The sequence below is a fragment of the Bradyrhizobium amphicarpaeae genome (assembly GCF_002266435.3).
Taxonomy (GTDB): domain Bacteria; phylum Pseudomonadota; class Alphaproteobacteria; order Rhizobiales; family Xanthobacteraceae; genus Bradyrhizobium; species Bradyrhizobium amphicarpaeae.
The window spans coordinates 5,665,511-5,723,181 of sequence record NZ_CP029426.2; the positions used below are offsets into that span (position 1 = coordinate 5,665,511).

Below are 57,671 nucleotides of genomic sequence, written 5' to 3' on the forward strand. Positions count from 1 at the left end.
TGCATCAACAGATGGGCATAGGCGTAGCCTGCCAGCAATAGCGACTGGAAGAACACCATCGCCACCGACCACACCGCCGGCGAGCCGCCGAGCCGCGGCAGTACCATCTTCGTGAACAGCGGCTGCACCGAGAACAGCAGCAGCGCGCTGACGAAGATCGCAGCGGTGTAGACCGTCAGGAGCAGCCGGTTGCGTGACGAGGACGGCTGCTCCGTGGCGGCAGGTTGCGCGATCGAATCCATGGAAGCTCCGGCTCAAACCCGGCGGGCGCCGGACGCGCGCAATGGAGCACAAGGCGCCTGAACGGGCAATAAAGGGTGTCGTGATGTTGCAGCGAGGAACGCTTGATATACAGATGTCATTGCGGGGCTGGTCGTCGGACCATCCCACCATGACCGTGGAACATTGAACTCATCATGACCGAAACCGACGTCGTCATCATCGGCGCTGGCCATAACGGCCTCACTTGCGCGGCCTACCTCGCGGGTGCAGGCCTGCGCGTGCGCGTGGTCGAGCGCCGCCACGTGGTCGGCGGAGCAGCCGTGACGGAGGAGTTTCACCCCGGTTTCCGCAATTCGGTCGCGGCCTATACCGTGAGCCTGCTCAATCCGCAGGTGGTCTGTGACCTCGGTCTCGCCGAACAGGGCCTGCGGATCGTCGAACGGCGCGCCCAGAATTTTCTGCCCGCGCCCGACGGCAGCTATCTCCTCACCGGCGAGGGACGGACGAAGGCATCCGTCGCGCGGCTGAGCCCGCATGACGCAGGCGCGCTCGACGGGTTTTCACGCGAACTGGAAGACATCGCCGACGTGCTCAGGCAATTCGTGCTGCGCGCGCCGCCGAACCTCGTCGACGGCTTTGGTGCAGCGGCGTTGCGCGAAGGCGTCAACGCCTGGAAGAGTGCCAACATCCTGCGCGGCCTGACGCTGGAACAGAGCCGCAGCCTGCTCGATCTCTTCACCCGCTCGGCCGGCGAGATGCTGGACGAACGCTTCGAGCATGATCTGGTCAAGGCGCTGTTCGGCTTCGACGCCATCGTCGGCAATTACGCCAGCCCCTACGCCGCAGGCTCGGCCTATGTGATGCTGCATCACGCCTTCGGCGAGGTGAACGGCAAGAAGGGCGTCTGGGGCCACGCCATCGGCGGCATGGGCGCGATCACGCAGGCCATGGCGCGCGCCGCGCGCGAGCGAGGCGTTGCGATCGACACCGATGCGGGCGTCCGCGAAGTCATCGTCGAGCGCGACCGCGCCGTCGGAATCGTGCTGGAGAATGGCGAGACCATCCGCGCGAAATATGTCGCGGCCAACGTCAATCCGAAGCTGCTCTATACGCGGCTGGTCGCGGCCGACGCTCTGCCTGCGGACTTCCTCGCCCGCATCCGGCACTGGAAGAACGGCTCCGGCACCTTCCGCATGAACGTGGCGCTGGACCGCCTGCCCTCCTTCACGGCGCTACCGGGCGAAGGCGATCATCTCTCCTCCGGCATCATCCTGGCGCCGAGCCTTCCCTACATGGACCGCGCCTGGCTCGATGCGCGGGCGCAGGGCTGGAGCCGGGAGCCGGTCGTCGAGATGCTGATCCCCTCGACGCTCGACGACACGCTGGCCCCGGCTGGAAAGCACGTCGCCAGCCTGTTCTGCCAGCACGTCGCGCCGGAGCTTCCCGACGGACGATCGTGGGACGACCATCGCGAAGACGTCGCCGATCTCATGATCGCGACGGTGGACAAGTACGCGCCGGGTTTTGCGGCAAGCGTGCTGGGCCGCCAGATCCTGTCCCCGCTCGACCTCGAACGGCAGTTCGGGCTGCTGGGAGGCGACATCTTCCATGGCGCGCTGACCTTGAACCAGCTGTTCTCGGCACGGCCAATGCTGGGCCATGCCGATTATCGCGGACCGCTCAAGGGCCTCTACCATTGCGGCTCGGGCGCCCATCCCGGCGGCGGCGTCACCGGCGCTCCCGGCCATAACGCCGCGCAGGCGATCTTGAGGGATCACCGCTCGCTGTTCGGAAGCCGTGGATAGGTCTGTGGATGGGCTGTGGACAGGTCTGTTGGCAGGTCGTTGGTCAGACCGAGGATACATGGGCCAGAAGGTCGGGACCGAACTTGGGGAAAGTCGGTGGAAAATCGGCAGGACAATCGCGGGAAAAGCGAGGGGATGGCGTGCTGGCGCGCAGTGGACAATTTGTGAAATCGACCGAGAACGGTCGCCCTAAAACGACCTCGCCCGCCAGGGGAAAACCCCTCGCGGGCGGCGATTAGGAATAGCCTTTGAAGAAAACAGCCCCCGCTGGGAAATGGAGGCGGAAATTACTTCAAGGAGGTGCTAATCGACGTGAACTTGTCGTTGAGGGTGACGCCCAGGCTGTTCACCACTGTGATGATCGCCAGAGCGATACCTGCGGCAATCAGGCCGTACTCGATCGCGGTTGCACCGGACTCGTCCGACCAGAACTTTTGAACCATGCGCTTCAAGACTCGCCTCCGTTACAATTCCAAGCTGTGTTGGTTGGTTTCAACATCTGAGAATGTACGAGGTGCAACCTACAGCCCGGTTAATCCGGGAACCGCAACTTATGCGGAAAATTGCCGACGAAAGTTCCAAAAATTGAACTCAACGGAACCCTGAATGCAGCCTTCTCCCACCCATCGCGCCAGCTTTTCAATCGGCAGCGAGGCCGACGCCAGGCGCGTCGTCGACGTGCTCACCGAGGTGTTTTTCGACGGCGATGCGGCGGTTGCCGCCTTCGAGCGGCCCGACGGTCCATGGGACGTCACGCTCCATTTCGCCGAGGCGCCCGATCAGGCCTGGCTGCGCGAACTCATTGTAACTTCGGCAGGAAATCACGTCGCCGCAGGGCTCAGTTTCGACACCGTTGAGGCCAAGGACTGGGTCAAGGCCAGCCTGGAAGATCTGGTCCCGGTCCCGGCCGGGCGCTTCGTTGTGCACGGCAGCCATGACCGCGATCGTGTGGCGCCGAACAAGCTCGCGATCGAGATCGAGGCGGCGCTCGCCTTCGGCACCGGGCACCACGGAACCACGCGTGGCTGTTTACTGCTGCTTGACCATGTCCTGAAGAGTTCCCGGCCGCGGAACCTGCTCGACCTCGGGACCGGAACCGGTGTTCTCGGCATCGCGGCGGCGAAAGCGTTGCATCGCGCGGTGCTCGCCTCCGACATCGACCCGCCGTCTGTGCGGGTGGCGGCCGAGAACGCGGTGCTGAACGAGGTTGGAAACCAGGTCCGGGTGATCCGCGCCATCGGCTTCGCCGCGCCGGATTTCGGAAAGGCCGGCCCGTTCGACCTGGTGCTGGCCAACATCCTCGCCAACCCGCTCAGGCAGCTGGCGGGCCCGATGGCGCGGCACCTCGCGCCCGGCGCACGCGTCATCCTCTCCGGCCTGCTGACGCACCAGGCCCCCGCCGTGATCGCGGCCTATCGCGCCCGCGGCCTCGTGCCGGTGAAGCATCTGCGGATCGAGGGGTGGAGCAGCCTGTTGCTGCGGAAGATGGATTGAGCGAGGCGTCGTGGGGCGGTCAGCCCTGCGATTGCGCAAAGCGCAATCGCTCGGCGTGACCCACCTTACAAAATATCGCCCTACTCCGCCGGCTTCTCGTCGCGACGCATCGCGTGCTCGGTCCGCAAGGCGCGCCTCGCGCGGCGCTCTGCAATACGGTCGATCATCTGGCTGATGACGCCGCGCGGCTTTTCCGGTGCCGCCGCGGTCGGGGCGCGGCGCGCCGGGGGCGTAATCTTCTCAAACGTGAACGCTGGCATCGTGTGTCCTCTCGCCGTTGAGATGAACCACCTGCTCGAATTTCCCTGTTATCCGGACGAAGCGCAACTGCTGCATCCTTTACTCCACTCAATTCGAATGGAACCATTCAAGCACAGTCCATGCCAGATGCGACGCGAAATGCGTCCAGATTGCGGACTCGTCCCCATAATCCTAAAGTGACCCACCATGTTCGAAGCACACTTCCAGACATTCGAGGAGCCGGAGGCCGGCGTCGCATTGACGGCGCGGCTCGCCACACTTCGCGAAGAACTCGCCCGTCGCAAGCTGACCGGCTTCGTGATCCCGCGCGCCGATCAGCAGCAGAATGAATATGTGCCGCCGTCGGAAGAACGGCTGGCCTGGCTGACCGGTTTCACGGGCTCGGCGGGCCTCGCGGTTGTGCTGATCCAGGAGGCCGCGGTTTTCGTCGACGGCCGCTACACGCTTCAGGCCGCCAAGCAGGTCGATGCCAAGGCCTGGGCCGTGGAATCCCTGATCGACCCGCCGCCGGAGAGCTGGGTGTCGGCGCACCTGAAGGCCGGCGACCGCCTCGGATTCGATCCGTGGCTGCACACTTTTGCGGCAGCCGAGCGCCTGTCCGCCGCCTGCGCCAAGGCCGGCGCCGAGCTGGTCGCCGTCGACAGCAATCCCATCGACGCAATCTGGCAGGACCGCCCGCAGCCGCCGCTGGCCCCCGTCGGCGTCCACGGCCTGCAGAATGCCGGCGTCACAGAAGCCGAGAAGCTGACGCAGATCAGGGCCGAGATCGGCAAGCTCGGCGCCGACGCGCTGGTGCTGTCGGACAGCCACGCGGTGGCCTGGACCTTCAACATCCGCGGCGCCGACGTCGCCCATACCCCGCTGCCGCTGTCCTACGCGCTGGTGCCGAAGGACGGCCGTCCCACCATCTTCATCGACCACCGAAAACTCTCCAACCTGACGCGCGACCATCTTGAGCAGTCCGCCGATGTGCGCGAGCCCGATGCGATGGCGCCGACCTTGATGGCGCTCGCCAAGGGCGGTGGATCGATTGCGCTCGACAGTGCCACTGCGGCCGACGCGCTCAGCCGGTTGATCGCGGGCGCCGGTGGCAAGCCGGTGCGCGGCAGCGATCCGATTGCGCTGCTCAAGGCGGTCAAGAACGCGACCGAGATCAAGGGCACGAAGACCGCCCATGTGCGTGACGCCGTGGCGCTGGCGCGGTTTCTCGCGTGGATCGACCGCGAGGCGCCAAGTGGCAAGCTCACAGAGATCGACGCGGTCGAGGCGCTGGAGACATTCCGCCGGGATACCGGCGCCTTGAAGGACGTCTCGTTCCCGACGATCTCCGGCACCGGCCCGAACGGCGCCATCGTGCATTATCGCGTCACCCGCAAGAGCAACCGGCGGATCGCGCGCGGCGACCTGCTGCTGATCGATTCCGGCGCGCAATACGAAGACGGCACCACCGACGTCACCCGGACCATGGCGGTGGGCGAGCCGACCGACGAGATGCGCGACCGCTTCACCCGCGTGCTGCGCGGCCATATCGCGATCGCGCGCGCCGTCTTTCCGGACGGCGCCACGGGCGCGCAGCTCGACACGCTGGCGCGGCAATATCTCTGGGCCGCCGGCGTCGATTTCGAGCACGGCACCGGTCACGGCGTCGGCAGCTATCTCTCGGTGCACGAGGGGCCGGCACGGATCTCGAAGCTCGGGACCACGCCGCTGAAGCGCGGCATGATCCTCTCCAACGAGCCCGGCTACTACAAGACCGACGGTTTCGGCATCCGCATCGAGAACCTCGAACTGGTCGTCGCCGCCGAGATCCAGGACGCCGAGAAGCCGATGAACGCGTTCGAGACGCTGACGCTGGCGCCGATCGACCGCCGGCTGATCGATGTCGCGATGCTGGGCCGCGACGAACTCGACTGGCTCAATGCCTACCACGCACGCGTCCGGACCGAGGTGCGGCCGGCACTGGACGAAGCAACGCGGGCTTGGCTCGATCAGGCTACGGCGGAGCTGAAGGCGTAGCGCGCATGGCGCTACGCGACTGACGCAAGGCTGCTCGCTCCATCACAATCGTAATGCCCCGCGAAGGCGGGGCATCCAGTATCCCAGAGACGCCAAACGTATCCGGATAAGCCGCGGCGTACTGGATTCCCCGCTTTCGCGGGGAATGACACCGACCTGCTGGAACAAGATGTGCGCCCAATCGGTCGCCATCGCGCCGCAATCATCACCATCCCGAAATCCGAATAGCCGCATTCCGAAACGCCGATATCCGTCTTGCGCGAGCGCGCTACAGTCGATTCGAATTCGAAAGACGGACGTTTATGCACGGCATGATCAGCAAGCCGCCGGGAGCGGCCACCAACCTTGCGACCTCGCGCGCGGTGTTGCTGCTGCTGGTCGTCATGACCGGGATCGCGCCGATCTCGCTCTATATCCTGGTTCCGGCGCTGCCGGTGCTGGCGACGAATTTCGGCAGCGACATCTCGATCGCGCAGATGACGGTGTCGCTCTACATGGTCGGCATCGCGCTGTCGCAGCTCATCATGGGACCGCTGTCGGACCGGTTCGGACGGCGTCCGGTGCTGCTCGGAGGGCTGGCGCTGATGGTCGTGGCGAGCGTCGGCTGCATCTTCGCCGAAACCTTGCCGCAACTGATTGCCGCGCGTTTTTTCCAGGCGCTCGGCGGCGCCTCCGGCATGGTGATCAGCCGCGCCATCATCCGCGACATCTACGAGCGCGACCGCGTCGCCTCCATGATCAGCCTCGTGGTCGCGGCGCTGATGATCGGCCAGATGGTGTCGCCACTCACCGGCGGCCTGATCGAGACCGCATTCGGCTGGCGCGCGATCTTCTACGCCATCACCATCGCTGCGATCGTCGTCGCCGTGGGCATCGCATTCGCGCTGCCCGAAACGCGGCGCAGCCGCGCCGCCGGCAGCGGCTTCCGCGGCGACGTCGGCATCCTGTTCAGGAGCCGCGCCTTCGTCGGCTATGTGATGTGCCAGGTGCTGGCTTCGCAGATCATCTTCACCTTCGCAGGCGGCGGCCCCTACATCGTGGTGACGCAGATGGGCCGGACCAGCGCCGAATACGGCGCCTGGTTCGCGACCACCGGCTTCGCCTACCTCGTCGGCAACCTGCTTTGCGTACGGTTCGCGCCGCGACATTCGCTGGAGAAGCTGATCTGGCTCGGGCTCGCGCTCCAGCTCGCAGGCAGCCTCCTCAATCTGTTGTGGAGCTTCACCGGCTGGAACGAAGCGCCGGCCTGGCTGTTCGGCACGCAGATGATCGTCATGGTCGGCAACGCCTTCGTGATGGCGAATTCCGCGGCCGGCGCGATCAGCATCCGCCCCGAAGCCGCGGGCGCGGCGTCGGGCGCCATGGGCTTTCTGCAACAGGGGATCGGCGCGCTGATGTCGCAATTCGGCGCCTATCTCGGTGGCCACTCAGCCACGACGCTGCCGCTGACCTCGGCCGTCCTCGCCATCTCGCTGCTCTGCGCCTGCATGATGATCTTCGTCGTCCCCCGCCGGGAGGTGGTTGTAAGCGAGACGCTGATCGAGCAGGCGGAGGAGGAAGAGACGGGGATGATGTGAGGGGCGACGTGCGACGACCGTCACCACACACTCAGCGTCATCCCCCGCGAAGGCGGGGGACCCAGTACGCCGCAGCTTCTCGGCTCTAGCACTGCTGCCTCGGCGTACTAGATCGCCCGGTCAAGCCGGGCGATGACAGCGGAGCGGGAAGGCGCAGCACCTCACTCCCCGATCAGCGCCAGCCACTCGTCCTCGGTCAGCACCTTGACGCCGTGCTTGTTGGCCTCCGCGAGCTTCGAGCCCGCGCCGGGACCGGCGACGACGAGATCGGTCTTCTTCGACACCGAGCCCGACACCTTTGCCCCCAAACGCTCTGCCGTCGCCTTCGCCTCGTCGCGCGTCATCTTCTCCAGCGAGCCCGTGAACACCACGGTCTTGCCGGCGACCGCCGAATTGCTCTTCGGCTTCTCGGCGTCGACGATCTCGACCTCCCTGGTCAGCCGCTCGACGATGCCGCGATTGTGGCTCTCGCCGAAATAGTCCGCGATGCTCTTGATCACGGTGTCGCCGATCTGGTCGAGCGCGTCCATCTCGGCCATCGCCTCCTCGTCGCCGTGAGCGACCTTCAGGCAGGCGTCGTGGAAGGCGTCCCAGGAGCCGTAGCCGCGCGCCAGCGCCAAGGCCGTGGTCTCGCCGACATGACGCATGCCGAGCGCATAGATGAAGCGCTCGAGAGCGATCTTGCGCCGTGCTGCGATGGAGCCGAAGAGATTGCGGACCGACGTCTCGCCGTAGCCCTCGATCTCCTCCAGCTTCAGCTTCGCGTTGCGCTTCTCCAGCGTGAAGATGTCGGCGGGCTCCTTGACCCATCCTTCGTCGAAGAAATACTGCAACTGCTTCTCCCCGAGACCGTCGATGTCGAAAGCACGGCGTGACACGAACAGTTTCAAGTGCTCGATCTTCTGGTAGGGGCAGGCGAACTCGCCGGTGCAGCGGGCGCGGGATTCCTCTTCGCCGGCGGCCGTCTCGCCACGCACGACGTCGGTGTGCAGCGGGCACGGGCACTTCTTCGGGAAATGGAATTCGCGCGCCGTCTTCGGTCGCTTGTCGAGGACGACGTCGACGATCTGCGGAATCACGTCGCCGGCGCGCTGGATCACGACGGTGTCGCCGATCCTGATGTCGCGCCCCTCGCGCAAGCTCTCGCCCTTGCTGCCGATGCCCTTGATGTAGTCCTCGTTGTGCAGCGTGACGTTCTGCACGATCACGCCGCCGACGCCGACCGGCTCCAGCTTGCCGACCGGCGTGAACGAGCCGGTACGGCCGACCTGGATCTCGATGTCGCGCAGCACGGTCATGGCGCGCTCGGCCGGGAATTTATGCGCGATTGCCCAGCGCGGCGTGCGCGAGACGAAGCCGAGACGCTCCTGCCAGTCGATGCGATCGACCTTGTAGACGACGCCGTCGATGTCGTAGTCAAGCTCGGCGCGCTCTTCCTCGATGCTCTGGTGGAACGCGATCAGCTCCTCGACGGAGTGGCATAGCTTGGTCAGCGGATTGGTCTTGAAGCCGCAGCGCTCGAACCAGCCGATCATGCCACTCTGCGTCGCTTCCGGCATGGTGCTCATCTCGCCCCAGGCATAGGCGAAGAAGCCGAGGGGACGCGAGGCGGTGATGGTCGGATCCTTCTGCCGGAGCGAGCCGGCGGCCGAATTGCGCGGATTGGCGAAGATGGTGTCACCGGCTGCCTTCTGCCGCTCGTTGAGCGCGAGAAACGCCTTCTTGGTCATGTAGACCTCACCGCGGACCTCGCAGATATCGGGGACGTTGCGTCCCTTCAACTTCTGCGGAACATCTTCGAGCGTGCGGATGTTGGCGGTGACATCCTCGCCGACCGCGCCGTCCCCGCGCGTCGCCGCGGTCACCAGTTCGCCGCCCTCGTAGCGCAGCGACATCGAGAGGCCGTCGATCTTCGGCTCGGCGGAAAAATCGACCTTGTCGTCGTCGAGCTTCAGGAAGCGCATGATGCGGCCGACGAAGTCGCGCACGTCCTCTTCTGCAAAGGCGTTGTCGAGCGACAGCATCGGGACGGAATGGCCGACTTTCCTGAAGCGGCCTGACGGCGCCGCGCCGACCTTCTGCGAGGGCGAGTCCGCGCTGACGAATTCAGGAAAGCGCTTCTCGATGGCGTTGAAGCGCCGGCGCAGTGCGTCGTACTCGGCGTCGGTGACGGTGGGCGCGTCTTCCTGATAGTAGCGCTCGTTATGCCCCTCGATCTCGAGCGCCAGCCGCATGTGCTCGACCTTGGCTTGGGGCTTGGTGAGGTCGGCGACGTCGCGAAGCGGTGTGGCTTTGGATTTTGCTGCTCTGGCCATGATGCTTGGATACGACGGAGCGGGCTGGAGGGTAAAGGTAGGTTGGGCTGTTTGTTCCCTGGATGCTGTGCAGCACCAGGCGGCAGCATTCTGGGCCCCGGCTCGCGCTCCGCGCGTCCGGGACACCCAATCTAACTCGCCGCCTTAAGCAGCCGGTCCGCGGCCGCCCGCGCTTCCGCCGTGATCTCGGCGCCGGCCAGCATCCGCGCGATTTCCTCGCGGCGGTGGTCGGCGGCCAATGCATTGACGCGGGTGGCGACGCGCTTGCCCTTATCGAGCGCGTCCTTGGAGATCAGCAGATGCTGGTCAGCGCGGGCGGCGACCTGCGGGGCGTGGGTCACGGCCATCACCTGGACCTTGCCCGCGAGCCGCGCCAGGCGCGCGCCGATGGCGTCGGCGACCGCGCCGCCCACGCCGGTGTCGATCTCGTCGAACACCAGCGTCGGCGCCGAGCCGCGGTCGGACAGCACGACCTTGAGCGCCAGCAGGAAGCGCGAGAGCTCGCCGCCGGAGGCGACCTTCATCATCGGCCCCGGCTTGGTGCCCGGATTGGTCTGCACCCAGAACTCGACGCGGTCGAAGCCTTGCGGGCCTGGAGCTGCCTCGTCGGTCGTGACCTGGGTCATGAACTTGGCGCGCTCGAGCTTGAGCGGCGCCAGCTCGGCGTTGACCGCCTTGTTGAGCTTCTCGGCCGATTTCTGCCGCACCAGCGACAGCTTCTTGGCGGCGGCGGCATAGCGGCTATCGGCCTCGATCGCGGCCTGCTCCAGCTTCTTCAGCCGCGAGGCGCCGGCATCGATCAGCACGACGTCGGCGGCGTATTTCGCGGCCAGCGCGGCGAGCCCGTCGACCGGCGTCGAATATTTGCGCGAGGCCGCCCTCAGTGCGAACAGGCGCTCCTCGATGCGTTCGAGCTCGGCCGGATCGAAATCGGTCGCTGCGAGCGCCGCCTGCAGATGCTGGTCGGCTTCTTCCAGCGCGTTGATCGCCGCGTCGATCGCCTTCACGGCGGGCTCGACCAGCGCCGGCGAATTCACGCCGCGGCGCTCCAGCCGGCGTACCGCCGCCGACAGCGTCGAGACCGGCGAATGGTGGCCACCGACCGCTTCCTGCGCTTCGCGCAAATCGGAGGCGATCTTCTCGCCCTGCATCATGGTGGTGCGGCGGTTGGCCAGCGAGGTCTCTTCGCCGTCCTTGGGCGCGAGCTGCTTCAGCTCGGCGGAGGCGTGGCGCAGATAGTCGGCCTCGCGCGCGGCGCGCTCCATGCCGGCGCGATGCTCCTCCAGCGCCGTGTTGGCGGTGCGGCGTGCGTCCCAGAGCGTTTCGACCGCGGCGACGTCCTTCTCCAGGCCGGCGAACGCGTCGAGCAGGCGGCGGTGGGTGGCGGCATCGACCAGCGCGCGCTCGTCATGCTGGCCATGGATCTCGACCAGGGCGGCGCCGACCGCCTTCAGCGTCTGCACGCTGATCGACTGGTCGTTGATGAAGGCCCGGGTGCGGCCGTCGGCGAGCTGCACGCGGCGGAGAATCATCTCGCCGGTATCTTCGAGCCCGTTCTCTGCGAGGATCTTCGCCGCGGGGTGATTCTTCGGGATATCGAACACGGCAGTGACCTGCCCCTGCTCCGCGCCGTGGCGCACGAGGCCGGCGTCGCCGCGGCCGCCGAGCGCCAGCGCAAAGGCATCGAGCAGGATGGATTTGCCCGCACCGGTCTCGCCGGTCAAAACCGCGAGCCCGGTGGCGAATTCGATATCGAGCCGTTCGATCAGGACGATGTCGCGGATCGATAGACGCGCCAGCATGGAACCAAATTTCCTAGCCGAGGCCCATCTTCTTGAAGGTCTTGCTGATCCAGGACCCCTGATTCTCGCTCGGCTCGAGACCGCCGGATTTTACAAGATTATAGGCGTCCTTGTACCAGCGGCTGTCAGGAAAATTATGGCCGAGCACGGCCGCGGCGGTCTGCGCCTCCCCGACGATGCCGATCGCCATATAGGCCTCGGTCAGCCGGAACAGCGCCTCCTCGACATGGCGGGTGGTCTGGTACTGCGTGACGACGGTCTTGTAGCGGTTGATCGCCGCCGTGTAGTCGCGCTTCTGCGCGTAATAGCGGCCGGTATTCATTTCCTTGCCGGCAAGCTGGTCGCGCGCACCCTCGATCTTGGCCTTGGCGGAGGTCGCGTATTCCGAGTTCGGATATTTGCGCACCACCTCTTCCAGCGCGGCGATCGACTTCTCGGTGCGGGCCTGGTCGCGGCTGATGTCCGGGATCTGGTCGTAATGGGATGCCGCGATCAGATATTGCGCATAGGCCGCATCCGGGCTGCCGGGATGCAGCGTGACGTAACGCGTGGCGGCGCCGATGCAGCCGTCATAGTCGCCGCCCTGATAGGACGCGTAGGCCGACATCAGCAGCGATTTGCGGGCCCAGTCGGAATAAGGATGTTGGCGGTCGACCTCTTCGAACTTCTTGTTCGCCGCCTTCATGTCCTTCTTCTCGTTCATGAGGTACAGGCCCTCATTGTAGATCTTGTCGGCGGGCTCCTCGACGAAGGTGTCGTCCTTGGCGGTGAACTTGTCCCAGAGCGAGCCGGTGCCGCAGCCGGCCAGTGGCAGCGCGAGCATGATGAAGGTGGCGGCGTGAAGCAGCCCACGGGCTCGCGACGAGACCTCTCGGGACAAGGCCTGGAAATATCCGCGCGTCATACGCTGTGCCGACATGAGTTGAAGCCCTGACGCCCTGTGATGCGGTGCCGCCGGCCCATGAACCCCGTCATGGGCGCGAAATGTAACCGTGGTGCCTGCCATGCGACCACGCCGATGTATCCGAAAAGCGATCTTTAACCAAACGGATAGGCAGGCATTTCGCCCGGATTAAGGCGAACTTGCCGCAATGCTAGCCAATCATGGTTACCAGGGGTTTCCCGGGACAAGCCGCTGCCTGAGGCCCGCGGCAATAGCTCTGTTCAGGACACGTCCGGCCCGTAAGCCGCAGCGATCCGGCCGCCGACGATACCACGACCGACTTCGCCCACGGGACGCGTGGTACGACGGGCCACCTCGCCCTCGACCACCCGCCAGGCGGTACGATCGGCGAGCAGCGCGGTCAGGACAGCATGGTTGAGCTTGTGGCCGCCACGTACCGAGCGGTACGCGCCAAGCAGCGGCAGGCCAGCCAGCGCGAGGTCGCCGATCACGTCCAGCACCTTGTGGCGGGCGCATTCGTCGGCGTAGCGCAGCCCCTCGGGATTGAGCAGCCGCTCCTCATCGAACACGACGGTATTGTCGAAGGAAGCACCGCGGCCGTAGCCAGCAGCCCAGAGCCGCGCCTGATCGCACATCAGACCGAAAGTCCGGGCACGTGCGACCTCTCGGCGGAAGCGCTCCGGCGCGAGCTCCAGCGAATAGCTCTGCCGGCCAATCACGGGGTTGGCAAAGTCAATCTCGATCTGAATGCGGAAACCATCGGCACAGGGCCGCAACTCGCCAAAGGAGTCGCCGATTGCGACAGAAACCGGCTTCAAAACCTGAATGAAGCGGCGTTGCGCCGACTGGTTGACGATCCCGGCCTGATCAATCGCAGCGACGAAGGCCGCCGCACTGCCGTCCATGATCGGCACTTCCGCACCGTCGATCTCGATCGTGGCATTGTCCACGCCCATTCCGCGCAGAGCCGCCAAAATGTGCTCGGCCGTGGAAACAAGCGGTCCGTCATCGTCGCCCAGTACGGTCGCCAGATCCGTCGCGACCACCTGCTGCGCGGTCGCCTGAACCTCGCGATCCCGCCCCTCGAGACCGGTGCGGACAAAAATAAAACCCGCATCGACAGGTGCAGGTCCGATCGTGAGGGTGACGGGAAGACCGGAATGAACGCCTACGCCTGCCACGGAGGCTTGCGCACGAAGCGTTGTTTGCCGGCTAAATTTCATCAGGAACCCGCCCCACTACGACCACAGCGACTTATACAAGACCCACACCGCCGACCGCTGTCGGCACCCCTGCGAATCCGTATCCCCAAGTCACGGCAAACCATAGTCACTGCCTCAAACAGCGCCAACTCACGCTTTTTTACCGATTGTTACCCCAAACCTGCCGTATTCGCGCCAAGGCTTAACCAAATTACGCCGAGCTTTTGGGTCGTTTCCGGCAGTTTGACTGAACACCCAAACCGGTAATTAATGATTTAAAATCAGTTGCTTGACCACGCAATCGTGACCTGCGACGGACAAAAGGAAAGGTCCCGGCAAGCTTGTTGCCGGGACCTTTTTTCGTCTGCCTTATTGTAACAATCCTCAGGTCGCCTGACGCCGCAGGAAGGCCGGGATATCAAGATGGTCGTCGCCCTGTGGCGCCGGCGCAACAGGCGCGGGACGGCCGTGCATATCCAGCCCCTGCGGCGCGGGGCGACGGGCATACTCGGATACCGGATCGCTCGATGCGATCTGCTGCGCCACGGTCTTCTGCTGCCGGCGCTCGGGCAGCGGTGGCATCGCAGGACCGGCGGTGCGGGCTGCGACCTGCGGCTCGCTCTCCTCGTCACGACGGCCGAGACCGACATTGGCGAGGCGCTGCAGCAGCGACAGGCGGGTCTTCTGCGGGGTCTCGTCTTCGACTTCGCCGCGGGCCTGGCGAATCTCGGCTTGGGCCGGCATCGGCAGCTCCTCGAGGCGCGGCATCCGCGGTGCACGGACCGGCGCACGCTCGGCCTGCGGCGGGATGAAGTTTTCCGGCGTCATCGGCTCCTGCATCGCGACCGGGGCCATGTCGGGCTCCGGAAACAGCGTCGGCTTCTGCGCGATCGGGCGCACGGTGACGTCACCATAGGTCTGCATCGGCGCCGGAGCCTGCGGGACATCCGCGACGGCGGCGGCGATGGCGGCGAGCGCGGCGCGCTCGACATTCGGACGGGGCGCCATCGGCGCGGCAGGAATCTGGCCTTCCAGCTTCTGGGCGCGCTCAGCCATGCGCTGATTGTCGGCGCGGAGCCGCGCGGTCAGGTCGGCAAGACGGCTCTCGGCGGCGACGGCCGGAGCCGCGGGAGCCTGCTGCGCCTGCGGCGCCGCGTTCGCAACCGGAGCACTGGTGGCCTGGCTGTTGCGGGCGATCGCGGCCTGCTCGATGCCGGTGGCAACGACGGAAACGCGAATCAGGCCGTCGAGCGCTTCGTCGAAGGTGGCGCCGACGATGATGTTGGCGTCCTGGTCGACCTCCTCGCGGATGCGGGTCGCGGCTTCGTCGACTTCAAACAAAGTGAGGTCCTTGCCGCCGGTGATGGAGATGAGAAGGCCCTTGGCGCCCTTCATCGAGCTGTCGTCGATCAGCGGGTTGGCGATCGCGGCTTCGGCGGCGGTCAGCGCGCGCTTGTCGCCGGAAGCCTCGCCCGTGCCCATCATCGCCTTGCCCATCTCCTTCATCACCGCCCTCACGTCGGCGAAGTCGAGGTTGATCAGGCCTTCCTTGACCATCAGATCGGTGATGCAGGCAACGCCGGAATAGAGCACCTGGTCGGCCATCGCGAAGGCGTCGGCGAAGGTGGTCTTCTCGTTGGCGACCCGGAACAGGTTCTGGTTCGGGATGATCAGCAGCGTATCCACGACCTTGTGCAGCTCGGCGATGCCGGCCTCAGCCGTACGCATGCGGCGGGCGCCCTCGAAGTGGAACGGCTTGGTCACGACGCCGACGGTGAGGATGCCCATGTCGCGCGCGATCCTGGCGATGACGGGAGCAGCACCCGTGCCGGTGCCGCCGCCCATGCCGGCGGTGACGAACACCATGTTGGCGCCGGAGAGATGGTCGCGCAGCTCGTCGATCACCTCTTCCGCCGCGGTGGCGCCGACGTTCGGCTGCGAACCTGCGCCGAGGCCTTGCGTGACCACCGTGCCCATCTGCACGATGCGCTGCGCCTTCGACATCGTCAGCGCCTGCGCATCGGTGTTGGCGACCACGAAGTCGACGCCCTGGAGGCCCGCCGTGATCATGTTGTTGACGGCGTTGCCACCGGCGCCGCCGACGCCGAACACGGTGATCCGGGGCTTCAACTCGTGAATATCAGGAACGTTGATGCTGATGGTCATGTTTGCCTCTCGATCACGTGCGCGTGGGTTCGCCCCGGCCGGCGGCCGCGGGAGTTGGTGAAAGTCTGGAATTGCGGAAATGAATCATCAGAAGCCCTCGCGTAGCCATCGTCCGACCTTTCCGAAATAACCGCCGGTCCCTGTCTTGACCTGCTGCCGCGTATGCCGCGGTTCGACATGTTCGTGGTGAACATATTGCGGGTAGACGAGAAGTCCGGCCGGCACCGCGAACGCGGCGTTCTTCGCCTCGTTGGGCAGCCGGCCGAAGCCGAGCGGACGTCCGACCCGGACGGGCCGGCCGAGTATCTGGGTGCCGAGCTCGGCGAGGCCGGTCAGCTGCGAGGCGCCGCCCGAGAGCACGACCCGACCGTTGGGCTCTGAGGCGAAGGGCGAATCCTTCAGCTTGTCCCGAACCATTTCGAAGACTTCCTCGGCACGGTGCTTGACGATGTTGGCGATGGTGGCGCGGGAGACGATCTGCGGCAGATCCTGCTCGTCACCGGCTGTCGGCACAGACATCAGCTCACGCGAGTCCGATCCGCCGGTGATGACGGTCCCGTATAACGTCTTGATTCGCTCGGCATCGGCAATGGTCGCGGAGAGTCCGCGCGCCAGATCCATCGTGATGTGTTGCCCGCCGACCGCAAAACCGGCGGCGTGCACGAAACGGCCGCCGGAATATACGGCAATCGTCGTGGTGCCGGCGCCCATCTCGACGACGGCAGCGCCCAGATCGGCCTCGTCGTCGGTCAGCACCGACAGCCCGGCGACATAGGGGCTCGCCGCCATGGCTTCGACATTGATGTGGCAGCGTTCCACCGCCAGCATCAGGTTCCGCGCCACGGTGGCGTCGCAGGTGACGACGTTCATGTCGACGCCGAACTGATGGGCGACCATGCCGCGGGGATCGCGAATGCCCTTGACGCCGTCGAGCGTGTAGCCGACCGGCAGCGCATGCAGCACGGTGCGGCCTTCGCCGGTGGCGTGACGCATGCCGGTGGAGGTGACGCGGCTGACATCGGCCTGGGTCACGGCGCCACCACGGATGTCGGCGGCGGCCTCGACCAGCTGGCCGGAAAGCCGGCCGCCGGAGACCGAGAGCAGCACGGACTCGACCCGCACCTTGGCCATTTTCTCCGCGAGCGCGACGGCCTGGCGGACCGCCTGCTCGCATTCGCCGAGATCGATCACCGCACCGGCCTTCATGCCGCGCGACTGGATCTGGCTGTAGCCGATCAGTTCCACCGCATGGGTGCGGCCGCGCAGCGCCTCGCTCGGCGGCGACGGCTTCAGCCGCGCGATCATGCAGGCGATCTTGCTGGTGCCGATGTCGAGACAGGCGACGAGGCCGCCGCGCTTGTGCGGCATCGGGCGCGTCTTCGGCGTCTGGGTGCGATCGAGACCGGTCATGCGGAATCCCCGGCCTTCTTTTTCTTCTTGTCCTTGAACAGCTCCTCGCGCGCCTTGGCGGCGTCCTCGGACAGCTGCACCACCAGGCGATCGGGCAGGCGCATGTCGACGGCGACGATGTCGCGCGAAAACAGCCTGTCCTCCTTGTCGAGCTTGGACAGCATCGCCAGCGCGTTGCCGACGTCCTGTTCGGGCAGACGGATGTCGAGACCGTCTTTCAGCCTCAGGTTCCAGCGGCGCTCGCCGACGAAGATCGCGGCCTTGGTGATCGAATTGACCTGCGGATAGCGCGCCAGCAAAGCGAGGAAATCGCGTGCCTGCGTGTCGGCGCCCTTGCCGACCACGAGCGGCAGCGACAGGAAGCGCCGGGACACATAGGGCTCGAGCACGGCGCCGTCATCGGCGATGACGGAGAGCCGACCGGCCTCCTGCCACAGCGCGAACGCCTTGCGCTCGGTGAGCTCGATCATCAGCTGGCCCGGATAGAGCTTCAGCACGGTCGCATCGGCGATCCACGGATTGGCCTTGAGCTTGTCGCGCACGCCGTCGGCATCGAGGAACAGCAGCGAGGAACGGCCGCTGACGCCGCCGATCGCCAGGATCTCGTCCTGGCTGAGCTGCTTGCGGCCGTTGATCACGACGGAGGTGATGCGGAAGCCGGCCGAATTGGCCAGCGCGTTGCGGGCATCGCTGACCGCGGTGATGAAATCCTGGAGATGGCCGCCCTTGACGATGCCGAAGCCGCAGCTTCCGATCAGCAGCAGCACGGTCATGCTGATCCCGACCCGGCGCGGCAGATAGCGCTCGATCAGCGCGACCACGCGCGGCGGCGGCTCGCGCTCGACGACGGCCTTGGCCCTGGTCTTGGCCTTGATCTTGTCCTTGGCGGCCGCGCGCTTCTCGTCACGCCTGTCCTGCAGCCACTCGCGCAGAAGCACGACCGCTCCGACAGCGGCCGCCTTCAGGTCAGCTTGGGGCCTCAGCGATCTGAAAAACGACCGGGTGAGGCTTCCTGCTCCATCCATTGCACGAGCTCGTCAACAGTTTGCCCGCGACATCGCGCGGGTCCTGGCGAACATGACGTCTCGGTCTTGCCGGGCCGGGTGCTGGTCTTCGGCAGAAGAAGCCTCTCCCCATCAAAGCGTGCGGTGGCATCACCCACAACAGCACGCGCGCCGGCAGCCAAAACGCCATATGCGCCGCCAGCGTTAACCTTCGGACGTCCTGGTAAACAAAAGGTAAAATTCGTTAACGAGGAATGCTTTTTGCCCCGCCATGTGAGGCATTTATGCCGCGATGTCCGGCATTTTACCGGTTTTGGACGCCAAAGTGGGCCGTTTCGCCGGTTTGGCCGTTAACCAGTCCTGACTATTTTCGCACGCAACGCCCGGCGAGCTCGATCAGGCCTCGCAGGAAGTCGACGAACGCGATGCCCTCGGCTTTCAGCGCCTTGGGGTAGAGCGAGGACTTGGTCAGCCCGGGCAGCGTGTTGGTCTCGAGATAGACGAGGCCCCTGTCCGAGACGATGAAGTCCGACCGGGAATAGCCGGTGCAGGACATCGCACGGTGCGCCAGCATCGCCTGCGCCTTCAGCGCGGCGGTGATCTCGGGTGAAAAACGCCCGGGGCAGATCTCCTGGGTCGATTTCAGGAGATATTTTGCGGCGTAGTCGAAATTGCCCTCCCCCGGAATGATCTCGATCGGCGGCAGCGAGATGATCGAACCATCGGTACGCTCCAGCACGCCGCAGGTCGCTTCGACGCCTGCAATGTAGGGCTCGATCACATACTCTTCGTGCCTGGCCGCGTTGCGGACCGCGACGAGATCCTGCTTGGCGTTGACGAAGATCAGGCCGTAGCTCGATCCGTCCCTGGCCGGCTTTGCGATCAGCCTGCCGTATTCGGCGAAGGCCTCGTCGATGGTGTCGAGCGCAATGTTTGCCGGCGGCGTCACGCCGCCGAGCGCGGCGAAATGCTTGGCCGCGATCTTGTCGAAGGCCAGATGCGAGGAGGCCGAACCCGACCCGGTGAAGGGTACGCCGCGCGCCTCGCACATGACCTGCAATTCGCCGTTCTCGGCACGCCCGCCATGCAGGCCGAGCACCAGCACCCGATCCTCGGCCCTGGCCTGATCGAGCGCCTGCGCCAGCGGGATGCCCGATGTGCCGGGCTTGAACTCGTCCTCGAAGGGGCGGGCATGTTCGAGCAGTTGCTTCGACTGCACCACATGCACCTTGTCCTCGACGTCCCACCACCACAGATCGGCCTCGGGCAACGCCTGATGCAGGGCCTGGGCCGAGGCGACCGAAACCAGACGCTCGCGATTGGTGCCGCCAAAGAGGATGGTGATGCGCATGTCTTTTGTTACCTATCCTAGTCAGTCGTCGTCATTCCGGGCTCGCGACTGCGGCGCGCCCCGGAATGACACTGACGCGGAAATCCCGATCCGCTTGATTTCCCAGTGTAGCTCAATTCCGGAATTTGCCTTCACGCGTTCGCGCACGGTCTCACCCAGCGTCTCGATGTCGTGTGCGGTGGCATCGCCAATGTTGATCAGGAAATTGCAGTGCATCTCGGAGACCTCGGCACCGCCGACGCGCAGGCCACGGCAGCCGGCGGCATCCACCAGTTTCCAGGCGGAATGGCCGGGCGGGTTCTTGAAGGTTGAGCCGCCGGTCTTCTCCCGGATCGGCTGTGCGGTCTCGCGATGGGTCTGCACTTCCGCCATGCGCGCGCGGATCGCCTCCGCGTCCCTGATCTCGCCGCGAAAGCGCGCGGACGTGAAGATGATGGAGGCATCGACGCCGCTGTTGCGGTAGGCGAACTTCATGTCGGCGTTAGAGAAGACGTGCTTGGTGCCGTCGCGACCGACGCCGCGTGCCTCGATCAGCACGTCCTTGGTCTCGCCGCCATTGGCGCCGGCATTCATGCGCAGGGCCCCGCCGATGGTGCCGGGAATGCCGAAGTAGAATTCCAGCCCGCCGATATTGGCGGAAGCTGCAACCTCCGCCACGCGCTTGTCGAGCGCCGCCGCGCCCGCGGTGACGATATCGCCGTTCGCACTCACCTCGCCAAAAGCGCGCGGCGCCAGCCGGATCACGACACCCGCAATGCCGCCGTCGCGCACGATCAGATTGGAGCCGACACCGACGACATGGACGGGAATGTCGGAGGAAAGATGCGCGAGGAAGTAAGCGAGATCGTCCTCATCCGCCGGCGTGAACAGCACCTGCGCCGGACCGCCGACGCGAAACCAGGTCAGCTCGGCCAGCGACTGGTTGGCGAGCAGCCGCCCGCGGAGATCAGGCATCGCGGCTTTGAGAGCGGGCGTGATGTCGGGGAAGCTCACCGCCCTACCCCAGCGCCTTCAACTGATCCGGCAGCGCATAGGCCCATTGCGTGATGTTACCCGCACCCAAGCACACGACGAAATCGCCGGGCTTCGCCAGCAGCTTCACGATTCCGGCCAGCTCCGTCGCGCCCGGCAACGGGACAACCTCGCGATGGCCGTGGGCGCGCAGGCCCGTCACGAAATGATCGCGGTCGATGCCCTCGATCGGCGCTTCGCCGGCGGCATAGACGTCGGCGACGACGACCGCATCCGCATCGTTGAAGCAGGTGCAGAACTCCTCGAACAGCGATTGCAGGCGGGTGTAGCGATGCGGCTGTACCACGGCGATGATCTTGCCGTTGGTGGATTCCCGGGCCGCCTTCAGCACGGCTGCGATCTCGACGGGGTGATGGCCGTAATCGTCGATCACGGTGACGCCGTTCGATTCGCCGGTCTTGGTGAAGCGGCGCTTGACGCCGCCGAAGCCGGCGATCGCCTTGCGGATCGCATCGTCGGAAACACCGAGCTCGCGTGCGACCGCGATCGCAGCCGTCGCGTTGGAGGCATTGTGGCGGCCCGGCATCGGCAGCATCAGATCGGCGATCTCATGCACGGCGCCGGTCTTGCGATCGTGAAACGCGACTTTGAACTTCGAGCCACCACCCGTCGGCGTCAGGTCCAGCAGACGTACGTCAGCCTGTGGATTCTGGCCGTAGGTGATGATGCGGCGATCCTCGATCTTGCCGACCAGCGTCTGCACCACGGGGTGATCGATGCACATCACGGCAAAGCCGTAGAACGGCAGGTTCTCGACGAAATGGCGGAAGGCGTCCTGCACCGCCTCGAAGGTCTTGAAATGATCGAGATGTTCGGGATCGACATTGGTGACGATCGCGACATCCGTCGGCAGCTTCAGGAACGTGCCGTCGCTCTCGTCGGCCTCCACCACCATCCATTCGCCCGCGCCAAGCCGCGCGTTGGAGCCGTAGGCATTGATGATGCCGCCGTTGATCACGGTGGGATCGAGCCCGCCGGCATCGAGCAGTGTCGCAACCATCGTGGTCGTCGTGGTCTTGCCATGGGTGCCGGCGATCGCGACGCAGCTTTTCAGCCGCATCAGCTCGGCCAGCATCTCGGCGCGCCGCACCACGGGAATGCGTCGTTCGCGCGCCGCCATCAGTTCCGGATTGTCGCGCTTGATCGCGGTCGAGACCACGACGACCTCGGCACCGTCGACATTCTCGGCCTTGTGGCCGACCGAGACTTTTGCGCCCTTCTTGCGGAGGCGGTCGAGATTGTAATTGTCGGAAGCGTCCGAGCCCTGCACGGCATAGCCGAGATTGACCAGCACCTCGGCGATGCCGCTCATGCCGATCCCGCCGATCCCGACGAAGTGGATGGGTCCGATCTCGCGCGGCAGTCTCATATGGTTTCCTTGAGGTCATCGTCCGCGACGGCGGACGATCCAGTACTCCGTGACGCCTGAGTTTCAAATCAGCTGCGTCGGATACTGGATGCCCCGCTTTCGCGGGGCATGACAAGGGGCTTTTTTGGCCATTCCGGGCGGAACAGCCGTCAGATTCCGGCGACTTTGGCCACGAGATCAGCCAGCCGCTCGGCGGCATCGAGCCGGCCGGCGCCGCGGGCGGCCTGCGCCATCGCGGCGAGGCGCGCGGGCTCGGCGGCGAAGGTGGAGATTTCGGACGCTAGCCGGTCGGAGCTGAACTCGGTCTGCGGGATGCGGATCGCGCCATCGACCTTGACCAGCACACCGGCATTGGCGAACTGGTCCTGGTCGATCGATCCCGGCAGCGGCACCAGGATCGAGGGCCGGCCGATCGCAGCGAGCTCGGCCACCGTGCCGGCGCCGGAACGCGATACCACGAGATGATTTGAAGCAAGCCGCGCCGGCAAATCGGTGAAGAACGGCGCCAGCTCCACCTTGATCTTGAGCTTGTCGTAGACCGCGCGCACACGCGCCATGTCCTCGTCGCGCACCTGCTGGGTGAGGATCAGCCGGCTCCACAGCGCAGGCTCCAGCCGCTCGATCGCGCCCGGCACGATGTCAGCCATGATGCGCGCGCCCTGGCTGCCGCCGACGACGAGCAGGCGCAGCGGGCCGTTCAGTTCGGGCGCGGCATATGGCACGGCAGCCGCGGCGAGGACCGCCGGGCGCATCGGTGTGCCGACCGTCGTTGTCTTTCCAGAAAGTGCGGGATCGCGATCGAGCACGCCGGGCAAGGACGTCGCGATGGCGCGGACACGACTCGACAGGAACCGGTTGGCGCGGCCGAGCACGGCATTGGCGTCGTGGATGATGCCGGGCACGCCGGCGAATTTGGCCGCGACCAGCGGCGGCAACGTCGGATAGCCGCCAAAGCCGACGACGGCGACGGGCTTCAACCGCTTGATCAGCTTGTAGGCAGAGAACGTACCGGCGGCGAGCGTGAGGCCGGCATAGGCGAGCTGGAGCGGATTGCGGCCCCGCGCAGTCTCGCTCGCGACGACGTCGATCATGTCCTTGGTGAACAGCCCGCTATAGCGCAGCGCGCGCTCGTCGGTGACGAGGCGGACGCGAAAGCCGCGGCGGATCAGCTCGACGCCAAGCGCCTCGGCCGGAAACAGATGACCGCCGGTGCCGCCGGCGGCGAGAAGAATCAGAGGGGAAGTGTCCATGGTGGGAGAGTTTTACAGGGAGTTTTCCCTCATTGCGAGCCGGCTACACGACGCGCGTGCCCCGGGCGCAGCGCAGCGCGCCGCCTTTCGGCGTGGTGCGCTGCTGAACCGGGGCCCATGGTTGCGACAGTCTGGGTCCCGGCTCCGCGGAGCGTCACTTCGTGCCGCACCGCGTCCGGGACACGAGACCTGTCAAGCGTAGCTCCGCATCGCGTCGGCACGGCCGCTGGCTTCGACCTCGGTACGCGGACGCAGTCGCGTCAGCGCCAGCATCATGCCGACGCCATAGGCGAGCGACACGATCGAGGATCCGCCGTAGGAGATGAACGGCAGCGTCATGCCCTTGGCGGGGATCAGCTGCAGGTTGACCGACATGTTGATCGCGGCCTGCACCCCGAACAGGATCGCAAGGCCCGAGGCCGCAAAGCGCGAGAACATGTCCTCGTTGGCATAAGCGCGCGACAGCGTGCGGATCACGACGAAGGCGAACAGCGCCAGCATCGCCAGGCACAGGATGATGCCGAACTCTTCGGCCGCGACCGCGAACACGAAGTCGGTGTGGCTGTCAGGCAGGCTGCGCTTGGCGATGCCCTCGCCCGGCCCAAGGCCGAACCAGCCGCCGTTATAGAAAGCCTCCATGGCGGTATCGACCTGGAAGGTGTCGCCCGAGGCCGGGTTCATGAAGCGCTTGATGCGGCCCGCCACGTGCGGGACGAACAGATAGGCGCTGAACAGCCCGGCCGCACCGAGACCGGCGAGACCGAACACCCAGATCATGCGCATTCCCGCGATGAAGAACAGCGAGCCCCACACCATCAGGATCAGCATGGTCTGGCCGAAATCCGGCTCCATCACCAAGAGCGTGACCAGCATCATCAGCAGCACCAGCGCCATCGTCGTCGCCGGCATCTCCGGCCGCTTGGTCGATTCCGCGAACAGCCAGGCGGCGATGACGACGAAGGACGGCTTTGCGATTTCGGAGGCCTGGATGTTGACGCCGAGCAGCGTGATCCAGCGCCGCGAGCCCTTTACTTCAGGACCGATCGCGAGCGTCAGCACGATCAGGATGATGCTGGCCGCGAAGATGATCAGGGCCGAGCGGCGGATCGCGCGCGGCGACAGGAAGGAGACCCCCAGCAGCACCAGGCACGACGGGAGCAGGAACATCACGTGGCGGCTGAAGAAGTGGAAGGGATCGAGTCCGATGCGGGTCGCGACCGGCGGGCTCGCCGCCAGCGACAAAATCACCCCGGTCAGCATCAGCGCCAGGATGGCGCCCATCAGCGGCTTGTCGACGGTCCACCACCACTCGGAAAAGGGGGTGCGTTCTTCACGGGAGAGCATGGGCGGCCGCTTTCGGACAGAGGTTGCTCCATTGGTCGCCGAGGTTGGTTACCGCAGGGTTAAGACAGCTGATCAAGTTGTGGAGAGTATCGTGCCCCGGACGCGGCGGCTCCTGTGCCCCGGCGCTGCGCAGCAGCGTCGCACGCTGCTGCGCGTCCGGGGCGCGAGAACCTATTCGTAGCTGATCGTGACATCCCCAGCGCGTTCGTCGCGCTTGTAGATCTGGTCTGGCCCGGAAATGAAACCGATCCTGACCGCCCGCTCGCTACTCCAGGCGACGACGGGATCGAGGTGCCCGCGCACGCTGAGAAAGGTCGGCGTGCTCTCGGGCGAGAACGTCCGGCCGCGCGCCACGATGCTGGCTTGCGTGCTGTCGGGGACCGTCGCTCCGCACGACTTCCAGACCACGACGACCAACTGGCTGCCGTTTGGCGAGGCGAAGGCGCGCTGGCGAACGACGCGGCATGCACCGAATTGGTGCATGACGTTGTCGACGAGGACGACGCCGAGGAAACCGATCGGAACAGCAAGAGCAGCGACGGCAATTCCAATCCAGCGTCGCCGCGACATTCTCACGCCACCGGCTTCACGCCCGGCAGCGCCTGCACCAGCTCGCGGAACTTGGTGCCGCGGATTTCGAAGTTGCGGTACTGGTCGAACGACGCGCAAGCGGGCGACAGCAGCACGACGGCGTCGGCGAGGCCCGCGGCTTCCGCGTCGCGCGCGGCGTGATCGACGGCGACGTCGAGGGTGTGGCTGATCTCATGCGCCACCGTACCCAGCGTTCCCGAAAACTCCTGCGCGGCCTCGCCGATCAGATAGGCCTTGCGGATACGCGGGAAATAGCCGGTCAGGCCGGTGATTCCGCCGGCCTTCGGCTTGCCGCCGGCGATCCAGAAGATGTCGCCGAACGACGACAACGCATGCGCGGTGGCGTCCGCGTTGGTGCCCTTGGAGTCGTTGACGAACAGCACGTTGCCGCGGCGGCCGACCTGCTCCATGCGGTGGGCGAGGCCGGGAAAGCTGCGCAGGCCGTTCTGCAGCACATCCAGGCTGATGCCGATCGCGAGCGCGGCGGCCGCAGCGCAGGCCGCGTTCTGCGCGTTGTGCTGGCCGCGCAGCGAACCGATGCCGCCGAGCGCTGCGATATCGCTGCGGGCGCCGCCCGAGGTGCGCACGATATTGCCGTGCTCGACATGGATGCCTGACGCCAGCGGGTTCTTGACGGAGATGCGCACCACATTCTTGCCGGCGCGGTCGAGCCGGTCGGCGATGTCGCGGCAAAAACCGTCGTCGACGCCGACGATCGCGGCGCCGCCGTCTTGCACGCCGGCAACCAGGCGTTCCTTCACCGCGGCATAGTGCTCGATGGTGCCGTGGCGATCGATGTGGTCCTCGCTGACGTTCAGCAGGATGCCGACGGAGGGATCGAGCGAAGGCGTGAGGTCGATCTGGTAGGACGACATCTCGATGACGTGGACGCGGCCCATCCGCGGCGGCTCCAGCGACAGGATCGCGGTGCCGATATTGCCGCCCATCTGGGTGTCGTAGCCGGCGACCTTCGTGAGATGCGCGATCAGCGCCGTCGTGGTGGATTTGCCGTTGGTGCCGGTGATGGCGACGAACGGCGCGTTCGGTGCGTGGCGGCGGCGTTCCCGGCAGAACAGCTCGATGTCGCCGATCACCTCGACGCCTGCCTCGCGCGCCTTCAGCACGCTCCAATGCGGCACCGGATGGGTCAGCGGCACGCCGGGCGCAAGCACGAGCGCTGCAAAATTCGCCCACGACACGTTGCGCAGATCGGCGGTGATGAAACCTGCCTGCACGGCCTTGGCGACGTTCTCGGCATTGTCGTCGGCAGCGATCACCTCGGCACCGCCGGCCTTCAGCGCGTGGCAGGAGGCGAGCCCCGAGCCGCCGAGGCCGAACACCGCGACGGTCTTGCCGGCAAAGGACGTGACGGGGATCATCGAGGAATCACCGCAGCTTCAGCGTGGACAGGCCGGCGAGCGCCAGCATCACCGAGATGATCCAGAACCGGATCACGATCTGCGGCTCGGTCCAGCCGAGCTGCTCGAAATGGTGGTGGATCGGCGCCATCCGGAAGATGCGCTTGCCGGTGAGCTTGAACGACACCACCTGCACGATGACGGAGACCGCCTCCAGCACGAACAAGCCGCCGATCACCGCGAGCACGATCTCGTGCTTCACCGCGACCGCGATCGCGCCGAGCATGCCGCCGAGCGCGAGCGAGCCGGTGTCGCCCATGAAGATCGAGGCCGGCGGCGCGTTGAACCAGAGGAAGCCGAGGCCGGCGCCCAATAGCGCGCCGCAGAGCACCGCGAGCTCGCCGGTGCCGGCGACATATTTGATCTGCAGATATTCGGCGAACACCGCGTTGCCGGCGAGATAGGCGATCATCGCGAAGCTCGCGGTCGCGATCATCACGGGAACGATGGCGAGGCCGTCGAGACCGTCGGTGAGGTTCACCGCGTTGCCGGAGCCGACGATGACGAAGGCGCCGAAGATGACGAAGAACCAGCCGAAATGCAGCACGGTGTCCTTCAGGAAGGGTATCGTCAGCGCTGTCGATGCGGGATCGCGGTTCAGCCGCACCAGCGCGTAGCAGGCCACCAGCGCGATCGCCGCCTCGATCAAGAGGCGAAGCTTGCTGCCGAACCCGGTCGTGGTCTGCTTGGTCACCTTGAGGTAGTCGTCATAGAAGCCGACGAAGCCGAAGCCGAGCGTCACCGCCAGCACGATCCAGACATAGGGATTGAGCGGATTGGCCCACAGCACCGTGCCGACCGTGAGGCCGGACAGGATCATCAGCCCGCCCATCGTGGGCGTGCCCTTCTTGGCGAGATGCGATTGCGGACCGTCGGCCCGGATCGGCTGGCCCTTGCCCTGGCGGATGCGCAAATGATCGATGATCCAGGGCCCGAACAGGAACACGAACAGTGCGCCGGTGACGACGGCACCACCGGTGCGGAAGGTGATGTAGCGGAACACGTTCAAGAAGGTGCGAACGGCACCGAGGCCCGAAAATGTGTTGGAAAGGTCGATCAGCCAGTAAAACATTCAGACGGGTCCTATCGCGCGACCTCTGGGAAACCGGACGGTTGCGCGCCGTAATGGGTGGGATTCGGGAACGGCGCCTTCCAAGCAGTTTACGCCTTTGCCTGCAAGGCGGCCACCAGCCCCGGCACAAACTTGTTGACCCAGAACATCTTCTTGCTGCCCTTGACAACCACGACGTCGCCTGCCTTCAGCAGTTTCGCGACCTCACTCGGCTTCAGCGTGGCGGGATCGTCGTGCCAGCCGAGGCCCTTGCCGGCCGGCAGCACATCATAGAGGTGTCGCATCAGAGGGCCGACGCAGTAGACGCCGTCGATCCCGTCGAGATGCGTGGCGAGGCCGGTGTGATAGTCCGGTGCGTCATCGCCCAGCTCCAGCATGTCGCCGAGCACCGCAATGCGGCGGCCGCCGCTCATGTGACGCGCCTGCAGGCTTTGCAGCGCAGCGGCCACGCTGGCCGGATTGCCGTTGAAACTGTCGTCGATCACGGTGATACCGCCGATCGCCTGCTCGACCCCGCGGCCGGTCATGATGCCGACTCTGTCGAGCTTGATGGCGAGCGTCGACGCATCGAGATTCGCCGCACGGATTGCGGCAAGCGCCGCCAGCGCATTCTGCACGCGGTGCGGCGCCCCCGGCGTCAGGCTGAAGGCGATCTGCTTCTTGCCGATCATGGCCACGACCTGCCAGCTCTCGCCATGCGGCGCGTGCGTGACCTCGTGCACCTCGGCATGTTCGCCGAAGCGCACCACCTTGCCCTTCCATTCGGATGCCTTGAGCCCGGCGGGCAGCACCAGCACGCCGTGCTCGGGCAGGCCGAGCGCGATCGACACCTTCTCGCGGCGGATGGCTTCGAGCGAGCCGAGCTTTTCCAGATGCACGGGCTGGACGTTGACGATCAGCGCGACGGTGGGCCGGGTCAATTCGCTGAGCCGCGCGATCTCGCCCTGCTGGTTCATGCCCATCTCGACGACCCAGAGGCTGGCATCCGGCCGCGCGTTGCACAGCGTCAGCGGCACGCCCCAGAAATTGTTGAAGCTCGACGGACTGGCATAGGCGTTCGGATAGGCCGCCAGGAATTCCTTGGTGCTGGTCTTGCCGGCGCTGCCGGTGAGCCCGATCACAGGTCCATGGAAGCGCGCGCGGGCGGCACGCGCGAGGCCCCAGAGGCCGTCGATCAGCGTGTCCTTGACGACGATCTGGGGAATGCGGATGCCCGCGACCTCGTGCGGCACGATCATCGCGACCGCGCCCGAGGCTTCGGCCTTGTCGGCGAACTCCCAGCCGTCGCGCGCGCTGGCGAAGGCCGAGACGAAGCCGCCGCTCGGCGTGCCGCTCAGCGCCACGAACAGGCTGCCCGGTTTGACCAGGCGGCTGTCCTGGGTGACGAAATCGATCGGCGTGTCCGGGAACGTCCCCTCCGCGCCCAGCGCGCGCGCCACTTCGGCAACCGTCCATATCGGCGCGCTCATGCAACCCCCGACGCTAATGCGGCGGCGACCGCCTCGTGATCACTGAAGGGCAAAACCTCGCCGCCGACGATCTGCCCGGTCTCGTGGCCCTTGCCGGCGACGAGCAGCGCATCGCCCTCCTGCAATTCCTCGATCGCGGCGCGGATCGCCGCGGCACGGTCGCCGATCTCGCGGGCGCCCCTGGCGGTGGCGAGGATCGCGGCGCGGATCGCTTCCGGCTTTTCGCTGCGCGGATTGTCGTCGGTGATGATGACGCGATCGGCGTTCTCGGCCGCGATCTCGCCCATGATCGGACGCTTGCCGGCATCGCGGTCGCCGCCGGCGCCGAACACGACGACCAGCTTTCGTTTCGCATAGGGCCGCAACGCCTGCAGCGCCTTCGCGAGTGCGTCGGGCTTGTGCGCATAGTCGACGAAGATCGGCGCGCCGTTGCGCTCGCCGACGCGCTCGAGCCGTCCCTTGGCGCCTTCGAGATGTTCGAGGCTTGCGAACACATTGGCCGCATCGCTGCCGGTGCCGATCGCGAGGCCCGCCGACACCAACGCGTTCTCGATCTGGAACTCGCCGACCAGCGGCAGCCGGATCGCATGGCGCTTGCCACGATGTTCGACTGTCAGCCTTTGCGAGAAGCCTTCGACCACCGCCTCGGCGAGGCGGATGCCCTCGCCTGCCCCGTCGCCGTTGCGGCCGACCGCCATGACGCGGAGGCCGCGCGACTTTGCCGCCGCGATCACCTCAGCCGAGCAGTCATGATCAGCCGAGATCACGGCCGTGCCGCCCGGTGGCACGAGCTCGCGGAACAGGCGGAGTTTCGCCGCAAGATAATGCTCGACCGTCGGATGATAATCCATGTGGTCGCGCGAGAGGTTGGTGAAGCCTCCGGCGGAGACGCGCACGCCGTCGAGGCGATACTGATCGAGCCCATGCGACGATGCTTCGAAGGCGAGATGCGTCACGCCGTCGCGCGCGATCTCGTCCAACTGTCGATGCAGCGCGATCGGATCCGGCGTCGTCAGCGAGCCATAGACCGTGCGTTTGGGCGAGACCAGGCCGATGGTGCCGATGCTGGCGGAGGCATGGCCCGCCCGCTCCCAGATCTGACGCGTGAAGGCCGCGACCGAGGTCTTGCCGCTGGTGCCGGTCACCGCGGCAATGGTCGCGGGCTGCGACGGGAAGAATCTCGCCGCGGCCAGCGCCAGCGTGCGGCGCGGATTGGCGACGGTGATGAACGGCATTTTGCTCGACGCCGGCGCATGGTCGCCGACGACAGCCACGGCGCCTGCGGCCACCGCGGCATCGATGAAGCGCGCCCCGTCGGTCTTGCTGCCCGCGAGCGCGAAGAAGAGATCGCCGGCCTTGACCACGCGGCTGTCGAGCGCAAGGCCCGTCGCCTCGAGCGCCGCGATTGCGGGCTCGATCGCGGCATCATGGCCTAAGAGGTCGCGCAGCTTCATGGACTTCCAGTCGCCGTACCGGAGAGCCGAACTTCGAGGGAAATCCCCGACTCAGCAGCGGCTACGGCCCACCCGATTGATTACTGGGTTGTCCTGGATGCTGCAAGAATAAGGCGGTCCGCAGGCGGCAGGTCGAACCGCGGCTCGATGCCCAGAAGCGGCGCGATCCGCTCGATCACCTTGCCGCCGGTCGGCACCGCGTTCCAGCCCGAGGTGATGAAACCGTGCGTTTCCGGCAGCGCCTGCGGCTCGTCCAGCATGATCAGGACGTGATATTTCGGATCGTCGCAGGGCAGGATCGCGGTGAAGGAATTGAGCACGCGTTTCTTGGCGTAGCGGCCGTTGATGACCTTCTCGGATGTGCCGGTCTTGCCGCCGACGTAATAACCCTTGACGTCTGCGGTCTTGGCCGTGCCGATCTCGGCGTTGAGCCGCATCAGATATCGCATCTTGTCGCTGGTGTCGGTCCTGACGACCCGCTTGGCCAATGCCGCGGCTTCTTCCGGCGTGCGCTTCATGAAGGTCGGCGGAATCAGATAACCGCCGTTCACGAGGGCATTGATGCCCATCACGGCTTGCAGCGGCGCCACGGACAGACCCTGGCCGAACGCGGCGGTGACGGTGTTGAGTTCGCTCCAGCGCCGCGGGATCAGCGGCGCCGCGCTCTCCGGCAATTCGGTGCGCAGCCGAGTCAACTGTCCCATCTTGGCGAGAAACGCCTTATGGGCCTCCACGCCCTGCCCCAGCGCGATCCGCGCCGCGCCGATGTTGGACGAGTAGGTAAAGACTTCCTTGGTGTTGATGAAACGCCCGAGCGGATGGCTGTCGTGGATGGTGAACTTGCCGTAGTGCAGGTTTCCGCGTGCGTCCCACATCGTGTTCAAATTGATCTTGCCGGAATCCAGTGCCATCGCCAGCGTGAAGGCCTTGAAGGTCGAGCCCATCTCGTAGACGCCGGTGGTGAGCCGGTTGATGCGGTCGGGATCGTGCGCTTCCTTCGGATTGTTCGGATCGAAATCCGGAAGCGAGACCAGCGCGACGATCTCGCCGGTCTTGACGTTCGAGACGATGCCGGACGCGGCCTTGGCGTGGAACTTGTCTTTGGCTTTCAGCAATTCATCGCGCAACGCATGCTCGACACGCAGATCGACCGAGAGCTCGATCGGCTTTTGCAGGCGATCAGTCGCGAAGCCGGCGCGATGGAGATCGGCGAGACCTTGATTGTCGAGCCATTTCTCGATGCCGGCGATGCCCTGATTGTCGATGTTGACGAGACCGATGAGGTGGGCGACCTCATTGCCGGTCGGATAGACCCGCTTGTTCTCGCGCAGGAAGCCGATGCCGGGAATGCCGAGCTTATGGATGTCCTGCTGCTGCTTCGCCGTGACCTCACGCTTGAGCCAGACGAAGCCCTTGCGCGTCCTCAGGCGCTCGCGCACCTCGGCCTCGTCGAGATCGGGCACGGTCGCGGTGAGAAGCTCGATCGCCTCGTCCTTGTCGATGATGCGGCGCGGCTCGCCGAACAGGCTTGCCGCCTTGACGTCGGTCGCAAGGATGGCGCCGTTGCGGTCGACGATGTCGGGCCGTGCCGTCGCGACCACCTCCTGCGCTGCGGCGCGGCGTGCGCCGTGGGCATCGGCGCCGATCGCAAACATCACGAGCCGGCCGCCGATCAGGGCGTAGACCGAGGCGAAGGCGAGCATGGCGAGGCCCACGCGCGCGCGCGCCTTCGCGGCGCGGTCGACATTGCGCCCGTAGAGCAGGCTGCGGATCAACCGCTGGCGCCAGGGTTCCGTAGGCTTGGCCGGGGTCGCAGCGCTCATTGCTTGTCCTCGGGCTGAGGCACGGAGCCCGTCACGGTGTCAGGATCGCTGGCGGCTTCGATGGTGTTGAGCATGGCTCCAATCGGATCGGGCTCGCCCGGCCGGAACATTCGCGGCGGACGTTCCGGCAGATTCTTCAGCGAATCATATTGCGTGCCGGTGACCGGCTTGAGCTGCAGATGCCGGTCGGACAGGCCTTGCAGGCGTAGCGGCGCATCGAGCTTGGCCCATTCGGAGCGCAACGAGGCGATCGCGTCGCGCTGCTCGCGGATCTCCGCATGCAGCCGCAACACTTTCTCGGTGCGCGCCGTGGAGTCCATCTTGATCCGGTAGACATAGGCCGCCGCGAAGATGAGCGCGCCGATGACGAAGAGGTGGATGATGCGCATGCGCTAGCCTCCCCTCATCACGTCGGAGAGTCCCGGCCATGACGACGGTTCGCCATCGTCATGCGCGGGCGCAGAGGTGCGCTCGGCCGCGCGAAGCTTTGCGGAGCGCGCACGCGGGTTATGCGCGACCTCGTCGTCGCCGGCGACCACCGGACGCCGCGTCAGAAGCTGGAAGCTCGGCGGAACTTGAGCCACCTCCGGCAGATGCCGCGAGCCGCCGCCGGTCTTGGAACGCTCGGAGAGGAAATTCTTGACGATGCGGTCTTCCAGCGAATGGAACGAGACCACGACGAGGCGGCCGCCGGGCTTGAGCACGCGCTCGGCCGCAGCGAGCGCGGCCTGAAGTTCCTCGAGCTCTTCGTTGACGAGAATGCGCAGGGCCTGGAACGTGCGCGTTGCCGGATGGATGTCGCCCGGCTTGGAGCGCACGATCCTGCCGATGAGATCAGCGAGCGCACGCGTGGTCGTGAACGGCGTCTCCTGCCGGTCGGCCACGATGGCACGCGCGATGCGGCGCGACTGCCGTTCCTCGCCGAGTTGGTAGATGACGTCGGCAAGATCGCCTTCGGAGGCACGCGCGATCACGTCGGCGGCGGTCGGCCCCGCCTGCCCCATCCGCATGTCGAGCGGGCCGTCGAGGCGGAACGAGAAACCGCGGCCGGCCTGGTCGAGCTGCATCGAGGACACCCCGACATCCATCACGACGCCGTCCACGGCATCCACGCCTTGCGCGGCGCAGACCTCGGCAAGATTGGAGAATCGGTCCTCGACCAGCGTCAGCCGGCCCGCGGAGCGTTCGACCAGTTCGGCACCTGCAGCGATTGCGGTACGGTCGCGGTCAATGGCGATAAGCCGGGTTCCCGGCACGTCGAGAATGGCGCGGCTGTAGCCGCCGGCGCCGAAGGTGGCATCGACATAGATCCCGTCCGCATGAGGGGCGAGATGATCGAGAGCCTCGCGGCCGAGAACGGGGATGTGCGGAGCCGAGCTCATGCGCCAAGCCTTGTGACCCAAAGCCTGCCGGCGGTCCCTGACGTCCAAGCGAGATCGGGGACGAACAAGCCCATAACGCCTCGAATCAATCCGCGTCGCGGCGGTTCCACGACAACGCCCCAGTCCAGCATGGTTACCGGGCCCGATCACCCTGGGCCGCAAACCGAGTGTTCCGAGCGGAATTTGTCGGGCAGCCATGGGATTTCGAGCCAAAATACGCTTTGGCCGCCTCCGGACGCGGGTCGGCTCTTCATCCCTCAGTAACGACCCTTAGCGTTAAGAAAGCGTTGCTCGGCTGACGACAAGTCGAAAAGGTGATGAGGCGGTGATGCTTCATCCACACAGTTGCGCCAAAATGCATCCGTTAACCGCGCCGTGCGATTGCGCACATTGGAGGGTAAAGGAATAGTAAAGAGAAGGGCTTGGCCCACTCTCCGTCCCACCTTGGTTTGTCTATGCCGCCGTCCGGTTCGTCCACACCGTCTGGTTCCGATTCGAAGCGTCAACGCGTTCTCCCGGTTCCCAAGGCCGCGGCGAGCATGAGGGCGTTCGAGCCGGATTCCTCGATCGTGTCCGACATCATCCCCTCGCCGAACTATGGGGAGCGCAACAAGGCGCGGCAGCCCGATATGATCGTGCTGCACTACACCGGCATGCCCGATGTCGAGGGCGCGCTGGCGCGGCTGTGCACGGCAGGGACCGAAGTCTCGGCGCATTACGTCGTGCTGGAGGACGGCCGCATCGTGCAATGCGTGTCGGAAGCCAGGCGCGCCTGGCACGCTGGCGTCTCGTCATGGGCCGGCGAGGACGACATCAACTCCTGCTCGATCGGCGTCGAGATCATCAATCGCGGCCATGACTGGGGCTATCCGGAGTATCCGCTGCGCCAGATCGCCGCCGTGATCGCGCTGTGCCGCGGCATCATGCTTCGCCGCAAGGTGCCGGCCCACCGGGTGCTCGGCCATTCCGACGTCGCGCCCGCGCGCAAGAAGGACCCCGGCGAAAAGTTTCCGTGGCACTCGCTGGCCAATTCCGGCGTCGGTCACTGGGTGACGCCGGCCCCGATCGTGCGCGGCGAGACCCTGATGCTCGGCACCATCAGCGACGAGGTGCTGAGCCTGCAGCAGGCGCTCGCCAGATACGGCTACGGCGTGCCGCTATCAGGCAAATACGACGCCGCGACGATGGAAGTCGTCACCGCCTTCCAGCGCCATTTCCGGCCGGCACGGCTGGACGGTGTCGCGGACCATTCGACGCTGTCGACATTGCAGGCGCTGCTGGCGAGCTTGCCCGCAGAGGACAAGGCCGTCGCGTCGAAGTGACGGCAAGGCTTGCGCCACTCTCGTGTCCCGGACGCGCGAAGCGCGAGCCGGGACCCAGTCGGCAACACGATCCGCGGCGATAACATGGGCCCCGGCTCTGCAGCGCAAGGCTGAAGAAGCGCTGCGCTGCGTCCGGGGCACGAGCGCCCTACCCCATTTCCCGCATCCTTCGCGCATAGAGCCGCCGCAACGGCTCGAGCTGCGTCGCCTCCGTCGCCGCGCGATAGGCCTCGCGCGCATCGTCGTTGCGGCCGAGCCGCCGCAATAGATCCGCGCGCACCGCGGGCAAAAGCTCGTAGCCATCGAGCCCGCCGCGCGCGGCGGTGGCATCGACGAGATCGAGCGCGCGCGCCGGCCCGTCGACCATCGAGATCGCCGCGGCGTGGTTGAGCTCGATCACCGGCGAGGGATTGATCCGCAACAGCACTTCGTAGAGACCGGCAATCTGCGGCCAATCGGTTTGTGCGTAGTCCGGCGCGCGCGCATGCAGCGCGGCGATCGCGGCCTGCACCGCATAGGCTTGCGGCCGGCCGGGCAGCCGCAGCGCGTCGTCGACCAGCCGCAGGCCGTCCTCGATCTGCGCGCGATCCCAGAGCGAGCGGTCCTGCTCCTCCAGCAGCACGATGTCGCCGGCCGCCGTCGCGCGGCCGGCACGGCGCGCATCGTGCAGCAGCATCAACGCCAGCAGGCCCTTGATCGCGGCGCGATCGGGCATCAGGCGGTCGAGCAACCGGCCGAGCCGGATCGCCTCGACCGCGAGATCGGGCCGCATCAGATCCGCGCCCGAGGTTGCGACATAGCCTTCGGTGAAAACCAGATAGATCACGGCGAGCACGCCTTCGAGCCGTGACGCCAGCGCCCCGCGCTCCGGCACCTCGTAGGGAATGCCGGCGAGCCTGATCTTCTGCTTGGCGCGGACGAGCCGTTGCGCCATCGCCTCCTCACCGACGAGGAAGGCACGCGCGACCTGTGCGGTCGAGAGCCCGCAGACGGTGCGCAGCGTCAGCGCAACCTGGACTTCGGGCGCGAAGGCCGGATGGCAACAGGTGAAGATCAGCCGCAGCATGTCGTCGTCGAGCATTGCCGCCGGCTCGTCGACCGCTTGCGCGTTGAGCTCGATTTCGTGCAGGAGCGCCTGCTGCTTGCCGCGGAAGACGGCCTGGCGCCTGACGCGATCGATCGCCTTGTTCCTGGCGACATTGACCAGCCAGGCGCGCGGATTGTCGGGAACCTCGCACGCCGCCCAGCGCTGCAGCGCGATGGCAAAGGCATCCTGAAGCGCGTCCTCGGCCAGATCGAAATCGCCGACGAGGCGGATCAGCGTGGCCAGCGCCCGCCCCGCCTCGTCGCGGAAGATCTTGTCGATCTCGGAAGGGGTCATGCGTCGATGCGCGTGCCAGCCGTCACTTGTCGTAGACCCAGATCGGCCGCACCTCGATCGACCCGACCCGAGCGCTCGGAATTCGGGCTGCGATCTCGATCGCAGCGTTGAGATCCTTGGCCTCGATCAGATAGTAGCCACCGAGCTGCTCGCGGGTCTCCGCAAACGGTCCGTCGGTCGTCAGCGTCTTGCCGTCGCGCACGCGTACCGTCGTCGCGGTCGTGGTCGGCCGCAGCCGATCGCCGGCCTTGAAATTGCCGCTCTGGATGATGCCTTGCGTGAAGGTCTGGTATTCGGCCATCAGCTTCTGGGCCGTGGCGGCGTCGTTCTTCGCGTATTCGACCTCGTTCTGGTAGATCATCAGCAGATATTGCATCGCTTCACTCCTGTTGCTCGGCTGTGTCGCCGACATCCAGTCGAGCGGGGCCCGCAGCAAACGACATCCTCAGGATAATTTATTTCGGACGGATCGTGGATCGCGATATCGGCTTGACGAAACCGTCACAAATGCCTCATGCGTGGTCGGTCAGTCGGCCGGACGGCCGCTCCGGCAGGTGCCGAAAGGCCGCCGGGGAGGAAAGTCCGGGCTCCCTTGACATACGGTGCCGGATAACGTCCGGCGGGGGTGACCCCAGGGAAAGTGCCACAGAGAACGAACCGCTCTGCTTCGCCTTCGGGCTTCGCAGAGTAAGGGTGAAAAGGTGCGGTAAGGGCGCACCGCGGGTCCGGCAACGGAGCCGGCATGGCAAACCCCACCGGGAGCAAAACCGAATAGGGACGGCAAATGCGGGCCGATCGCGCAAGCGATAACGCCGCGGGGCGATGTCAGGCCCGCCGTCCGGGTAGGTTGCTCGAGGCCATGTGCAAACATGGTCCCAGAGGAATGGCCGTCACGTATCGTTCGCGCAAGCGGACGGTGCCTTACAGAACCCGGCTTACAGGCCGGCTGATATCTTGCAACGAGGGGTTCGGTGCTAGCGCATCGGACCCCTCACCATTTCACAGGTGCCATTCCGGGGCGTGCGCAGCACCAGCTAGGATGCGCAATTGCGCATCTGAGAATCCACGGTTGAGGAATGGATTCCGGGCTCTCGCTTTGCGAGCCCTGGAATGACGGCTAACTATCAGGCCGCGCGCGTGTCCACCTTCACGAAGACCGGTGCAAACTGACCGGCTTCGCGCCGCTGCTTGCTCGCCTCGAAGCCGTGCATGCCGATCTGCCATTGCAGCCCGACGATGGCACCCTTGGTCGGTTGCAGCAGCGCGAGCGACGCAAACAACGTCACCGGCAGCCACACCGCCAGCTGCAGCCAGATCGCCGGCGCATAGGCCGTCTCGACCGCGAGGATGGCCGGCACCACGAGATGGCCGACCACGACCATCACGAGATAGGCCGGGAAATCATCGGCGCGCTGGTGGAACAGTTCCTCACCGCAATGATCGCAGCTGTCGGCCACTTTCAAGAAACGGCCGAACACATGTCCCTCGCCGCAGTTCGGGCACTTGCCCAAAAAGCCGCGCCACATCGCCTTCGAGAGAGAGACCAAACCGGTTGCCATGACAGCACCTCTTCCTTTTCGCTGATCCATACAATAATATCTTGTATCCATACATTCAAAGGATATGGGCCTAAATTGCATGGATTGGACCCCGACAATCTCGGAGCTATCAGGTCCGCGCTACCAGCGCATCGTCGAGGCCATGGAAGCTGACATCGCCGCCGGCCGGCTGGTGCGCGGCCAACAGTTGCCGACGCAGCGCGCGCTGGCAAAGGCGCTCGGCATCGACCTCACCACGGTGACGCGCGCCTACACCGAGGCGCGGCGACGCGGCATCATGGAGGCGCGCGTCGGTCAGGGCTCGTTCGTGTCGGAGACCAGCGCGCGCCGCGCGGTCGACCTGCCGCATCCGGTCGCGATCGACCTTTCGATGAACGTGCCGCCGCATCCGCTGGAGGCGCAGCTCGACGAACGCATCATCGCCGGCATGGAGGCCCTGCGCGCGCAATCGGGCCTGACCGCCTTCCTGAATTATCAGCCGCCCGGCGGCAGTGCCCACGAGCGCGAGGTCGCGGCGCGCTGGCTGCGCGCTCGCGTGCCGCACGCGCATGCCGACAGACTCGTGATCTTTCCCGGCACGCAGACCATCCTGTTCAACCTGCTCGCGCACCTTGCATGGCCCGGCGACGTCGTGCTGACCGAAGCCCTCACCTTCCCCGGCATCAAGGCCGCGGCTGCACAGCTCGGCGTCAGGCTCGTGAGCGTCGCCATGGACGACGGCGGCATCCTGCCCGATGCGCTTGCGAAAGCCTGCCGCACGCACAATCCGAAGGCCGTCTATCTCATTCCGACGCTGCACAATCCGACCACTTCGACGCTGTCGGCCGAGCGGCGCAGCGCAATTGCAAAGATCGTCCGCGATGCCGACACGGTGCTGATCGAGGATGACGCCTACGGCCTGCTCGACCGTGCGGCCTCGCCAATCGCTAATCTCATTCCGGAGCGGACGTATCTCGCAACCACGCTGTCAAAATGCATCGCACCTGCGCTGCGCGTTGCCTATCTCGTGACGCCCGACAACGCCGCGCAGCAGGACATGCGGACCTGCCTGCAGGCCACCGTGCAGATGCCGGCGCCGTTGATGGTCGCGCTGGTGACTCACTGGATCGAGACCGGCATTGCCGATCGCATCATCACGGCCATCCGCAATGAGGCCGTCGGCCGCCAGCAACTCGCCCAGCGCGCCCTGAAGGGATTTCAGTTTCTGGCAAAACCCGCCGCGCATCATCTCTGGCTGCGACTGCCTGAGAACCGGTCCGACGTCGCCGGCTATCTCTTGCGCAATGGCCTCGCGGTCGTCGCCGCCGATGCCTTCACCGTCGATGGAACACCGCCGAACGCGGCACGCGTCTCACTTGGTGCCGCGCGCAACAGGGCCGAATTGACAGAAGCGCTGCGCATCCTGGTCGGCGCGCTGCACATGCCCGCCGACACCAGGCAAATCGTCTAGCAAGCCCTAATGATGACGGCGATGACGCGGGCGAACGACGGGCGTCACACCTGATGGATAGGCCGCATAGGCCTCGCTCGGCGCCACCGTCTCACCGCGGGCCGCCCTGCCTGCCGGCGTGAGCTGGCCACCATTGAGCACGTCGCGATCGGGATGGGCGGCCTGATAGGCCGCAGGCTCGGAAAACTGCGCCTGCGCCATGGTCGGCATCAAGCAAGCCGCCGACAGCAGCACGGCCGCAACGGCAATCTTCGTAGGGGTCATCGTCTTTCTCCGTCCTCTGGTTCCGGACAAGCGAGCGCATCAAATGGCGTTGGCGTGCCCCCGGATTGAAGTACGGCCATCATGTAGGCGCGCCTTCCGCGAACGCCCGTCCCTGACTGATCTCAGAGATCACGCTTGCGTGCGGTTTTGAAATTGACCTCCACGGGCGAAGCCGTGCTATGCGGGCAGTGGCGATCAACCGTTCGGGATCGCCCATTGCGACAAGGACAACCGGGTTGGGAACACTCACTTACGCGCTGCTGCTATTCGGCGCGCTGGCCGGGGGCTTCGTCTCAGGCCTCGCCGGTTTCGGCACGGCGCTGATGGCGCTCGGGATCTGGCTCTACGTGCTGCCGCCCTCGCTCGCCGTGCCGTTGGTGCTGATCTGCTCGGTGATCGCGCAGACTTCAACGCTGCCGTCGATGTGGAAGAGCTTCGACCTGTCGCTGGTGTGGCCGTTCCTGATCGGGGGACTGATCGGCGTGCCGCTCGGCACCATGCTGATCGCCTCGGCCGATCCAAAAGTGTTCAAGCTGAGCGTCGGCATTTTAATTCTGGTCTTCTCGAGCGCGCTCTATCTGAACAAGAGGCCGCTCGCGATCAAGTTCGGCGGCCGCCTCGCCGATTGTGCGATCGGCTTTGCCGGCGGTGTTCTCGGCGGCCTCGCCGGATTGTCCGGGCCGCTTCCGATTCTGTGGGCCAACATCCGCGGCTGGAACAAGCATGAGCGGCGCGGCATCTTCCAGCTGTTCAATTTCACCGTGCTCGCGGCAGCACTGGTGATGCAGACCGTGTCCGGCATCGTGGAGCTCAAGGTGATCTGGCTCGCAGCCGTGGCCTTTCCGGGCACGCTGATCGGCGCCTGGGCCGGCGCGCGCGTTTATCACGCGCTGAACGACAAGCATTTTGGCGACGTCGTGCTCGGCCTGCTGTTCGTCTCCGGTCTCACCCTGGTCTGGAACAGCATCGGCGCGATCTGATCGCGGCGCGCCATCGAACGCCGTTGGCATGGCAACGACTGGTTGCAGCGAGCCCCGTTGCGGGTTACGGTTTGGCATCGCCTGAAATTCATTGACGTCTGCCAGAGGATATTTTGACCCATTGGCCATTTTTCGCGCCTGGCTTGCGGCCGCCAGCATCAGATTTCGGGTTCGTGCGCTGAAGGCGCTGCTGCGCAACGAGCGGACCGAGCTCAATGCCATTTGGCGGCACCTCAAACCAGGCGATGTCGCCTGCGACATCGGCGCCAACAAGGGCAGCTTCATCTATTGGCTGTCGTGGTGGGTCCACGACGGAAGGGTCGTCGCGTTCGAACCGCAGCCCGAACTGGCACAGGCCCTCACCGGCATCTGCGACGTCATCGGACTTGCGAACGTGACTGTCGAAGCCAAGGCCGTCTATTCGCATTCCGGCCCGCAGGATCTCTACGTGCCGGAGGGCCATCAGCCCGGCGCCTCGCTCTGCCACGGCGACGCAAAGGCCGAGCACGTGTCAATACTTACCGTGCCGGCAATCGCGCTGGACGACTACTTCAAGCCGACCGAGCGGATCGCCCTGCTCAAGATCGACGTCGAAGGCGCCGAACTTGCCGTGTTCAAGGGGGCCGAACGGATCCTGCGCAACGACGGGCCGATGCTGGTCTTCGAATGTGAGAACCGCCACCTTGCATCCGGTCATGTCGGCGACGTCGTCGCATTTCTCGAACGCCTCGGATACGAGGGGCACTTCGTGTGCCAACACCGGGTGCTTCCCATTTCGCAATTCGACGCGTCCAAACATCAGCGGCAGGACGGCGACTGGTTCTGGAAACGCAAGGACTACTGCAACAGCTTCATTTTCCGAAAGCAATTGGCCGGATCGGTGAGTTAGGCCCGCGTCTCCTTCGCGGCGAGCGCCATGCCTCCGGCCACGCCGACCCCGAGCACGTAGATCCAGCCCGGGACAAAATCGAACAGATGAGTGTTGAGAGCCGAGGTCAGCATGTTCTGCACAACGACCAGCAGCCCGATCCAGCAGGCCGGCCCCTCGCCGCGAAACATCGACAAATGCGCAAACCACAGCGCGTAGACGATCAGGACACCGACGACGCCCCACTGCACGGCCACGCTCAGCGTCTGATTGTGCGGATTGCCGACGATCTCGCCGCGCAGCGGCTCGTCGCGAGCATCGGCGGCCGCGTTTGCGAACAGGCTGCGGATCGCGCCGGTGCCGTGACCGACCAGCGGTGCATCGGCGATGAAGCCCAGCGACTTTCGCCAATATTCCAGCCGTGAGCCCATGCCGCTGACCTGACCATCCTGCACGCTCGCCTCATAATCGGCCTGAAATTTCGCAACCGTCGTACGCAGATGCGGAGACACGCCAAAGAGCAGCACGGCCGCCAGCGCCATCGCGCCTGCCGCGAGCAGCGCCGCGCGCCGGCGCAGATGCAGGAGCGCGAACACCACCACCAGGATCGGCAGCGTCACCAGCGCCGTGCGCGACACCACGACGAAGATCATGTTGGCCAGGAACCCGATCGCAAGTGCCGCAAGCAGTGCGGCGATGCCGACGCGGCGTTGTCGCAGCAGGGACACGCCGGATAGATCAGCGCGAGCGCACAGAGCGCGAATTCCTGGCTCTGGTCGATATAGTTGCGTACCGCGATCCCGCTTTCGACCTTGTAGGGCCCGCGCGACAGATAGAGCTTCAGCGAGAGTGCCGGGTCGATGGCGACGGCGAAGGAATAGAGCATCAGCGCCGCGCAGGACGCGAGGAAGGCGAAAAACACCCAATGGCCGTACGGCCAGCGCTCGAACTGGTAGATCAGGAGCGGAATGACCAGCAGCTTCGTCGCCGGCGCGATCGCATGGATCCGTTCCGGCCATGGCGCATCCGACCAGAGCGTGCCGACGGCGGCGAGCATGACCAGCGCGATCGGCAGCACGCAGACCGGGCGAAGCAGCGAGCGTGGAAATGCGCGCAGATCGAGGAACGCGAAGGCGATCAGCCAGGGGATGAGCGCGAAAATCAGCCCGGTCGTGGTCCACGGCAGCAGCAGCGCGATCAGCGCGACGAAGCGGGCCGGCGTGCGATAGCGCGTCGCCCAGATCATGGAGAGCCATGACGCCGCCTGCGGCTCGTTCGTCGCTCTGGTCATTGGCCCTTCTGCAGCCCACCATCCCCACCGCCCGGCAAGTTAGCCGGAGCAGGCAGGATGGAACAAGCTGCCGTTACGCAGGCTCGCGGGCGAGAGGCGCAACGGGTTCGGCGCTCTCCTGCTCTGGGGCCTTCTCTTTCGGCGCCGAAGTCAGGCGCTTCCCGAACTCGCGGTGCAGCAACCACAGGCTCAAGCCCGCCTGCAACATTGTCGCCGCGACCGACAGGTACCAGACGTATTCCATGCGAAAGCCCGGCCGCGTCGAGAGCCAGATCGCCGGCAGCGAGTAGGTGAACACCCGCGTCGCCGAGCTCAAGAGCACCGGCCTGGTGTTGCCGAGGGCCTGGAACATGCTCGAGCAGGTGAAGATCAGCCCCTGCGCCACCATGTTGAGCGAGATGATCCGCAGAAACAGGTAGGCGATGTCCATCGTCTCGCGGTCGTTCGAGAACCCGGCGAGCAGCAGTTCCGGCTTCAACTGCGCCAGGATCATGAAGCCGGTCATCACGATCGTGACGATCAAAGCGGCCTTGACGATAGTTTCCCGCACGCGCGAAGCGTTGCCTGCGCCGACATTCTGGCCGGCGATCGGCCCGGCTGCCAGCCCGACCGCAAGCGCCGGCATGTTGATCAGGCCGAGCACGCGCTGCCCGATGCCGAAGCCGGCCTGTGCCGCCGCGCCGAAATCACGCAGCACATAGTAGACCACCGCCATGAAGATGAACATCATCGCGAACTCGCCGCCGGCGGGCAGGCCGACGTTGAGAATGCGTTTCAAATGGTGCGGCTGCGGACGCCATTGCGCTGGATTGAAGGCGACATAGCGCTCGACCTTGCGGAAATACGCCAGCAGCATCAGAGCGCCGATGGCGACCGCGATCGAACTCGCCAGCCCCGCGCCGGCGACGCCGAGCGCGTAGCCGGTGCCCCAGCCCGAGATCAGCACCGGCGCCAGCGCGATGTTGATGGCGACCGCGACGATCCGCACCAACATGGCGGGGCGCACGATGCCGGTCGCGCGGAGCGCGGAGGCAATCACTTGCATGACGAATTCCAGAGCGAGCGCCGGCATGAACCACAGCAGATAAATGGTTCCCGCCTCGATCGTGGCCTGGTCCGCGGCGATCGAACGCATGTAGGCGCGCGACAGCACTGCTCCCGCGACCAGCGTCAACAGGCCGAACAGCACCGACAGCGCGACCGCCTGGTTGAAGATCAGATTGGCGTCCGCCCGATCCTTGCGTCCCACGGCATGCGCGATCAGCGCGACCGTGCCGACGCCGAGCACCTGCATCAGCCCGTTGACGAGAAAGCCGGCATTGCCGGCCGCCGCGACACCCGCGACGGCGGCATCGCCCAGGCCCGACACGAAATACAGATCGACCAGCTGGCAGATCATGATCGAGATCATGCCGGCCATGATCGGCGGCGTCATGACCAGGATGTGTCTCACGATGGAGCCGTTCGTCAGGTCTTTCATCTCATTCCATCCTTGACGCATTCCTTGGCGGATTCCTTGGCTGGGCGGCTGCGGGACTTTGGTCCCGCAGCCGTCCAGCCTCACTCCGCCGCTGCGACGTGCCCGAGCTCGACCACCTGGCGCTCGAACAGGCCGCGATAGATGCCTCCCGGCTTGCCCGCGAGCGTGGCATGGGTGCCCTGCTCGACGATCTCGCCGCGATCGAACACCAGGATGCGATCGAGGCTGCGCACCGTCGACAGCCGGTGCGCGATCACGATCGAGGTGCGGCCCTTCATCAACCGCTCCATCGCCTCCTGAATCAACGCCTCGGATTCCGAATCGAGGCTCGATGTCGCCTCGTCCAGGATCAGCACCGGCGCGTCCGCCAGGAAGGCGCGCGCCAGCGCCACGCGCTGCCGCTCGCCGCCCGACAGTTTCACGCCGCGCTCGCCGACCAGCGTGCCATAACCCTTCGGCAGGCGCAGGATGAAGTCGTGCGCATTGGCCAGTCGCGCCGCGTGCTCGATCGCTTCGAGGCTGGCTCCGGGCCGGCCATAAGCGATGTTCTCGGCGAGCGAGCGGTGGAACAGGATCGGGTCCTGCTGCACGATCGCGATCTGGCTGCGCAGCGATTGCTGCGTGGCCAATGCGATGTCCTGTCCGTCAATCAGCACCCGGCCGCCGGTGACGTCGTAGAGCCGCTGCACCAGCTTGACGAAGGTGGTCTTGCCGGAGCCGGAGCGTCCGACCAGGCCGACCCGTTCACCGGCCCGGATCGTCACCGACAGCCCGTCATAGAGCGGCGCGCGATGGCCGCCATAGTGGAACGTCACGTCGTCGAACACGATCTCGCCGCCCTCGATCGCGATCGGCCGCGCATCGGCCGCATCGGCGATGCCGATCGGCTCGGCATGGATCGCCACCAGCTCGTCCATGTCGTTGACCGAGCGCTGGAGGTTGTTGATGTGCATGCCGACATCACGCAAATAGGCGTGGATGATGTAGTAGCTGGTCAGCACATAAGTCACGTCACCGGGCGAGGCGCGTCCCGACATCCACAACAGCACCGCGCCGCCGATCACGGACGTGCGGAGGCAGAGCAGCAGCGACAGCTGCGCCATGGCCGTGTAGTTGTAGCGCAGCCAGGTCCGCCGCACCCGCACCCGCCATCGGTTGATGACACGGGCAAGCCGCGAATCCTCGCGCGCCTCCGCGCCGAACGACTTCACCACCGCGTTGCAGGTCAGGGCATCCGCAAGCGTGCCGCCGACCTTGGTGTCCCAGGCGTTGGAGATGCGCGCGGCCGGCGCGATATAGCGCGTCGAGAACACGACGGTGACGGTGATGTAGAAGAACGCGCCTACCGCGATCACCACGCCGAGCGAGGCCCAGTGCATCCCGATCAGAACCATCGAGCCGATCAACACCAGCAGCGAGGGCGCGAGCGCCATCAGGATGGTGTCGTTGAGCAGGTCGAGCGCCCACATGCCGCGCGTGATCTTGCGCACGGTCGAACCCGCGAAGGAGTTTGCGTGCCAGTCGGTGGAGAAGCGCTGCACACGGATGAAAGCCTCCTGCGCGACGTCCGACATGGTCTTCAGCGTGAACGGCACGATCGCCTGCAGGCCGGTGAGCCGCAGCACCACGGAGGCCGCGCCGAGCGCCACGATGGCGCCGAAGGCAATGAGCGCGGCATGGCGCGCATCGGGATCGGACGGGCCGCGCGTCAGCGCATCGACCAGCCGGCCCGAGAAGACCGGCATGAACAGGTCGGCGATGGTGGCACCCAGCAGGCCGCCGGCCACGATCAGGCCCCGTCCCGGCTGCTTCAGCCAGTGCCGGAACACGAAGGGCAGCACCAGACGGATCGCCGCGGGCCTTTTTGACGGAATGGTCATGACATCATCCGGCCGCTTGGCGGGCCGGCTCCATCGATGGACGCAGATCGGCCGCGAGGGCCAAGACGGCGTCACTTGAAGTTGGTTTTGACTTGGAAGAGAAGCGATCGGAACGCGTGGTCTAAACCCGGGTCCAATCGAAGCTGGCGGAAGAGGCCTCTAGCAGGCCGCGTACATCCCGAACCAGGCCATCATCGAGCGCGGGCGTACGATCTGCGAATGCGACGAAATCATGCAAATCTCTCCCCGGTTCGAATGAATGAGGCGCGCTTTATAGATGCGCCGTTTGCAATTTGCAACGGGGCCCGCGCGAAATCACGGACGAGTGTTGCAAATTAGTGCGCGTCGCCACCAGCACCGAACGGCGACGGCGGCCTCTTCAGCAGCACCACCAGGAAGCTGAGAGAGAGATAGAACAGCGCCAGGATAAAGAACGCATCGCCAAAGCTCATCACTACAGCCTGACGATGAACCAGCTGGGAGAGCTGCTTCATCGCCATCAGCGTTGAATCGCCAAGGCCCTGAAATTTCTGCATGAACATGCTGAGGGTTTCGGTGGCGGTGGCGTTGCCCCAGGTCACGCGCTCCTGCAAGCGGGTGATATGGAGGTCGGTGCGGTCGTTGAGCACGGTGTTGATGACGGCAAGGCCGAGCGCGCCGCCGAGATTGCGCATCAGATTGAACACGCCGCTCGCGTTCTTCACCTTGTCGGGGGGCAGCGTGCCGAGTGCGACGTTGTTGGTCGGGACCATCGCGAACATCATGCCGACGCCGCGCAGGATTTGCGGCACCAGCAATTCATAGAAATCATAGTCCCGCGTGATCCAGGTCATCTGGTAGGAGCCGAGTGCGAACACGACGAGACCGAACGCGATCATGTAGCGCATGTCGAATTTCGCCATGAGCCGGCCGACCAGCGGCGCCACCAGGAACATGGTGATGCCGGAGACGAACATGGTGTCGCCGATCATCAGCGCGCTGTAGCCGCGCACCTCGGCGAGATAGCGCGGATAGATGTAGGTCAGGCCATAGAGCCCGATGCCGATGCAGAACTGCAACGTGCAGCCCACGGCGAAATTGCGGTCGGAGAACGTGCGCAAATTGACGATCGGTTCGGCGGCCGTGAAGACGCGCCAGAAAAAGGCGATCGCCGAGATCGCGCAGATCCAGGCGCAGATCGCAACCGAGGTGTCCTGCATCCATTCATATTGCGGCCCCTCTTCCAGCACGTATTCCAGCGTGCCGAGGAAGCCGGCCATGAACGTCAGGCCCCACCAGTCGAAGCGGTCGAGCAGCTCGAAATGCGGCTCGTCGAAATCGACCAGCGCCAGCACGCCGAGGGTAATGCCGATGCCGGGCACGACGTTGATGAAGAACAGCCAGTGCCACGACATCAGGTCCGTGATGTAGCCGCCGACCGTCGGCCCGATCGTGGGCGCCAGCGTCGCGACCAGCCCGATGATGGGGCCGACGATGTGGAATTTCGTGCGCGGGAACACGGTGTAGGCCGAGGCGAACACCGTCGGGATCATGCCGGCGCCGAGGAATCCCTGAAGCGCGCGCCAGAGGATCATCTGCTCGATGGTGGTGGCGAAGCCACAGAGCAGGCTCGAGGCGGTGAAGCCGGCCGCGGAGATCGCGAACAGCAGCCGCGTGCCGAAGGCGCGCGACAGGAAACCCGACAACGGGATCGCGATGACCTCGGCGATCAGATAGGCGGTCTGGACCCAGGAGACTTCGCTGGAGCTCGCCGACAGGCCCGCCTGGATCTCGCTGAGGGAGGCCGAGACGATCTGGATGTCCAAGATCGACATGAACATCCCGAACACCATGATGATGAACGCGAACAGCCGCTTCGGCGCGATGCGCTCCGAAGCGGGATTCGCGATCATGGCGGGTGAAGCGGTGGTGGCGTTGGCCATCGTCCGACCTCGCAATGCGCGGGTTGTCTACTGCGGGTGGATCGCGGTGGGATCGTCGAGGTCGACCTCGCTGTCGGCGTCGGCCGCGCCCTTGTTGGTGTCGACGGTCGCATAGACCGACATGCCGGCACGGAGCAGGTTCTGCTTCGCCACCGACTTCGGCACGCGGATGCGGACCGGCACGCGCTGCACAATCTTGGTAAAATTGCCGGTGGCGTTGTCGGGCGGCAGCAGCGTGAACACCGAGCCCGAGCCCGCCGCGATGCTGTCGACGACACCGGAGAACTTGCGCATGCCGTAGGCATCGACCTTGATCGTCACCGGCTGGCCGGGACGAATGCGCTTGAGCTGGGTTTCCTTGAAATTGGCATCGATATAGACGTCGTCGAGCGGCACGATGTTGCCGAGGCGCTGGCCGACCGCGACGAAGTCGCCGGTGTTGACCAGGCGATTGGAGAACGTGCCGCCAACCGGCGCACGCACCGCGGTGAAGGCCAGATCGCGCTCCGCCTTGGCGAGCGTGGTCTTGAGCTCGGCGAGTTGGGCCTGCGCTTCGGCCTGCTGCGCCTTGGCGACGTCGACGTTGCTGATTGCAACGTCGTAGGCGGCCTGCGCGGCCTTGACCGCGGCGGCGCCCTGGTCGCGTCCGGCTTCCGAGCTCTCGAATACGGCTCGCGAGGCAAACCCTTTGTTGCTCAACGCCTGCTGGCGCTCATAGTCGAGATCGGCGCGCTTGAGGCCCGCCTCGGCCGAGGCGAGCTGTGCCTTGGCCTGGGCGACCTGGCTGTCGAGCGCGGCGACCTGGCGGCCGATGCGATCGATGGTGGCCTGCTGGGTCGCGATCCTGGTCGCGGCGGCGTCGACCGCGATCTTGTAGTCGCCGTCGTCGATGCGGAAGACGATGTCGCCCGCTTTCACCGCCGTGTTGTCGCCGGCGAGGATCGAGGCGATGTGGCCGGCAACGCGCGCGCCCAGCATGGTGTTGTTGGCGCGGACATAGGCGTCATCGGTGGAGATGTAGAAGCGTCCGACCAGCGTATAGTAGCCGGCATAGCTCGCGGCCGCGAGCGCCAGCACGAGGCCGACGCCCATCAGGACGAATTTGCGCTTGCCGGATTTGGGGGCGCCGGCGGCCGGTGCGTTAGGCTCAGGTGCGGCCGGCTTGTCGGTCACGGGCTTCTCCGGCGCCTCGGCGGTGCGGCGCTTGGCTTCCTCGGCCAAGTGAGACCGCAATTGCTCGGCAAGCGGCGCGGCGTTCTCGATCGCAGCATCGCCGTCCGCGTGCGCCTCCACCGTTTCCTCGCGAAGGACGCGCGCAACCTGGTCTCTCGATACGGCCATAAAAGGCCTCCCCAAAAAAGCGCGATCAAGGAGGCAGCCGGCATGCGGCCTGCTCCCTCTCGCCAATCCAAATATCATTGACCGAACGGTTCGGTCAATATACATAATATTCCCGGCTGGACCCTACTGACGAGAATCCTTTATTCGGGTTTCATGGCCGCAGACCCGATTCAAAAACCTGCCGAGACCCTGAACCAATGGTTGTAGCCGGCCGCGATCATCTGCACGTCATCCAGGAGGAGGACGGCTCCAAACGTCGCCAGATCCTGGACGGTGCCCGTAAGGTGTTCATGGATCTGGGGTTTGACGGCGCCAGCATGGGCGAGATCGCGCGCGCGGCGCAGGTCTCCAAGGGCACGCTCTACGTCTACTTCGCCGACAAATGCGCGCTGTTCGAAGCCATCCTCGAGCAGGAGGCGCTCCAGCACGGCCAGGTCGTGTTCAGTTTCGATCCCGCGCGCGATGCCGAGACCACGTTGAAGGAATTCGGCCTCGCCTATCTTCATTTGGTCTGCCGGCCCGGTGGCGGATCGGCGATCCGCACCGTGATGGCGATCGCCGAACGCATGCCGGATGTCGGCCGCCGCTACTATGCGCGCGTGCTCGACAAAAGCATCAACCGCCTCTCCGCCTTCCTCCAGGCTCGTGTCGCTTCCGGCAATCTCGAGATCGGCGATTGCGACCTCGCCGCCTCGCAGTTCATGGAGCTGTGCAAGGCCTCCCTCTTCCTGCCCTTCGTATTCCAGGCCGCGCCCGCGCCGTCGGAGGAGCGCATGACCGAGGTGGTCGACAGCGCAACGCGGATGTTCCTGGCGGCGTATCGGGCGAAGTAGCCGCGCGTTGCGCGGACCGGTCAGGCGGCACTATATTTGCGGCCATGTCCCGTGACCTTCGCCCGCCCGTCGATATCCTCCACTACGAGATCGTCCAGGAGCAAGCCTCAGCGCTCGGGCGGATGGGGCGCACACTCGAACAGGCACTGACACGCTTGCGCGAATTCGACGCCGCTCATGCGCAATCGGATTTGGCGCCATTGCAGCAGCAGGCCAGGCGCAAGCTGGTGCTCGAAGCTGGTCAGGCACTCTGGATGTTCGTGGTGCAGCGTGAAGCATCCGGCTTGCGCGACAGCCGCCACATCATGCGCACCTACAACGTGCCGGGCGAGGTGCAGCTCTGCATGGGCCTGGTTCCGACCAACGCGTCCTCGAAGTGACGACGAGAACGCTTTAGTCGGTCACCTGCTTCCTCAACGCCGCGAGATCGTTGACGACCATCTTCGTCGGACCGGTCGTGATGATCCCGTCATCCTGAAGGCGGTTGAGGATCAGGCTGATCGACTGCCGCGTCGCGCCGATCATGCGGGCGAGATTGGCCTGCGTGATGCGGCCGAGCGAGATTGGGCCGCTCTCGTCCTGCGCGGCATTCTCGCAAAGCTTGACCAGCAGCAGCACCAGCCGTTCCGCCGCCTTCTGCCCCGCCAGTGTCTGCGCCAGCATCGAATAGGTCTCGCCCTTGAAACCGAGACATTCGATCAGCGCGACAGCGAACGAGGGGGACTGCCCGATCAAACGGCGTAGCGAGTCCTGGTCGAGGTGAAGGGCCTCGACCCGGCCGAGCGCGCGCGCCGACCAGCTATGCCGGTGGTCGCCGAGAATATAGGGGGCACCCACAAAGTCGCCGGCCTCCCACGTCGCCAGCATCAATTCGCGACCTTGCGTGCCGGCATGCGTACTTTCGACGATGCCGCTAAGAATGACGTGGATGCCGTTCGCCGGCTCGCCTTCCCGCAACAAATATTCGCGGTTCTGGTAGGTCACCAACCTGCCGGTCCGCATCACCAGGTCCAGGTCAGGCTTGCCCAGGGCCTTCAGCACGTAGCGACCGGTGCCGCGTGGGGCCTCCTCGCAGGACTGACCGGGATCGGTGACCTCATGGGCATGACCGCGCCCCACCATCTGTCTCCCCTCGAGTGACGCCTCGAAGGCTAGGAGGTCTCGGAGCGGATTGCAACGCGGCGTGAACGCTCAATGCCCGACCGCCGAATCGGTGAATGCACGGGCGAGGTCAGCCAGCAGACGCTCGCGCCCGGCCGGAGCCAGGAACGTTACACCGTAGGGCACCCCTGCCCCGGTCATCGCGTTCGGAACCGCAATCGCAGCGAGGCCGAGCGGGTTGGCGTAATTCGTGTAGTAGCCGTTGTTGAAGTTGGCCGTCAGCGGATCGCGCGCCACATCTTGGATGCGCAGCACCGTTCCGACGGTTGGCACGACCAAAGCGTCATGGGCGTCCCAGAAAGCGCGAAGGCCGCGCTGGACCTCCTTGACTGCATAGGACGCGCGATAAGCATCAGCTGCAGAGAACTTCCGGCTGCCGAGGACGATATCGCGCACGATCTTGACCCCCGCATCGGGATGAGCATCGAGAAACGCACCGATCGAAACGTCGCGCTCCGCAAGGAACGGACCGAAGAACATGAGATCGTTGATCGAGGTGAACGGCGAAAAATCGACGGCTACGACCGGCAGATCGAGCCGGCGCAGCCGATGCAATGCGTCGCCGAACAGTCTCTCCGTCTCCGGGTTGCCGAAGAATTTGAGCTGATCGAGGCGCGGCGTGGCGATCCTCAGCGGCCGCGCGGGCGACGCCTGCTCTGTCCATCCGGCGCACTCCAACGGCGAAAAGCTATCGGCGGGATCGCGGCGCGCCAGCACGCGATACACGTCGTACCCGTCGGATGGATCGCGCGTGTAAAGCGAGATGGTGTCGAAGCTCCGGCACGCATAGACCATGCCGCGCTGGCTGAAAGCTCCCGGCGCTGGCTTGAAGCCGGTCACGCCGCAATAGGATGCGGGCACCCTGCCCGACCCGCCGGTGTCAGTTCCGAACGCGAAGGACGATGTGCCCGTTGCGACCGACACCGCCGCGCCCGAGCTGGAGCCGCCAGGAATGTAGTCCGGATTGTGCGGATTGCGTGCGATGCCATAAGGCGAGCGGACACCAACGAGCCCGGTCGCGAACTGGTCCATGTTGGTCTTGCCGACATAGATTGCGCCGGCCGAAACGGCGTCAGCCACCACCGGACTGGTCTCGTTCGCCACATAGGCGAATTCGGGACAGGCCGACGTCGTCTGCTCCCCTGCGACGTCGATGCAATCCTTCACCGAGAAGACGAGCCCATAGAGCGGCAACTTATCGATCTCACCGATGCGCGCGTCGAGCGCACGCGCAGCGGCCATGACGTTCCCGGGACTTGCCGTCGATATCCAGACACCGCTCTGGTCGGCGCCATTCAGACGCGACAGCACATGCGCGGCGACGTCGGACGGCCGGAAGCTGCCGCTGCGATAGGCGGCGCGGAGTTTGCGGGGCGAGATATCCATGTCGGTCACGTGCTTGCAAGGACAGGAGGTGCCGGCGAGAACGAGGCCGCCGGCACCGGTTTTAGCGGCCGATCACCTTCTCGATATAGGCCGGCTGGATGAAAGCCTCGAAGTCGGCACGCGGCAACAGCTTCGGCAGACGCTCCTGCTTCACCAGGAAATCGGCAGTCGAGACCAGCGTGTCGACGAACTTGCCCTTCTTCGCGGACGTGCCGAGATACTCGTCCGTGAGCTGCTTGCTGCAGGGGACCATCCCGGTGCCCTTCATCATGCGCGTCGCGTCCTCGAGCGGAAGGGAAAGCTCCTCCGCGATGATCTCGGCGGTCTTGTCCGGGTTCTTGAGCCAGAAATCGATACCTTCGCATTCGGCCTTGACGAACTTCTCGACGTAGGACGGATATTTCTGCGCGAACGCGTTCATGACGACGCCGATGTCCCAGGTCGGGTAGCCGCGCTTCGCCATCTCGCCCGAGGTAACGAGGATCTTGCCGCCATTCTTCACGGCCTTGTCGAGATTTGGCTCCCAGAACCAGGCGGCGTCGATGTCGCCGCGAAGCCAGGCCGCCGCAATGTCCGACGGCGCGAGGTCGATAATCTTCATCGATGCGGGATCGACACCTTCGTCCTTCAAAGCCTGGAGCAGCAGATAGTGTGTCGTCGAACCGAAGGGCGCGGCGACGGTCTTGCCCTTGAGGTCCTTGAGCGAGGTGATGTTCTTGTCGGCACGAACCACCATTGATTCGACATAGTCGAGCATGTTGATGACGAGGATGCCCTTGATCGGCAGGGCCCGGGTCGCGCCGATCGCGGTCGGTGGGTTGCCGAGGCCGCCGAAGTCGACGTCATTGCCGGCGATCGCGCGCAGCATGTCGCCGCCACCACCAACCTTCACGTATTTGATGTCGACGCCCGGCATCTCCTTGGCGAGCAGGCCGAGATGCTTGGTAACGAGCTGGGCATTCACCAGATTCAGATAGCCGACGGTCACTTTCGCCGGCTTGTCTTCGGCGCGCAGAGTGGACGTGAACGCGAGCGTGGCAAGTGCGAGCGTGGCAACAAATCTCTTCATCGTATCGATCCCCCTCGATCAGGATTGGATTTCAGGCCCATGGCATCAACAGTTTCGCGATCCCGCGCATGATGAGATCGAGCACGACGCCGGTTAGGCCAAGCACGATCAGGCCCATGATCACGACGTCGGACAGCAGGAACTTTGCAGCATCCCAGATCATCCAGCCGATGCCAGCTGATGCCGCGACGATCTCGGCAGCGACCAGAACGGTGTAGGTGAAACCGAGCGAGATGCGCATGCCGGCCAGGATCAAAGGCCCTGCGGCTGGCAGATAGACGTGGAACAGCAGATGGCGCCGGGTCGCGCCGAGTGACTGTGCGGCACGCACGTAGACGGGATCGACGCTCGTCACGGCCTGGATCGTCGAGATGACGATACCGGGCAAACCGGCAAGGAACAGCAGCGACAGCTTCGAGCTCTCGCCGATGCCGAGCCACATCACGAGCAATGTATAGAGTCCGAGCGGCGGCAGCGGCCGGTAGAATTCGATCAGCGGATTGAGCAGCGCGCGGGCGTTGCGCGACACGCCCATGAGGACGCCGAGCGGAATGCCGACGAGGCAGGCCAGCGCGAAAGCCGTCAGGATGCGATACAGACTGGCGCCGAGATGCTGGAGCAGCGTCGCGCCCTGGTAACCCTTCGTCATCGTCTTGATGAACGCTGCCCAGACCGCTTGCGGCTTCGGCAGGAACAACTCGTTGGCCCAGCCCGTCTCCGTGACGATGGCCCAGCAGGCCAGCAGCATGGCAATCGTGAGCATCGAGAGCAGGACCGATCGCGAGACCTTCGGGACCCTCAGCCGCAGATTGCCGCGCCGCGTGCGATCTGCCGAGATCGGAATGGCCATGTGGCTTGCCTCGACGCTCATGCACGCACGCCCAGGATCTGCATGACGGTCAGCGCATAGATCCGCGTCGCCATCACCGACTTGGTGATCGAGATGTTCTCGTTGTCGACGGCCCAGCCGTCCTCGCCGGGCCCGAACGTCACTGCGTTGATGCCGGCCTCACGAAAGCGGATCGTGTCGTTGAACGCGTTCTTGCGGTTGACGCCGGGTTCGCGGCCCATCAGGCGCCGATAGACCGCGCGCAGGGAGCGGCAAGGCTCTTCCTCGACCGGCACCGGTTCGGTCGCGTTGACGAACAGCGAGCCGGGCACCTGGCGCACCCCGACCTTGACGTCGTTGACGCCCGCGAATGTCTGCTGCCCGAGACGCTCGATGTCGGAGATCACGCTTCCGAGCGTCATGCCCGGCACGATGCCGACCACCGCGAGCGTGATCGTGCAGGCATCGGGTGAGAACTGCATCTCGCCGGGCAGGCCGCCGCGGATACGGACCACCGAGCAGCAGGGCGGCGTGTGTCCCATGAACTTGCTGGGCACGTGCGTGAAAGCCATCTCCTTCAGCTTCGGCAGCAGCTTCGCGGCCTCCATGATGGCGTTGACGCTGATGTCGGGGCGCCAGATATGCGACTTGATGCCTTCGACCGTGACCTCGACCAGGCAGTGGCCGGAATTCGCCACCGAGAGGTTCATGCCCCAATCCTTGCTGACGTCGCCCCACGCAGTCGGCTCGGCGGTGATCTCGTAGTCGGCAGTGAGGCCGACCTTGTTCAGCATGTAGATCGAGCCCTCGGTGCCGTTGCGCTCCTCATCGACGGTGTAGCAGCACATCAAGGTGCCATCGAATATCACGCCCTCTTCGATCAGCGCCTGCACCGCGAGCAGCGAGGCCGCAAGATTGCCGCGGGTGTCGGAGGTACCGCGCGCGTAGAGCAGATCGCCGTGGCGCGTGGCCTTGAACGGATCGAAATCGGTCATGTGCCATTTCTCGGGCTCGGCCACCGGATAAGTGTCGAGGTGATCGTTGAGGATCAGCGACGGCGCACCCTCCCGTCCTTTCAGCACGCCGAGAACATTCGGCCGGTGCGGTTGCGCGCTATGCTTGGTGACCACCATGCCGAGGGCTTCGAGCTTGCCCGCGACCAGCATGGAGATGGCCTCCTCCTCGGCAGGCGGCAGATCCGGATCGAGCGGATTGCCGGAGCGCGGCTGTCCCGTGCGGATCAGCTCCGATGCCAGCTCAAGCCAGCGCTCCTCCGTGATGCGCGACAGCACGCGCTGCTCGAGATCCGAATAATGCGGGGTGACAGACATCTGCATGACGGGTTCCGATGGCTCACAGCGCCGGCAGCGCCGCTTCGTTGCAGCACCTCAATGCAGCGAATGTGCCAACCACGGGAAAAGCCCGTCGGCGCGCGAATAGCGATAACTATTCAATGGCTTGACTGAAAATCACGACCGCGCAAATTTTTGCGCGCCAACTACGCTTTGCCGAACACACAGCGCTGCTTGAACAGACCGGTCTCAGCGGGTGGGCGGCCGGTCCAGACCCGGCGAAGGCACCTAGTCGTCGGCGTAGTCGTCTTCCTCGCGCTTGCGCGTCGCGCTCTTGCGCACACCGAGCGAACCGGTGACTGAGGTTTCGTGCGCATTGGCATAGGGGCGGCGCGACTGCGCACGCGAGGCGACCTCTTCGCCCGAGACGGCGGCGGGCTGGCAGATCAGGCGGCGGCTGGCGCGGCGCATCAGATCGACGTGGATGTGATCGTAGTGATAGACGTTCGACCCCGGCGCGAGCACCGTGGTGAAATGCGCGCAGGCGCCGGACTGCACGTCGCGCAAGAATCCCTGCTCCTCCGGCATGCCCCGCCAGCCGTCCTTCACGGTGACGCGGCGGCCGTCGGCGAGCACGAAGGCGGCGATGTCGAGCGCGTTGCCGAAGGCGTGCTCGGAGATGTGAGAATGCGGATTGCCGTTCATGCCGCGGCAGGAATAGGCGGAGATCTGCTTGATCTCGGCGACGCGGACGCCGAACCAGCGCATCGCAGACGGCTGCACCGTGTCGGCGAGCCAGCGGTCGAGTTCGGACACGATCGGACAGGCGAGCGTCGCGGTCGGCTTGATCGCGACCGGACCGACGGCCGTGACGGGATTGCCCTGCGCGGGACCAAGGCGCGGCGGCGGCTGGGCGGGTGCCTGCGAGTACGGTGCCGGTCGCGCCGGATAGCTCGGCGAATTCATGTAGCGCGCCGCGCCCGCGGCATCGGTGCCGTCGGGCGGCAGGTCGATCTCATCCTCCTGCGCCGCCACGCCGGGCGCATTCAGCGACACCGGCCCGGACGATGCACCATAGCCGGCTGGCTGGCGCACCGCGGCTTCAGGATAATTCGAGCGTTGCGGATAGGACGACGCCGGATAATTCGACCGCGGCTGTGTTACCGGCCAGCGCGGCTGGCCGCCGATGCTGCCGGGCGGGCGCAGCTCTTCGTCGGCAAAGCCGTAGCTGCTCGAGGCCTCGCCGATGGCGGCGACCTTGAGCGGAAACTCGGCGCCGCACATGCCGGGCCCGGAGATCGGGTCGATCCGGACGAGGTCCGGCCCCTCTTTCACCGCGCCCGATTTCAGGCAAGCGGCTTCAGCCTCGGCCCGCCACGGTTCGCGTTCGGCCTGGAAGAAGCCGCGTCCGCAACCCGCTAGCGAAACAAGGACGATGGAGCCGACGAGATACAAACGAACTCCGCGCGTCATGCACGCACGTTGGGTGAATTTACTTAAAGACTCTTCAACACGTTGATTTCAGGGTTCTTTAACCATAAGGCCCCGCGCGTGCCGGGGCGCCGGCAGGACCGAGCGACAGCAGGGCTGACTTTTTCGCAAGGCCACTCTCTGTTAACCATGAGGCCAG

Annotated in this window: 47 protein-coding genes, 1 other RNA gene and 1 pseudogene (1 of these 49 cut by a window edge); 11 read left to right on the top strand and 38 right to left on the bottom strand. The window is 65.5% G+C overall.

Translation table 11 applies throughout. The features are described from left to right. A protein-coding gene (locus CIT40_RS26540; protein ID WP_094893898.1) for a spermidine synthase crosses the window boundary here: on the bottom strand, window positions 1-242 show its 5' end (the start). The gene continues 2,038 nt to the left of window position 1, outside the view; 242 of the gene's 2,280 nt are visible here — the first part of the coding sequence; its start codon is at window positions 240-242; its stop codon lies beyond the left edge, outside the window. Between the two features lie 174 nt (window positions 243-416). Between CIT40_RS26540 and CIT40_RS26545 the strand changes: the two genes are divergently transcribed. Continuing rightward, entirely contained in the window at window positions 417-2,027 is a 1,611-nt protein-coding gene (locus CIT40_RS26545) for a phytoene desaturase family protein (RefSeq protein ID WP_094893897.1), read from the top strand. A 287-nt stretch (window positions 2,028-2,314) separates the two neighbouring features. Here CIT40_RS26545 and CIT40_RS26550 read toward each other — a convergent pair whose 3' ends face one another. Next, window positions 2,315-2,470 (bottom strand): Flp family type IVb pilin, encoded by a 156-nt coding sequence (locus CIT40_RS26550; protein WP_094893896.1) that lies wholly within the window; start codon window positions 2,468-2,470, stop codon window positions 2,315-2,317. A gap of 163 nt (window positions 2,471-2,633) precedes the next feature. Here CIT40_RS26550 and CIT40_RS26555 point away from each other — a divergent pair, with 163 nt between their 5' ends. Further along, window positions 2,634-3,521 (top strand): 50S ribosomal protein L11 methyltransferase, encoded by an 888-nt coding sequence (locus CIT40_RS26555; RefSeq protein ID WP_094893895.1) that lies wholly within the window; start codon window positions 2,634-2,636, stop codon window positions 3,519-3,521. Between the two features lie 80 nt (window positions 3,522-3,601). Here the strand turns inward: CIT40_RS26555 and CIT40_RS26560 are convergent, their stop codons facing one another. Then, window positions 3,602-3,781 (bottom strand): hypothetical protein, encoded by a 180-nt coding sequence (locus tag CIT40_RS26560; RefSeq protein WP_094893894.1) that lies wholly within the window; start codon window positions 3,779-3,781, stop codon window positions 3,602-3,604. Window positions 3,782-3,968: 187 nt separating this feature from the next. Between CIT40_RS26560 and CIT40_RS26565 the strand changes: the two genes are divergently transcribed. Next, window positions 3,969-5,798, top strand: coding sequence for an aminopeptidase P family protein (locus tag CIT40_RS26565; protein WP_094893893.1), 1,830 nt, complete (start codon window positions 3,969-3,971; stop codon window positions 5,796-5,798). A 302-nt stretch (window positions 5,799-6,100) separates the two neighbouring features. Then, a complete protein-coding gene (locus CIT40_RS26570) occupies window positions 6,101-7,375 on the top strand; it encodes a multidrug effflux MFS transporter (protein ID WP_094893892.1) in 1,275 nt (424 codons plus the stop codon). A gap of 161 nt (window positions 7,376-7,536) precedes the next feature. Here CIT40_RS26570 and ligA read toward each other — a convergent pair whose 3' ends face one another. The 20 genes from ligA to rsmH form a co-directional block, all read right to left on the bottom strand. Next, window positions 7,537-9,690: an NAD-dependent DNA ligase LigA gene (ligA, locus tag CIT40_RS26575; protein ID WP_162307687.1), complete on the bottom strand. Its 2,154-nt coding sequence runs from the start codon at window positions 9,688-9,690 to the stop codon at window positions 7,537-7,539. 131 nt (window positions 9,691-9,821) lie between these two features. Next, window positions 9,822-11,492: a DNA repair protein RecN gene (gene recN, locus CIT40_RS26580; protein ID WP_094893891.1), complete on the bottom strand. Its 1,671-nt coding sequence runs from the start codon at window positions 11,490-11,492 to the stop codon at window positions 9,822-9,824. Between the two features lie 13 nt (window positions 11,493-11,505). Beyond that, window positions 11,506-12,411, bottom strand: coding sequence for an outer membrane protein assembly factor BamD (locus CIT40_RS26585; RefSeq protein WP_094893890.1), 906 nt, complete (start codon window positions 12,409-12,411; stop codon window positions 11,506-11,508). A 245-nt stretch (window positions 12,412-12,656) separates the two neighbouring features. Further along, window positions 12,657-13,619, bottom strand: coding sequence for a UDP-3-O-acyl-N-acetylglucosamine deacetylase (gene lpxC / locus CIT40_RS26590; protein WP_094893889.1), 963 nt, complete (start codon window positions 13,617-13,619; stop codon window positions 12,657-12,659). 363 nt (window positions 13,620-13,982) lie between these two features. Next, on the bottom strand, window positions 13,983-15,764 hold the full coding sequence (gene ftsZ / locus CIT40_RS26595; RefSeq protein ID WP_094893888.1) for a cell division protein FtsZ: 1,782 nt from the start codon (window positions 15,762-15,764) through the stop codon (window positions 13,983-13,985). An 87-nt stretch (window positions 15,765-15,851) separates the two neighbouring features. Then, window positions 15,852-17,174, bottom strand: coding sequence for a cell division protein FtsA (ftsA, locus tag CIT40_RS26600; protein ID WP_094893887.1), 1,323 nt, complete (start codon window positions 17,172-17,174; stop codon window positions 15,852-15,854). Further along, entirely contained in the window at window positions 17,171-18,199 is a 1,029-nt protein-coding gene (locus CIT40_RS26605; protein WP_094893886.1) for a cell division protein FtsQ/DivIB, read from the bottom strand. Before CIT40_RS26605 ends, ftsA begins: the two co-directional genes overlap by 4 nt. Before the next feature lie 343 nt (window positions 18,200-18,542). Next, on the bottom strand, window positions 18,543-19,529 hold the full coding sequence (locus tag CIT40_RS26610; protein WP_094893885.1) for a D-alanine--D-alanine ligase family protein: 987 nt from the start codon (window positions 19,527-19,529) through the stop codon (window positions 18,543-18,545). Window positions 19,530-19,550: 21 nt separating this feature from the next. Continuing rightward, complete coding sequence (murB, locus tag CIT40_RS26615) at window positions 19,551-20,522, bottom strand: UDP-N-acetylmuramate dehydrogenase (RefSeq protein WP_094893884.1); 972 nt, start codon at window positions 20,520-20,522, stop codon at window positions 19,551-19,553. 4 nt (window positions 20,523-20,526) lie between these two features. Continuing rightward, window positions 20,527-21,930, bottom strand: a complete 1,404-nt coding sequence (gene murC, locus CIT40_RS26620) for a UDP-N-acetylmuramate--L-alanine ligase (protein ID WP_094893883.1) — start codon at window positions 21,928-21,930, stop codon at window positions 20,527-20,529. 149 nt (window positions 21,931-22,079) lie between these two features. Continuing rightward, window positions 22,080-23,180, bottom strand: a complete 1,101-nt coding sequence (gene murG / locus CIT40_RS26625) for an undecaprenyldiphospho-muramoylpentapeptide beta-N-acetylglucosaminyltransferase (protein WP_094893882.1) — start codon at window positions 23,178-23,180, stop codon at window positions 22,080-22,082. Between the two features lie 192 nt (window positions 23,181-23,372). Continuing rightward, window positions 23,373-24,524 carry a putative lipid II flippase FtsW gene (ftsW, locus tag CIT40_RS26630; RefSeq protein WP_094893881.1) on the bottom strand — a complete coding sequence of 384 codons (1,152 nt, stop codon included), beginning with the start codon at window positions 24,522-24,524 and terminating at the stop codon, window positions 23,373-23,375. 171 nt (window positions 24,525-24,695) lie between these two features. Next, a complete protein-coding gene (locus CIT40_RS26635; RefSeq protein WP_094893880.1) occupies window positions 24,696-25,094 on the bottom strand; it encodes a hypothetical protein in 399 nt (132 codons plus the stop codon). 2 nt (window positions 25,095-25,096) lie between these two features. Beyond that, window positions 25,097-26,494, bottom strand: coding sequence for a UDP-N-acetylmuramoyl-L-alanine--D-glutamate ligase (gene murD, locus CIT40_RS26640; protein WP_094893879.1), 1,398 nt, complete (start codon window positions 26,492-26,494; stop codon window positions 25,097-25,099). 7 nt (window positions 26,495-26,501) lie between these two features. Beyond that, entirely contained in the window at window positions 26,502-27,605 is a 1,104-nt protein-coding gene (gene mraY / locus CIT40_RS26645; RefSeq protein ID WP_094893878.1) for a phospho-N-acetylmuramoyl-pentapeptide-transferase, read from the bottom strand. Between the two features lie 89 nt (window positions 27,606-27,694). Beyond that, window positions 27,695-29,074, bottom strand: coding sequence for a UDP-N-acetylmuramoyl-tripeptide--D-alanyl-D-alanine ligase (locus tag CIT40_RS26650; RefSeq protein WP_094893877.1), 1,380 nt, complete (start codon window positions 29,072-29,074; stop codon window positions 27,695-27,697). After that, window positions 29,071-30,528, bottom strand: a complete 1,458-nt coding sequence (locus CIT40_RS26655) for a UDP-N-acetylmuramoyl-L-alanyl-D-glutamate--2,6-diaminopimelate ligase (protein ID WP_094893876.1) — start codon at window positions 30,526-30,528, stop codon at window positions 29,071-29,073. The genes CIT40_RS26650 and CIT40_RS26655 overlap by 4 nt, the downstream gene beginning before the upstream one ends. 80 nt (window positions 30,529-30,608) lie before the next feature. After that, window positions 30,609-32,351, bottom strand: coding sequence for a peptidoglycan D,D-transpeptidase FtsI family protein (locus tag CIT40_RS26660; protein WP_094893875.1), 1,743 nt, complete (start codon window positions 32,349-32,351; stop codon window positions 30,609-30,611). Continuing rightward, window positions 32,348-32,740: a cell division protein FtsL gene (gene ftsL / locus CIT40_RS26665; protein ID WP_094893874.1), complete on the bottom strand. Its 393-nt coding sequence runs from the start codon at window positions 32,738-32,740 to the stop codon at window positions 32,348-32,350. The genes CIT40_RS26660 and ftsL overlap by 4 nt, the downstream gene beginning before the upstream one ends. Before the next feature lie 3 nt (window positions 32,741-32,743). After that, complete coding sequence (gene rsmH / locus CIT40_RS26670) at window positions 32,744-33,733, bottom strand: 16S rRNA (cytosine(1402)-N(4))-methyltransferase RsmH (RefSeq protein ID WP_162307688.1); 990 nt, start codon at window positions 33,731-33,733, stop codon at window positions 32,744-32,746. A gap of 539 nt (window positions 33,734-34,272) precedes the next feature. Here rsmH and CIT40_RS26675 point away from each other — a divergent pair. Then, window positions 34,273-35,055: an N-acetylmuramoyl-L-alanine amidase gene (locus CIT40_RS26675; RefSeq protein ID WP_094893872.1), complete on the top strand. Its 783-nt coding sequence runs from the start codon at window positions 34,273-34,275 to the stop codon at window positions 35,053-35,055. 148 nt (window positions 35,056-35,203) lie between these two features. Here the strand turns inward: CIT40_RS26675 and CIT40_RS26680 are convergent, their stop codons facing one another. Then, the gene (locus CIT40_RS26680; protein ID WP_094893871.1) at window positions 35,204-36,436 is read right to left on the bottom strand and encodes an RNA polymerase sigma factor; all 1,233 of its coding nucleotides are present in this window, start codon (window positions 36,434-36,436) and stop codon (window positions 35,204-35,206) included. Window positions 36,437-36,458: 22 nt separating this feature from the next. Then, window positions 36,459-36,812, bottom strand: coding sequence for a YciI family protein (locus CIT40_RS26685; protein WP_094894022.1), 354 nt, complete (start codon window positions 36,810-36,812; stop codon window positions 36,459-36,461). Window positions 36,813-36,962: 150 nt separating this feature from the next. Here CIT40_RS26685 and rnpB point away from each other — a divergent pair. Further along, window positions 36,963-37,390: RNase P RNA component class A (rnpB, locus tag CIT40_RS26690), an RNA gene on the top strand. 170 nt (window positions 37,391-37,560) lie between these two features. Here rnpB and CIT40_RS26695 read toward each other — a convergent pair. After that, window positions 37,561-37,995 carry a DUF983 domain-containing protein gene (locus CIT40_RS26695; RefSeq protein ID WP_244611855.1) on the bottom strand — a complete coding sequence of 145 codons (435 nt, stop codon included), beginning with the start codon at window positions 37,993-37,995 and terminating at the stop codon, window positions 37,561-37,563. A 79-nt stretch (window positions 37,996-38,074) separates the two neighbouring features. On the opposite strand from CIT40_RS26695, the gene CIT40_RS26700 reads away from it, so the two are divergent. Continuing rightward, window positions 38,075-39,445, top strand: a complete 1,371-nt coding sequence (locus tag CIT40_RS26700) for an aminotransferase-like domain-containing protein (protein ID WP_162307690.1) — start codon at window positions 38,075-38,077, stop codon at window positions 39,443-39,445. 6 nt (window positions 39,446-39,451) lie between these two features. Here the strand turns inward: CIT40_RS26700 and CIT40_RS26705 are convergent, their stop codons facing one another. Continuing rightward, complete coding sequence (locus CIT40_RS26705; protein WP_094893868.1) at window positions 39,452-39,709, bottom strand: hypothetical protein; 258 nt, start codon at window positions 39,707-39,709, stop codon at window positions 39,452-39,454. Window positions 39,710-39,945: 236 nt separating this feature from the next. Here CIT40_RS26705 and CIT40_RS26710 point away from each other — a divergent pair, with 236 nt between their 5' ends. Both CIT40_RS26710 and CIT40_RS26715 read left to right on the top strand, forming a co-directional pair. Then, window positions 39,946-40,689: a sulfite exporter TauE/SafE family protein gene (locus tag CIT40_RS26710; RefSeq protein WP_094893867.1), complete on the top strand. Its 744-nt coding sequence runs from the start codon at window positions 39,946-39,948 to the stop codon at window positions 40,687-40,689. A gap of 121 nt (window positions 40,690-40,810) precedes the next feature. After that, the gene (locus tag CIT40_RS26715; protein ID WP_244611856.1) at window positions 40,811-41,578 is read left to right on the top strand and encodes an FkbM family methyltransferase; all 768 of its coding nucleotides are present in this window, start codon (window positions 40,811-40,813) and stop codon (window positions 41,576-41,578) included. On the opposite strand, the pseudogene CIT40_RS26720 reads toward CIT40_RS26715, so the two are convergent. The 5 genes and pseudogenes from CIT40_RS26720 to CIT40_RS26740 all read right to left on the bottom strand — a co-directional run bounded on the left by CIT40_RS26720 (window position 41,575) and on the right by CIT40_RS26740 (window position 49,471). Next, window positions 41,575-42,848 (bottom strand): annotated as a pseudogene (locus CIT40_RS26720) (O-antigen ligase family protein). The gene CIT40_RS26715 and the pseudogene CIT40_RS26720 overlap by 4 nt on opposite strands. 73 nt (window positions 42,849-42,921) lie before the next feature. Then, entirely contained in the window at window positions 42,922-44,328 is a 1,407-nt protein-coding gene (locus CIT40_RS26725; RefSeq protein WP_162307691.1) for an MATE family efflux transporter, read from the bottom strand. Window positions 44,329-44,408: 80 nt separating this feature from the next. Then, entirely contained in the window at window positions 44,409-46,208 is a 1,800-nt protein-coding gene (locus CIT40_RS26730) for an ABC transporter ATP-binding protein (RefSeq protein ID WP_094893865.1), read from the bottom strand. A 335-nt stretch (window positions 46,209-46,543) separates the two neighbouring features. After that, window positions 46,544-48,130: a DHA2 family efflux MFS transporter permease subunit gene (locus CIT40_RS26735; RefSeq protein ID WP_094893864.1), complete on the bottom strand. Its 1,587-nt coding sequence runs from the start codon at window positions 48,128-48,130 to the stop codon at window positions 46,544-46,546. 27 nt (window positions 48,131-48,157) lie between these two features. Further along, the gene (locus CIT40_RS26740) at window positions 48,158-49,471 is read right to left on the bottom strand and encodes an HlyD family secretion protein (RefSeq protein WP_094893863.1); all 1,314 of its coding nucleotides are present in this window, start codon (window positions 49,469-49,471) and stop codon (window positions 48,158-48,160) included. A 197-nt stretch (window positions 49,472-49,668) separates the two neighbouring features. On the opposite strand from CIT40_RS26740, the gene CIT40_RS26745 reads away from it, so the two are divergent. Beyond that, window positions 49,669-50,304 carry a TetR/AcrR family transcriptional regulator gene (locus CIT40_RS26745; protein WP_094893862.1) on the top strand — a complete coding sequence of 212 codons (636 nt, stop codon included), beginning with the start codon at window positions 49,669-49,671 and terminating at the stop codon, window positions 50,302-50,304. 44 nt (window positions 50,305-50,348) lie between these two features. Further along, window positions 50,349-50,684, top strand: coding sequence for a DUF6665 family protein (locus CIT40_RS26750; protein ID WP_094893861.1), 336 nt, complete (start codon window positions 50,349-50,351; stop codon window positions 50,682-50,684). A gap of 13 nt (window positions 50,685-50,697) precedes the next feature. Here the strand turns inward: CIT40_RS26750 and CIT40_RS26755 are convergent, their stop codons facing one another. The 6 genes from CIT40_RS26755 to CIT40_RS26780 all read right to left on the bottom strand — a co-directional run bounded on the left by CIT40_RS26755 (window position 50,698) and on the right by CIT40_RS26780 (window position 57,514). Further along, on the bottom strand, window positions 50,698-51,426 hold the full coding sequence (locus CIT40_RS26755; protein ID WP_244611857.1) for a Crp/Fnr family transcriptional regulator: 729 nt from the start codon (window positions 51,424-51,426) through the stop codon (window positions 50,698-50,700). Between the two features lie 69 nt (window positions 51,427-51,495). Beyond that, window positions 51,496-52,851 (bottom strand): amidase family protein, encoded by a 1,356-nt coding sequence (locus tag CIT40_RS26760; RefSeq protein WP_094894019.1) that lies wholly within the window; start codon window positions 52,849-52,851, stop codon window positions 51,496-51,498. Between the two features lie 61 nt (window positions 52,852-52,912). Then, complete coding sequence (locus CIT40_RS26765; protein ID WP_094893860.1) at window positions 52,913-53,920, bottom strand: taurine ABC transporter substrate-binding protein; 1,008 nt, start codon at window positions 53,918-53,920, stop codon at window positions 52,913-52,915. 31 nt (window positions 53,921-53,951) lie between these two features. Beyond that, a complete protein-coding gene (locus tag CIT40_RS26770) occupies window positions 53,952-54,791 on the bottom strand; it encodes an ABC transporter permease (RefSeq protein ID WP_094893859.1) in 840 nt (279 codons plus the stop codon). After that, complete coding sequence (locus CIT40_RS26775; RefSeq protein ID WP_094893858.1) at window positions 54,788-56,086, bottom strand: M20 family metallopeptidase; 1,299 nt, start codon at window positions 56,084-56,086, stop codon at window positions 54,788-54,790. The genes CIT40_RS26770 and CIT40_RS26775 overlap by 4 nt, the downstream gene beginning before the upstream one ends. Window positions 56,087-56,329: 243 nt before the next feature. Further along, entirely contained in the window at window positions 56,330-57,514 is a 1,185-nt protein-coding gene (locus CIT40_RS26780) for an extensin-like domain-containing protein (protein ID WP_094893857.1), read from the bottom strand. Window positions 57,515-57,671 lie beyond the last annotated feature (157 nt).

Coding starts and splice junctions, on each gene's coding strand:
- murD (WP_094893879.1), bottom strand. CDS start 26,494: ATGATCCCCGTCACGTCCTTTGCCGGCAAGACCGTCGCGGTGTTCGGC.
- murC (WP_094893883.1), bottom strand. CDS start 21,930: ATGAGACTGCCGCGCGAGATCGGACCCATCCACTTCGTCGGGATCGGC.
- CIT40_RS26755 (WP_244611857.1), bottom strand. CDS start 51,426: ATGGTGGGGCGCGGTCATGCCCATGAGGTCACCGATCCCGGTCAGTCC.
- CIT40_RS26635 (WP_094893880.1), bottom strand. CDS start 25,094: ATGTCGCGGCGACGCTGGATTGGAATTGCCGTCGCTGCTCTTGCTGTT.
- murG (WP_094893882.1), bottom strand. CDS start 23,180: ATGGACACTTCCCCTCTGATTCTTCTCGCCGCCGGCGGCACCGGCGGT.
- CIT40_RS26750 (WP_094893861.1), top strand. CDS start 50,349: ATGTCCCGTGACCTTCGCCCGCCCGTCGATATCCTCCACTACGAGATC.
- CIT40_RS26555 (WP_094893895.1), top strand. CDS start 2,634: ATGCAGCCTTCTCCCACCCATCGCGCCAGCTTTTCAATCGGCAGCGAG.
- recN (WP_094893891.1), bottom strand. CDS start 11,492: ATGCTGGCGCGTCTATCGATCCGCGACATCGTCCTGATCGAACGGCTC.
- CIT40_RS26735 (WP_094893864.1), bottom strand. CDS start 48,130: ATGGCCAACGCCACCACCGCTTCACCCGCCATGATCGCGAATCCCGCT.
- CIT40_RS26605 (WP_094893886.1), bottom strand. CDS start 18,199: ATGGATGGAGCAGGAAGCCTCACCCGGTCGTTTTTCAGATCGCTGAGG.
- CIT40_RS26570 (WP_094893892.1), top strand. CDS start 6,101: ATGCACGGCATGATCAGCAAGCCGCCGGGAGCGGCCACCAACCTTGCG.
- lpxC (WP_094893889.1), bottom strand. CDS start 13,619: ATGAAATTTAGCCGGCAAACAACGCTTCGTGCGCAAGCCTCCGTGGCA.
- CIT40_RS26745 (WP_094893862.1), top strand. CDS start 49,669: ATGGTTGTAGCCGGCCGCGATCATCTGCACGTCATCCAGGAGGAGGAC.
- CIT40_RS26700 (WP_162307690.1), top strand. CDS start 38,075: ATGGATTGGACCCCGACAATCTCGGAGCTATCAGGTCCGCGCTACCAG.
- CIT40_RS26560 (WP_094893894.1), bottom strand. CDS start 3,781: ATGCCAGCGTTCACGTTTGAGAAGATTACGCCCCCGGCGCGCCGCGCC.
- CIT40_RS26740 (WP_094893863.1), bottom strand. CDS start 49,471: ATGGCCGTATCGAGAGACCAGGTTGCGCGCGTCCTTCGCGAGGAAACG.
- CIT40_RS26565 (WP_094893893.1), top strand. CDS start 3,969: ATGTTCGAAGCACACTTCCAGACATTCGAGGAGCCGGAGGCCGGCGTC.
- CIT40_RS26780 (WP_094893857.1), bottom strand. CDS start 57,514: ATGACGCGCGGAGTTCGTTTGTATCTCGTCGGCTCCATCGTCCTTGTT.
- CIT40_RS26705 (WP_094893868.1), bottom strand. CDS start 39,709: ATGACCCCTACGAAGATTGCCGTTGCGGCCGTGCTGCTGTCGGCGGCT.
- CIT40_RS26725 (WP_162307691.1), bottom strand. CDS start 44,328: ATGAAAGACCTGACGAACGGCTCCATCGTGAGACACATCCTGGTCATG.
- ftsA (WP_094893887.1), bottom strand. CDS start 17,174: ATGACCGGTCTCGATCGCACCCAGACGCCGAAGACGCGCCCGATGCCG.
- CIT40_RS26650 (WP_094893877.1), bottom strand. CDS start 29,074: ATGAGCGCGCCGATATGGACGGTTGCCGAAGTGGCGCGCGCGCTGGGC.
- ftsL (WP_094893874.1), bottom strand. CDS start 32,740: ATGCGCATCATCCACCTCTTCGTCATCGGCGCGCTCATCTTCGCGGCG.
- CIT40_RS26760 (WP_094894019.1), bottom strand. CDS start 52,851: ATGGATATCTCGCCCCGCAAACTCCGCGCCGCCTATCGCAGCGGCAGC.
- CIT40_RS26695 (WP_244611855.1), bottom strand. CDS start 37,995: ATGGCAACCGGTTTGGTCTCTCTCTCGAAGGCGATGTGGCGCGGCTTT.
- rsmH (WP_162307688.1), bottom strand. CDS start 33,733: ATGAGCTCGGCTCCGCACATCCCCGTTCTCGGCCGCGAGGCTCTCGAT.
- CIT40_RS26765 (WP_094893860.1), bottom strand. CDS start 53,920: ATGAAGAGATTTGTTGCCACGCTCGCACTTGCCACGCTCGCGTTCACG.
- mraY (WP_094893878.1), bottom strand. CDS start 27,605: ATGTTTTACTGGCTGATCGACCTTTCCAACACATTTTCGGGCCTCGGT.
- CIT40_RS26550 (WP_094893896.1), bottom strand. CDS start 2,470: ATGGTTCAAAAGTTCTGGTCGGACGAGTCCGGTGCAACCGCGATCGAG.
- CIT40_RS26610 (WP_094893885.1), bottom strand. CDS start 19,529: ATGCGCATCACCATCCTCTTTGGCGGCACCAATCGCGAGCGTCTGGTT.
- ftsW (WP_094893881.1), bottom strand. CDS start 24,524: ATGCTCTCCCGTGAAGAACGCACCCCCTTTTCCGAGTGGTGGTGGACC.
- ligA (WP_162307687.1), bottom strand. CDS start 9,690: ATGGCCAGAGCAGCAAAATCCAAAGCCACACCGCTTCGCGACGTCGCC.
- CIT40_RS26730 (WP_094893865.1), bottom strand. CDS start 46,208: ATGACCATTCCGTCAAAAAGGCCCGCGGCGATCCGTCTGGTGCTGCCC.
- CIT40_RS26680 (WP_094893871.1), bottom strand. CDS start 36,436: ATGACCCCTTCCGAGATCGACAAGATCTTCCGCGACGAGGCGGGGCGG.
- CIT40_RS26545 (WP_094893897.1), top strand. CDS start 417: ATGACCGAAACCGACGTCGTCATCATCGGCGCTGGCCATAACGGCCTC.
- ftsZ (WP_094893888.1), bottom strand. CDS start 15,764: ATGACCATCAGCATCAACGTTCCTGATATTCACGAGTTGAAGCCCCGG.
- CIT40_RS26770 (WP_094893859.1), bottom strand. CDS start 54,791: ATGAGCGTCGAGGCAAGCCACATGGCCATTCCGATCTCGGCAGATCGC.
- CIT40_RS26655 (WP_094893876.1), bottom strand. CDS start 30,528: ATGAAGCTGCGCGACCTCTTAGGCCATGATGCCGCGATCGAGCCCGCA.
- CIT40_RS26675 (WP_094893872.1), top strand. CDS start 34,273: ATGAGGGCGTTCGAGCCGGATTCCTCGATCGTGTCCGACATCATCCCC.
- CIT40_RS26660 (WP_094893875.1), bottom strand. CDS start 32,351: ATGAGCGCTGCGACCCCGGCCAAGCCTACGGAACCCTGGCGCCAGCGG.
- CIT40_RS26775 (WP_094893858.1), bottom strand. CDS start 56,086: ATGCAGATGTCTGTCACCCCGCATTATTCGGATCTCGAGCAGCGCGTG.
- CIT40_RS26585 (WP_094893890.1), bottom strand. CDS start 12,411: ATGTCGGCACAGCGTATGACGCGCGGATATTTCCAGGCCTTGTCCCGA.
- CIT40_RS26685 (WP_094894022.1), bottom strand. CDS start 36,812: ATGCAATATCTGCTGATGATCTACCAGAACGAGGTCGAATACGCGAAG.